General features: G+C 63.1%; 48 protein-coding genes and 1 tRNA gene. 31 read left to right on the top strand and 18 right to left on the bottom strand.

The features are described from left to right. Both ACOZKU_RS10170 and ACOZKU_RS10175 read left to right on the top strand, forming a co-directional pair. Positions 1 to 852, top strand: an 852-nt coding sequence (locus tag ACOZKU_RS10170; RefSeq protein WP_421578768.1) for an ABC transporter ATP-binding protein, incomplete at its 5' end; no start/stop codon positions are given. 103 nt (positions 853 to 955) lie between these two features. Then, positions 956 to 1366, top strand: a complete 411-nt coding sequence (locus tag ACOZKU_RS10175; protein WP_314092731.1) for a hypothetical protein — start codon at positions 956 to 958, stop codon at positions 1364 to 1366. 185 nt (positions 1367 to 1551) lie between these two features. On the opposite strand, the gene edd is transcribed toward ACOZKU_RS10175, so the two are convergent. The 5 genes from edd to ACOZKU_RS10200 all read right to left on the bottom strand — a co-directional run bounded on the left by edd (position 1552) and on the right by ACOZKU_RS10200 (position 8590). Continuing rightward, positions 1552 to 3372 carry a phosphogluconate dehydratase gene (edd, locus tag ACOZKU_RS10180; RefSeq protein WP_421578769.1) on the bottom strand — a complete coding sequence of 607 codons (1821 nt, stop codon included), beginning with the start codon at positions 3370 to 3372 and terminating at the stop codon, positions 1552 to 1554. A gap of 121 nt (positions 3373 to 3493) precedes the next feature. Next, positions 3494 to 4192, bottom strand: a complete 699-nt coding sequence (gene pgl, locus ACOZKU_RS10185) for a 6-phosphogluconolactonase (RefSeq protein WP_421578770.1) — start codon at positions 4190 to 4192, stop codon at positions 3494 to 3496. Positions 4193 to 4201: 9 nt separating this feature from the next. After that, entirely contained in the window at positions 4202 to 5674 is a 1473-nt protein-coding gene (gene zwf, locus ACOZKU_RS10190) for a glucose-6-phosphate dehydrogenase (protein WP_314092737.1), read from the bottom strand. Positions 5675 to 5769: 95 nt separating this feature from the next. Further along, complete coding sequence (locus ACOZKU_RS10195) at positions 5770 to 7053, bottom strand: NAD(P)/FAD-dependent oxidoreductase (protein WP_421578771.1); 1284 nt, start codon at positions 7051 to 7053, stop codon at positions 5770 to 5772. A 97-nt stretch (positions 7054 to 7150) separates the two neighbouring features. Next, positions 7151 to 8590 carry a glutamine synthetase family protein gene (locus tag ACOZKU_RS10200; RefSeq protein ID WP_421578772.1) on the bottom strand — a complete coding sequence of 480 codons (1440 nt, stop codon included), beginning with the start codon at positions 8588 to 8590 and terminating at the stop codon, positions 7151 to 7153. Positions 8591 to 8758: 168 nt separating this feature from the next. On the opposite strand from ACOZKU_RS10200, the gene ACOZKU_RS10205 reads away from it, so the two are divergent. The 3 genes from ACOZKU_RS10205 to ACOZKU_RS10215 all read left to right on the top strand — a co-directional run bounded on the left by ACOZKU_RS10205 (position 8759) and on the right by ACOZKU_RS10215 (position 13006). Further along, complete coding sequence (locus ACOZKU_RS10205; RefSeq protein WP_421578773.1) at positions 8759 to 9940, top strand: NAD(P)/FAD-dependent oxidoreductase; 1182 nt, start codon at positions 8759 to 8761, stop codon at positions 9938 to 9940. 163 nt (positions 9941 to 10103) lie between these two features. Then, positions 10104 to 10241: a hypothetical protein gene (locus ACOZKU_RS10210; RefSeq protein ID WP_421578774.1), complete on the top strand. Its 138-nt coding sequence runs from the start codon at positions 10104 to 10106 to the stop codon at positions 10239 to 10241. A gap of 239 nt (positions 10242 to 10480) precedes the next feature. Beyond that, entirely contained in the window at positions 10481 to 13006 is a 2526-nt protein-coding gene (locus tag ACOZKU_RS10215; RefSeq protein ID WP_314092748.1) for a methyl-accepting chemotaxis protein, read from the top strand. Positions 13007 to 13091: 85 nt separating this feature from the next. On the opposite strand, the gene ACOZKU_RS10220 is transcribed toward ACOZKU_RS10215, so the two are convergent. Then, on the bottom strand, positions 13092 to 13544 hold the full coding sequence (locus tag ACOZKU_RS10220) for an Lrp/AsnC family transcriptional regulator (protein WP_421578802.1): 453 nt from the start codon (positions 13542 to 13544) through the stop codon (positions 13092 to 13094). A gap of 119 nt (positions 13545 to 13663) precedes the next feature. Here ACOZKU_RS10220 and ACOZKU_RS10225 point away from each other — a divergent pair, with 119 nt between their 5' ends. Further along, positions 13664 to 14638: a nucleoside recognition domain-containing protein gene (locus tag ACOZKU_RS10225; RefSeq protein WP_421578775.1), complete on the top strand. Its 975-nt coding sequence runs from the start codon at positions 13664 to 13666 to the stop codon at positions 14636 to 14638. Positions 14639 to 14711: 73 nt separating this feature from the next. Here ACOZKU_RS10225 and ACOZKU_RS10230 read toward each other — a convergent pair whose 3' ends face one another. Further along, positions 14712 to 14951, bottom strand: coding sequence for a hypothetical protein (locus tag ACOZKU_RS10230; RefSeq protein WP_023516665.1), 240 nt, complete (start codon positions 14949 to 14951; stop codon positions 14712 to 14714). 49 nt (positions 14952 to 15000) lie between these two features. After that, positions 15001 to 16290, bottom strand: coding sequence for an isocitrate lyase (gene aceA, locus ACOZKU_RS10235; RefSeq protein ID WP_421578776.1), 1290 nt, complete (start codon positions 16288 to 16290; stop codon positions 15001 to 15003). A gap of 217 nt (positions 16291 to 16507) precedes the next feature. On the opposite strand from aceA, the gene ACOZKU_RS10240 reads away from it, so the two are divergent. The 5 genes from ACOZKU_RS10240 (at position 16508) to ACOZKU_RS10260 (ending at position 22165) form a co-directional block, all read left to right on the top strand. Further along, complete coding sequence (locus ACOZKU_RS10240; RefSeq protein ID WP_421578777.1) at positions 16508 to 17923, top strand: helix-turn-helix domain-containing protein; 1416 nt, start codon at positions 16508 to 16510, stop codon at positions 17921 to 17923. A 226-nt stretch (positions 17924 to 18149) separates the two neighbouring features. Then, on the top strand, positions 18150 to 19202 hold the full coding sequence (locus tag ACOZKU_RS10245) for a polyamine ABC transporter substrate-binding protein (RefSeq protein ID WP_421578803.1): 1053 nt from the start codon (positions 18150 to 18152) through the stop codon (positions 19200 to 19202). 81 nt (positions 19203 to 19283) lie between these two features. Continuing rightward, positions 19284 to 20426, top strand: coding sequence for an ABC transporter ATP-binding protein (locus ACOZKU_RS10250; protein ID WP_421578778.1), 1143 nt, complete (start codon positions 19284 to 19286; stop codon positions 20424 to 20426). A 4-nt stretch (positions 20427 to 20430) separates the two neighbouring features. Continuing rightward, positions 20431 to 21342, top strand: coding sequence for an ABC transporter permease subunit (locus ACOZKU_RS10255; RefSeq protein ID WP_421578779.1), 912 nt, complete (start codon positions 20431 to 20433; stop codon positions 21340 to 21342). 4 nt (positions 21343 to 21346) lie between these two features. After that, the gene (locus ACOZKU_RS10260; protein ID WP_117368285.1) at positions 21347 to 22165 is read left to right on the top strand and encodes an ABC transporter permease subunit; all 819 of its coding nucleotides are present in this window, start codon (positions 21347 to 21349) and stop codon (positions 22163 to 22165) included. 17 nt (positions 22166 to 22182) lie between these two features. Here the strand turns inward: ACOZKU_RS10260 and ACOZKU_RS10265 are convergent, their stop codons facing one another. Further along, the gene (locus ACOZKU_RS10265) at positions 22183 to 24033 is read right to left on the bottom strand and encodes an AsmA family protein (protein ID WP_421578780.1); all 1851 of its coding nucleotides are present in this window, start codon (positions 24031 to 24033) and stop codon (positions 22183 to 22185) included. Positions 24034 to 24214: 181 nt separating this feature from the next. On the opposite strand from ACOZKU_RS10265, the gene ACOZKU_RS10270 reads away from it, so the two are divergent. Then, a complete protein-coding gene (locus ACOZKU_RS10270) occupies positions 24215 to 26167 on the top strand; it encodes an acetoacetate--CoA ligase (protein ID WP_421578781.1) in 1953 nt (650 codons plus the stop codon). A gap of 248 nt (positions 26168 to 26415) precedes the next feature. Here ACOZKU_RS10270 and ACOZKU_RS10275 read toward each other — a convergent pair whose 3' ends face one another. Together ACOZKU_RS10275 and ACOZKU_RS10280 are read right to left on the bottom strand one after the other, a co-directional pair. After that, on the bottom strand, positions 26416 to 27993 hold the full coding sequence (locus ACOZKU_RS10275; protein WP_421578804.1) for an ABC transporter permease: 1578 nt from the start codon (positions 27991 to 27993) through the stop codon (positions 26416 to 26418). Positions 27994 to 28177: 184 nt separating this feature from the next. Further along, on the bottom strand, positions 28178 to 31786 hold the full coding sequence (locus ACOZKU_RS10280) for an ATP-binding protein (protein ID WP_421578782.1): 3609 nt from the start codon (positions 31784 to 31786) through the stop codon (positions 28178 to 28180). A gap of 244 nt (positions 31787 to 32030) precedes the next feature. Here ACOZKU_RS10280 and ACOZKU_RS10285 point away from each other — a divergent pair, with 244 nt between their 5' ends. The 4 genes from ACOZKU_RS10285 (at position 32031) to ACOZKU_RS10300 (ending at position 34430) form a co-directional block, all read left to right on the top strand. After that, entirely contained in the window at positions 32031 to 32480 is a 450-nt protein-coding gene (locus ACOZKU_RS10285; protein ID WP_421578783.1) for a phasin, read from the top strand. Between the two features lie 146 nt (positions 32481 to 32626). Next, positions 32627 to 32703, top strand: a tRNA-His gene (locus ACOZKU_RS10290). A gap of 228 nt (positions 32704 to 32931) precedes the next feature. Further along, positions 32932 to 33507: a TetR/AcrR family transcriptional regulator gene (locus ACOZKU_RS10295; protein ID WP_421578784.1), complete on the top strand. Its 576-nt coding sequence runs from the start codon at positions 32932 to 32934 to the stop codon at positions 33505 to 33507. Further along, a complete protein-coding gene (locus ACOZKU_RS10300; RefSeq protein ID WP_421578785.1) occupies positions 33504 to 34430 on the top strand; it encodes a DMT family transporter in 927 nt (308 codons plus the stop codon). Before ACOZKU_RS10295 ends, ACOZKU_RS10300 begins: the two co-directional genes overlap by 4 nt. Before the next feature lie 13 nt (positions 34431 to 34443). Here ACOZKU_RS10300 and ACOZKU_RS10305 read toward each other — a convergent pair whose 3' ends face one another. Next, positions 34444 to 35325, bottom strand: coding sequence for a LysR family transcriptional regulator (locus ACOZKU_RS10305; RefSeq protein ID WP_421578786.1), 882 nt, complete (start codon positions 35323 to 35325; stop codon positions 34444 to 34446). A 103-nt stretch (positions 35326 to 35428) separates the two neighbouring features. On the opposite strand from ACOZKU_RS10305, the gene ACOZKU_RS10310 reads away from it, so the two are divergent. The 3 genes from ACOZKU_RS10310 to ACOZKU_RS10320 all read left to right on the top strand — a co-directional run bounded on the left by ACOZKU_RS10310 (position 35429) and on the right by ACOZKU_RS10320 (position 39225). Continuing rightward, entirely contained in the window at positions 35429 to 36925 is a 1497-nt protein-coding gene (locus ACOZKU_RS10310; RefSeq protein WP_314092786.1) for a CoA-acylating methylmalonate-semialdehyde dehydrogenase, read from the top strand. A 127-nt stretch (positions 36926 to 37052) separates the two neighbouring features. Next, the gene (locus ACOZKU_RS10315; RefSeq protein WP_314092787.1) at positions 37053 to 38144 is read left to right on the top strand and encodes a YjgN family protein; all 1092 of its coding nucleotides are present in this window, start codon (positions 37053 to 37055) and stop codon (positions 38142 to 38144) included. Continuing rightward, positions 38134 to 39225, top strand: coding sequence for a M48 family metallopeptidase (locus ACOZKU_RS10320; RefSeq protein ID WP_421578787.1), 1092 nt, complete (start codon positions 38134 to 38136; stop codon positions 39223 to 39225). The genes ACOZKU_RS10315 and ACOZKU_RS10320 overlap by 11 nt, the downstream gene beginning before the upstream one ends. 76 nt (positions 39226 to 39301) lie before the next feature. Here ACOZKU_RS10320 and ACOZKU_RS10325 read toward each other — a convergent pair whose 3' ends face one another. Beyond that, positions 39302 to 40345: a Fe(3+) ABC transporter substrate-binding protein gene (locus tag ACOZKU_RS10325; protein WP_421578788.1), complete on the bottom strand. Its 1044-nt coding sequence runs from the start codon at positions 40343 to 40345 to the stop codon at positions 39302 to 39304. Positions 40346 to 40523: 178 nt separating this feature from the next. Here ACOZKU_RS10325 and rirA point away from each other — a divergent pair, with 178 nt between their 5' ends. After that, positions 40524 to 40988 carry an iron-responsive transcriptional regulator RirA gene (gene rirA, locus ACOZKU_RS10330; protein WP_421578789.1) on the top strand — a complete coding sequence of 155 codons (465 nt, stop codon included), beginning with the start codon at positions 40524 to 40526 and terminating at the stop codon, positions 40986 to 40988. Between the two features lie 9 nt (positions 40989 to 40997). Here the strand turns inward: rirA and ACOZKU_RS10335 are convergent, their stop codons facing one another. Together ACOZKU_RS10335 and ACOZKU_RS10340 are read right to left on the bottom strand one after the other, a co-directional pair. Continuing rightward, positions 40998 to 41405: a response regulator gene (locus ACOZKU_RS10335; RefSeq protein WP_421578790.1), complete on the bottom strand. Its 408-nt coding sequence runs from the start codon at positions 41403 to 41405 to the stop codon at positions 40998 to 41000. A 124-nt stretch (positions 41406 to 41529) separates the two neighbouring features. Beyond that, positions 41530 to 42243 (bottom strand): helix-turn-helix domain-containing protein, encoded by a 714-nt coding sequence (locus ACOZKU_RS10340; RefSeq protein WP_421578791.1) that lies wholly within the window; start codon positions 42241 to 42243, stop codon positions 41530 to 41532. Positions 42244 to 42313: 70 nt separating this feature from the next. Here ACOZKU_RS10340 and ACOZKU_RS10345 point away from each other — a divergent pair, with 70 nt between their 5' ends. The 8 genes from ACOZKU_RS10345 (at position 42314) to ACOZKU_RS10380 (ending at position 49037) form a co-directional block, all read left to right on the top strand. Next, positions 42314 to 42742, top strand: a complete 429-nt coding sequence (locus ACOZKU_RS10345; RefSeq protein WP_421578792.1) for a hypothetical protein — start codon at positions 42314 to 42316, stop codon at positions 42740 to 42742. Continuing rightward, positions 42739 to 44334: an ABC transporter substrate-binding protein gene (locus ACOZKU_RS10350; protein WP_421578793.1), complete on the top strand. Its 1596-nt coding sequence runs from the start codon at positions 42739 to 42741 to the stop codon at positions 44332 to 44334. The genes ACOZKU_RS10345 and ACOZKU_RS10350 overlap by 4 nt, the downstream gene beginning before the upstream one ends. A gap of 105 nt (positions 44335 to 44439) precedes the next feature. Beyond that, a complete protein-coding gene (locus ACOZKU_RS10355; protein ID WP_421578794.1) occupies positions 44440 to 45444 on the top strand; it encodes an ABC transporter permease subunit in 1005 nt (334 codons plus the stop codon). Between the two features lie 10 nt (positions 45445 to 45454). Then, positions 45455 to 46363, top strand: a complete 909-nt coding sequence (locus ACOZKU_RS10360) for an ABC transporter permease subunit (RefSeq protein WP_421578795.1) — start codon at positions 45455 to 45457, stop codon at positions 46361 to 46363. Then, the gene (locus ACOZKU_RS10365; protein WP_421578796.1) at positions 46363 to 47217 is read left to right on the top strand and encodes an ABC transporter ATP-binding protein; all 855 of its coding nucleotides are present in this window, start codon (positions 46363 to 46365) and stop codon (positions 47215 to 47217) included. The genes ACOZKU_RS10360 and ACOZKU_RS10365 overlap by 1 nt, the downstream gene beginning before the upstream one ends. Continuing rightward, positions 47214 to 48044 carry a dipeptide ABC transporter ATP-binding protein gene (locus ACOZKU_RS10370; protein WP_421578797.1) on the top strand — a complete coding sequence of 277 codons (831 nt, stop codon included), beginning with the start codon at positions 47214 to 47216 and terminating at the stop codon, positions 48042 to 48044. The genes ACOZKU_RS10365 and ACOZKU_RS10370 overlap by 4 nt, the downstream gene beginning before the upstream one ends. Positions 48045 to 48055: 11 nt before the next feature. Then, on the top strand, positions 48056 to 48571 hold the full coding sequence (locus tag ACOZKU_RS10375) for a gluconokinase (RefSeq protein WP_421578798.1): 516 nt from the start codon (positions 48056 to 48058) through the stop codon (positions 48569 to 48571). A gap of 121 nt (positions 48572 to 48692) precedes the next feature. Continuing rightward, complete coding sequence (locus tag ACOZKU_RS10380; protein WP_244760928.1) at positions 48693 to 49037, top strand: RidA family protein; 345 nt, start codon at positions 48693 to 48695, stop codon at positions 49035 to 49037. 52 nt (positions 49038 to 49089) lie between these two features. Here ACOZKU_RS10380 and ACOZKU_RS10385 read toward each other — a convergent pair whose 3' ends face one another. After that, the gene (locus ACOZKU_RS10385; protein WP_314092821.1) at positions 49090 to 49890 is read right to left on the bottom strand and encodes a response regulator; all 801 of its coding nucleotides are present in this window, start codon (positions 49888 to 49890) and stop codon (positions 49090 to 49092) included. A 149-nt stretch (positions 49891 to 50039) separates the two neighbouring features. Between ACOZKU_RS10385 and ACOZKU_RS10390 the strand changes: the two genes are divergently transcribed. Continuing rightward, positions 50040 to 50237 (top strand): NepR family anti-sigma factor, encoded by a 198-nt coding sequence (locus tag ACOZKU_RS10390; protein WP_421578799.1) that lies wholly within the window; start codon positions 50040 to 50042, stop codon positions 50235 to 50237. 75 nt (positions 50238 to 50312) lie between these two features. Here ACOZKU_RS10390 and ACOZKU_RS10395 read toward each other — a convergent pair whose 3' ends face one another. Beyond that, complete coding sequence (locus ACOZKU_RS10395) at positions 50313 to 50573, bottom strand: YMGG-like glycine zipper-containing protein (RefSeq protein WP_314092826.1); 261 nt, start codon at positions 50571 to 50573, stop codon at positions 50313 to 50315. 28 nt (positions 50574 to 50601) lie between these two features. Next, positions 50602 to 50757 carry a DUF3309 family protein gene (locus ACOZKU_RS10400; RefSeq protein WP_117368338.1) on the bottom strand — a complete coding sequence of 52 codons (156 nt, stop codon included), beginning with the start codon at positions 50755 to 50757 and terminating at the stop codon, positions 50602 to 50604. A gap of 192 nt (positions 50758 to 50949) precedes the next feature. Between ACOZKU_RS10400 and ACOZKU_RS10405 the strand changes: the two genes are divergently transcribed. Then, positions 50950 to 51288: a hypothetical protein gene (locus ACOZKU_RS10405; RefSeq protein WP_421578800.1), complete on the top strand. Its 339-nt coding sequence runs from the start codon at positions 50950 to 50952 to the stop codon at positions 51286 to 51288. 77 nt (positions 51289 to 51365) lie between these two features. Then, positions 51366 to 51563 (top strand): CsbD family protein, encoded by a 198-nt coding sequence (locus ACOZKU_RS10410; RefSeq protein ID WP_314092833.1) that lies wholly within the window; start codon positions 51366 to 51368, stop codon positions 51561 to 51563. Positions 51564 to 51596: the final 33 nt, after the last annotated feature.

Here is a 51596-nt window from a genome sequence, read left to right on the forward strand (position 1 = left end):
TTCCAGTCCTACGCGCTCTACCCCCACATGACCGTCTACGACAACATGGCCTTCGGCATGCGCATCGCCGGCGAGAGCAAGGAGGAGATCGACCGCCGCGTGCGCTCGGCGGGCGAAATCCTCCAGCTCACGAAATATCTCGACCGCCTGCCCAAGGCGCTTTCGGGCGGCCAGCGCCAGCGCGTCGCCATCGGCCGCGCCATCTGCCGCAATCCGAAGGTCTTCCTGTTCGACGAGCCGCTGTCGAACCTCGACGCGGCCTTGCGTGTCGCGACCCGCATCGAGATCGCCAAGCTCAACGAGCAGATGGCCGATACGACGATGATCTACGTGACGCATGACCAGGTGGAGGCGATGACGCTCGCCGACCGCATCGTCGTGCTTTCGGCTGGCCATATCGAGCAGGTCGGCCCGCCGCTGGAACTCTATGAGCGACCGGCCAACCTGTTCGTCGCCCGCTTCATCGGCTCACCGGCGATGAACATCATCCCGGCGAAGATCACGGCGGCGGGTGCCGCGACCTCGGTCGAGCTGACGGGTGGCCGCGTCTCCAGCGTCGATATCCCGACGGCCGCCTCCGAAGTCGGCAAGACCGCGAGCTTCGGCGTGCGGCCGGAGGACTTGCAGATCACGACGGGCGAGGATTTCCTGTTCGAGGGCACGGTGTCGATCGTCGAGGCGCTCGGCGAGGTGACGCTGCTCTATATCGACGGCCTCGTTGCCAACGAGCCGATCATCGCCAAGATCCCCGGCATTCTCGACGTGAAGCGTGGTGAGAAGGTGCGCTTCACGGCCGACAAGACCAAGTTGCACCTGTTCAATGCGGCAGGGCAGAGCTATCGCGCCGGTTGATTCGTATCCGGGCGGCAGGATTTCAGGCCTGCCGCTCAACCCGATGTTAAGGCTTGCTCCTTAGGCTTTTTCTCGAAATTCGAGAGTGCCGGGGGCAGGCAAAATGGGCATCGGTCAGACACCACGCAACAACTACCTGAACAAGGAAGAGTCCTTCATGTACGATCGGGAAAAGAGTTTCCCGATGGAGGACACCTGTAACGAGGCGCGCATCGAGTTCACCGAGAATGGCGGCCTCGTCAATCTCGTCTCCCGCCGCGGTCTGATCGTCAAGCTGTCGCGCAGCGGCGCCGTCATAACCATGACGACAAAGTTCCAGCTGCCGCGCAACTTCTATCTCGATATCGTCAGCGCACGCCTGCCGATGATCGGCTGCCTGACGCAGCGCGTCTATCCCAACGATGTGGTTGAAGCCCGCTTCCTGCGCCTGCTCTCCGACAAGGACCTCCAGCGCATCTTCGTCTATTCGACGCACCGCAACCACCAGAACCGGACGCTGGATATCTACAGCTGAGTTTGTGGGGCGTTTGCCCCTCATCCCGCTGCCGCGACCTTCTCCCCGCAAGCGGGGAGAAGGGATATGCCGCACCGTTTTCCCACACAAATGAGAACTGCTCCGAAGCGTTGCCACGTGTTTCCTTCTCCCCGCTTGCGGGGAGAAGGTGGCCGGTAGGCCGGATGAGGGGCTACATCCTCGCGTTACGCGAACAGCACGCTCGCTCCATGATCCGCCGGACCCGCAATAGCGCGGAAGGGGGCGAAGAGCTCGCGGCCCATGCCGAATTCGTTGCCGGAAAGATCCGCGCTTGCCTGCGGGCGGGCAGCGAATTCGGCCGCGTCCACCAGAACCTCGATCGTGCCATGGGTGGCGTCCAGCCGGATCATGTCGCCGTTCTGGATTCGGCCGATCGGGCCGTTGTCGACGGCCTCGGGCGTGACATGGATGGCGGCCGGCACCTTGCCGGAGGCACCGGACATGCGACCGTCGGTAAGCAGCGCCACGCGCTGGCCGCGATCCTGCAAAATGCCGAGCACCGTGGTCAGCTTGTGCAGTTCGGGCATGCCGTTGGACTTCGGCCCCTGGAAGCGCACGACGGCGATGAAATCGCCCGTGAGTTCGCCGGCCTTGAAGGCGGCGTTGAGTTCCAGCTGGTCGTGGAAGACCTTGGCCGGGGCTTCGATGACGTGGCGCTCCGGCTTGACGGCGGAAATCTTGATGACCGCCTTGCCGATATTGCCGCTCAGCATCTTCAGGCCGCCCGTCGCCTGGAAGGGCGTCTCGATATTGGCGAGCACCTTCGGGTCGTGGCTGACCTTCGGTGACGGTTCGCGTACGACCGCGCCGTTGTCGCCGAGCCTGGCATCGACCGTATAGGCCTTGAGCCCCTGGCCGTAGACCGTGCGAACATCGTCATGCAGCATGCCGGTCTTGAGCAATTCCTGGATGAGGAAGCCCATACCGCCGGCCGCGTGGAAATGGTTCACGTCGGCAAGGCCGTTCGGATAGACGCGGGCGAGCAGCGGCACGACGTCGGAGAGTTCGGAAATATCCTGCCAGGTCAGAACGATGCCGGCGGCGCGCGCCATGGCGATGAGGTGCAGCGTGTGGTTGGTCGAACCACCCGTCGCATGCAGGCCGACGACGCCGTTGACCACGGAGCGCTCGTCGATCATCTCGCCGGCCGGGGTGAATTCGTTGCCCTGCGCGGTAATCGCCAGCGCCCGCTTGGCGGCTTCCCTGGTCAGCGCGTCGCGCAGCGGCGTGCCGGGATTGATGAAGGAGGCGCCGGGCATGTGGAAGCCCATGATCTCCATCAGCATCTGGTTGGAGTTCGCGGTGCCGTAGAAGGTGCAGGTACCGGGGCCGTGATAGGACTTCGACTCGGCCTCCAGCAGTTCGGCGCGGCCGGCCTTGCCCTCGGCGAAGAGCTGGCGCACCCGCGCCTTCTCGTCGTTCGGCAGGCCGGAGGTCATCGGCCCGGCAGGAATGAAGACGGCGGGCAGATGGCCGAAGGTCAAGGCCGCAATCGTCAGGCCGGGCACGATCTTGTCGCAGACGCCGAGATAGACGACGGAGTCAAACATGTTGTGCGACAGGCCGACACCGGCCGCCATGGCGATCAGGTCGCGCGAGAACAACGAGAGTTCCATGCCCGGCTGGCCCTGGGTGACGCCATCGCACATGGCCGGCACGCCGCCCGCCACCTGCGCCACGCCGCCGGCTTCCCGCGCGGCGTCGCGGATGAGGGCCGGATAGGTCTCGAACGGCTGATGCGCCGAGAGCATGTCGTTATAGGAGGTGATGATGCCGAGGTTCGGGACGTGGTCGCCGGCGAGCGCGTCCTTCTCGGCGGGGGAACAGACGGCAAAACCGTGCGCGAGGTTGCCGCAGGAAAGGATCGAGCGGTGCACACCCTTGGAGATGGCGGCGCGCACGCGGCCGAGATAGGGCTCGCGATGCGGCTTGGAGCGTTCGACGATGCGGGCGGTGATGGCTTCGATGCGTTTGTCGGCGGACATGGGAGCTATCCTGACTTCCTCGATTGCATTTTTGCACGGCAAGGCGAGCGGGAGTACTGCGCCATCCGCGGTTGAACGGCGCCACGCGCCGGGCATGGTCGGCTTCAGCCGGCTGGACGTACTAGGGTGCCCAGTAGATATCGACCGGCGTCGCCGCGCGCCGGAGAATGGCGCGGATCGGCATGTCGGTTTCGGGGCCGTCTGCTTCCGCAGCAGCCAGAACGTCCTTCTTGCCCTGACCTTCGATATGCAGCACCAGAAGGCGGGCATCCTGAAGGCTGGCGAAGGTGAAGGTGAGGCGGGTTTCGCCCGCGCCCTCGGCTTCCATGGTGATCACGCCGCGCGGCGTGTCCGCCGAAATGGCCTCGGCGAGATTGTTGCCGCCGGGGAAGAACGAGGCCGTGTGGCCGTCCGTACCCATACCGAGGATCGCGACGTCGAAGGGCGTGCCGAGCGAAGCGGCATCGGCGGAGACGAGCTTTGCAGCCTCTTCCGCGCTGCCGGCTTCCCGGTAGAGCGGCAGGAAGCCCGCGGCCTTCGCCTTGTCCTGCAACAGGTTGTCGGAAACCAGCTGATGGTTGGAGCGCGGGTTGTCGGCCGGCACGAAACGCTCGTCGACGAGCGTTACCGTCACCTTGGCCCAGTCGATGTCGCGGCGGGACAGCGCCTTGAAAAAGGCCTTCGGGGTCGAGCCGCCGGAGACCGCGATGGTCGCCTTGCCGCGGGCCGCGATGGCATCGGCAAGCGTAGCGGCAACCGTGTCCGCCAGACCCTCGGCCAAATCTGCGCCGCTGTCGAATTCATGCAATCTCGCGCTCATCGCCATTCCCTACGCTTCATGCCAGGTGCGGCCGTCGCGCTCGATCAGCGCGATCGACTGGCTCGGGCCCCAGGTGCCGGCGGTGTAGCCCTGCGCCTGCTGGCCGGTCGCTTCCCAGGCCTTCAGGATGGGATCGACCCAGCGCCAGGCGGCTTCCACTTCGTCGCGGCGCATGAAGAGCGTCTGGTTGTTCCTGATGACGTCGAGCAGCAGGCGCTCGTAGGCGTCGGCATTGCGGGCGTCGAAGGCCTCGGCGAAGCTCATGTCGAGCGAGACGTTGCGCAGGCGCATGCCGCCCGGACCGGGGTCCTTGATCATCAGCGACTGCTTGACGCCTTCATCCGGCTGCAGGCGGATGATGAGCTGGTTGGCTTCGATACGGCCGGCCGAGGGGTCGAAGATCGAATGCGGAATTGGCTTGAAGGTGATGACGATCTCCGACATGCGCGCGGCGAGACGTTTTCCCGTGCGGATATAGAAGGGCACGCCCGCCCAGCGCCAGTTGCCGATCTCGGCCTTGATGGCGACGAAGGTTTCAGTGTTGGAGACGCCGCCTTCCAGCTCTTCCAGATAGCCCTTGACCGGACCGCCGGCCGAAGCGCCGGCGCGGTACTGGCCGCGCACCGTCAGGCGCTCGACATTGTACTGGTCGATCGGCTTCAGCGCGCGCAGCACCTTCAGTTTTTCGTCGCGCACGGCTTCCGCGTCCATGGAGGAGGGCACTTCCATCGCGACGAGGCAGAGCAGCTGGAGAATGTGGTTCTGCACCATGTCGCGCAGCGCGCCGGCCTTGTCGTAGTAACCGGCACGGCTTTCGAGGCCGACGGACTCGGCGACCGTGATCTGCACATGGTCGATATGGGCGGAGTTCCACAGCGGCTCGTAGAGTGCGTTGGCAAAGCGCAGCGCCATCAGGTTCTGCACCGTCTCCTTGCCGAGATAGTGGTCGATGCGGAAGATCTGCTCTTCGCGGAACACCTTGCCGATCGTGTTGTTCAATTCGTTTGCGGAGGCGAGATCGCGGCCGATCGGCTTTTCGACGACGATGCGGGTCTGCTTGGTGATCAGCTTGTGGTCGCGGATCTTTTCCGAGATATCGCCGAAGATCGCTGGCGCGACGGCGAGGTAGAAGGCGCGCACGCGCTCCTTGCCCTCGTCGAGCAGGTCCTTCAGCTTGTCCCAGCCCGCGTCGGACTTGGCGTCGACGGCGACATAGAACAGCCGGTCGCAGAAAGCCTTGACCTGCTCGTCGTCGAACTCTCCGGGCTTCAGGTGTTCGCGCAACGCATCGACGGCGAACTTGCGGTATTCCGCATCCGTAAAGGCCGTACGCGACGCGCCGATGATGCGTGTCGGGTCGGAGAGCTGGCCATCGAGCTGTCGGTGGTAGAGGGCCGGAAGGAGCTTGCGCTCCGCAAGGTCGCCGGTCCCACCGAAGACGACATAGTCGAAGGGTTCAACAGGAATGATCTGGCTGCTCATCGGATATCTCGATCTTGTTCTGTTGTCGGGCGTTATAATCTAATCGATTTAAAAACACCAGCGTGCAACGCAACAAAATCGATGTTCCGTGTCGATCAGAGCCTGTCGCGTAGCGCGTACCACGTCATGGCGAGGAACAGAAGCGGCGAACGGAACCGCGAACCACCGGGGAAGGCCGGGATTTTCAGGGCCTTCAACTGGTCGAGTTCCGCGCTGCCGCCGGTCACGTCCTCAGCATAGAGCTTGCCACAGTAGTTTGACAGCATGACGCCATGGCCGGAATAGCCGCCGATCGTCGTAATGCCGGGCATGACCTCGCGGACATAGGGCTTGCGCGGCATGGTGATGCCCACGGACCCGCCCCAGGCATGGGTGAGTTCAATGCCCTTCAATTCCGGATAGACCTCCTCGATCTGCCGGCGGATCGGTGGTGTCATATCGTCGAGGTTTTCCGAATAGGCCTCGCGGCCGCCGAACAGCAGGCGCCCGTCGCGGGTCTTGCGGAAATAGCGAACGACGAAACGCGTGTCTGCAATCGCCTCGCCGCCGGGAATGATCGACGGGAATTTGTCGAGCGGCACGGTCGCGCCGATGAAGGAGCGGATCGGCATGACATGTGCCGCCGTCTTCGGTTCGAGATCGCCGATATAGGCGTTGCAGCAGATCAGCGCCCTGTCGGCGCGGATCGTACCCCTCGCGGTGGTGATGACCGCTTTGCCGCCCGCCCGCTCGATTTTCAGGGCAGGGGTCTTTTCATGCAGGCTGGCGCCGGAGGCCTTTGCCGCCTTGGCTACGCCGACCAGCAGTTTCATCGGGTGGATATGGCCGGTGCCGACATCGCGCATGCCGAAGAAGAAGCGTTTCGAGCCGACGCGCTGTTCGGTCTCGGCCCGGTCCATATAACTCAAATGCTTGTAGCCGAAACGGGTCGCGGCAATCTCGATATGATCGCGGAACTCCTTCTGATAGCTCGCCTTGTGGCTGACATTGAGCTGGCCGGGCACATAGTCGATCTCGAGATTCTGGCTGGCGGCGAAGTCGTGGATGTGCTGCTTGGCATTTTCTGCAAGATCGAACAGCGCCTTGGCGCGCTCGAAGCCGAGTTCGGCCTCAAGCGTCTCCGCGTCGGCGCGCTGGCCCGTGCCGAGCTGCCCGCCATTGCGGCCGGAGGCGCCGTCGCCGAAGCGGTGCGCCTCGATGAGCACGACGCGCACGCCCTTCTTGGCGAGATTGTATGCGGCCTGAAGGCCGGTGAAGCCGCCGCCGACAATGGCGACATCGGTCTCGACGGAGCCGTCGAGCGGGGCATATTCGGGACGGTCGCCGACACTGGCCTCATACCAGGAGACGCCGGGGGAAATCGGGCTTTGCCAGGGCATAGCGCACACTCATTCGGTCAGAAGGGTGCGGCGGCGCGCCGGGGCGCCGGCCGCTTCTCAGGGACTGATCGTTTCAGCGGCCCGGACCGCCGGCCGCTCAGACGTTGAGCAGCAGGAACTCGCGCTCCCAGGGGCTGATCACTTGCATGAAGGTCTCGAACTCGCCGCGCTTGACGCCGGCATAGAGCCCGATGAACTCCGCGCTAAGGACCTCCGCAAGGGCCGGATCCGATTCCAGCAGCGAGACGGCTTCAAGAAGGCCGCGCGGCAGGTCGATCGACCCTTCATTGGCGGTGTCCTCCGTCGGCGGGCTCGGCTCGACCTGGTTCATGATGCCGAGAAGGCCGCAGCCGAGCGAGGCCGCGAGCGCCAGATACGGATTGGCATCCGATCCCGGCAGGCGGTTCTCGACGCGCCGCGCTGCGGCATCCGAAACCGGGATGCGGAAAGCGGTGGTGCGGTTGTCGTAGCCCCAGGCATTGTTGACCGGCGCCGACATTTCCGGCGTCAGACGCCGATAGGAGTTCACGTAAGGCGCCATCATGACGAGCGTCTTCGGCACATAGGCCTGCATGCCGCCGATGAAGTGGAAGAACTCCTTTGAGGGCGATCCATCCGGGTTGGAGAAGACGTTCTTGCCCGTCTCAATCTCCACCACTGACTGGTGGATATGCATGGCCGACCCCGCCTGGCCCTGCATGGGCTTGGCCATGAAGGTGGCGTAGATGCCGTGCTTGAGCGCCGCCTCGCGGATCGTGCGCTTGAACAGGAACACCTGGTCGGCAAGTTCCACCGGATCGCCGTGGCGCAGGTTGATTTCGAGCTGTGCGGGACCCTCTTCATGGATCAGGGTGTCGATCTCGAGACCCTGCTTTTCCGAGAAGTGGTAGATGTCGTCGATCAGTTCGTCGAACTCGTTGATCCCGGCGATGGAATAGCCCTGGCCGCCCTGGATGGCGCGGCCGGACCGGCCCTTCGGCGGGTGCAGCGGATAGTCCGGGTCCTCGTTCATCGCGACGAGATAGAACTCGATCTCGGGCGCCACAACCGGCTTCCAGCCGCGGTCGCGATACATCTGCACGACGTTCTTCAGCACGTTGCGCGGCGTATAGGGCACGCTTTCACCCGTCGAGCCGACGATGTCGCAGATGACCTGCGCGGTCGGATCGGTCTCCCACGGCACGACGGAGAGCGTGGAAAGATCCGGCAGCAGCTTGAGGTCGCTGTCGCGCGGCTCATAGCGGAAATTGCCGGTTTCCTCCGGGTAGTCGCCCGAAATCGTGTGGCGGTAGAGGGCGGAAGGCAGCGCCAGCGAGGTGTTCGAGGTGAATTTCGACGACGGCATCATCTTCCCGCGCGGGACGCCTGCAAGATCAGGCGTGATGCATTCGATGTCCTCGATACCGCGGGCCCGAAGCCAGTCTGCGGCGTCCTTCCAGGTCTTTACCCCTCGTGGCACGCTGATGGAGGGAGGTACTTTTCCAGAGCGTACGGCTTTCTCGATTGTAGGGGTAACGACTTTCTTTTTGGACGGCATGACACACCGGGTTTGTTGACGATGGCGCCATCATAGCCACAGAATAAACCTTGGCTAGCTCCCCCCGGGGGGTAGAAAACGCGATTTCTGCGGTATTTTTTGTTTTTTATGTCCCGATTGACTTTCTGGCGCGATAGCAGAAAGGAGAGGCGAACGGGGATTTTGAGCGTGGCAGAACGGCGGGACGTCGTCATTATCGGGGCCGGTGCGGCAGGCATGATGTGCGCCATCGAAGCGGGCAGGCGGGGCCGCCGCGTGCTGGTGCTCGACCATGCGAAGGCGCCGGGCGAGAAAATCCGCATCTCCGGCGGCGGGCGCTGCAACTTCACCAATATCCATGCCGGCCCGAAGAATTTCCTCTCGGCAAATCCGCATTTCGCCAAGTCGGCGCTCGCCCGCTACACGCCGCGCGATTTCCTCGACCTCGTCGAGCGCCACCGCATCCCCTGGCATGAAAAGACGCTGGGCCAGCTGTTCTGCGACAACTCGGCGAAGGACATCATCGCCATGCTGCTGTCCGAGATGAAGGCGGTCGGCGCGGAGCTGCGCCTTTCGACTGGGATTGCCGACATTGCCCATGACGTCCATTCCTTCCGCATCGCTACGGAGCACGGCCTGATCGAGGCGTCCTCCCTGGTGATCGCCACCGGCGGCAAGTCGATCCCGAAAATGGGGGCGACAGGCTTCGCCTATCGCGTCGCCGAGCAGTTCGGCTTGCCCGTTACGGAAACGCGCGCCGGTCTCGTGCCGCTGATGCTCGACCCCGCGACGCTTGCCGCGCATGAGGGCCTGCCTGGCGTGGCCGTGGATGTCGTCGCCCGCCACGGCAAGACGGAGTTTGCGGAAGCGGCCCTCTTCACCCATCGCGGCCTCAGCGGCCCGGCCATCCTGCAAATCTCTTCCTATTGGCGGGAAGGCGAGGAGATCGCGCTGCATATCCGCCCCGACCTCGACTTCGCAGCCATCATCACCGCCGCCCGCAAGCAGAACGGCCGGCAGGCGGTGCAGACGGTGCTCGCCGATCATATCCCGAAGAAGCTGGCGCAGCTCCTCGTCACCGAACTCGGCATCGACGGAACGTTGGCCGAACAGCCGGGAAAACGCATCGAGGCGCTCGTGCAGAAACTGCGCGACTGGCGTTTCCGTCCACCGGGCTCGGAAGGCTATCGCACGGCGGAAGTCACGCTCGGCGGCGTCGATACGGCAGCGCTCGATTCCCGCAGCATGGCGGCGAAGGCGGTGCCGGGGCTCTATTTCGTGGGCGAGGCGGTGGATGTGACCGGTTGGCTCGGCGGCTACAATTTCCAATGGGCCTGGGCCTCGGGCCATGCGGCCGGGCTCGATGCCTGAATTTCGCCCGTGGGAATAGCGATACGGTCTTTACCGCCCGTTAAGACCTCGCGGCGGATGCTGCTCGCATGTCGGCGTTTCCCGCCTTCGGGAGACAACATGATGTAGGCCGGCTGGCCGGATCACCCGGAGTATCTGTTCTCGCGTAACGGAGTTTCGCCGCATGCCTGAAAGCCGCCGTCCAGCCCGCGCCATCGCTGTTGCCGCCGCTCAAGAAAGCCGCCGTCGCCTTTTTGCGATCGGCATCAATTGCGCGCTTGCCGCTCTTCTTGTCGCTGCCCTCGCCATCACCGCACGCTGACAACTTGGAACCGTCATAAATCGGTTTAAATTGGTGATGGAATTTTAAAGATTGCCGCCGATGATCCCTGCATAGGGTTCCGGAAGCCGCGTCCCGTTACGGATGCATGCGGCGTGCAATGATTGCTCCCCCGGATACGCGGCATTGCTGCCGCATGAAGTCGGTAATCCGGCGTCCGAATCCTGGGGAGGCCTATAAAGGGCAGGGGTGGAGCACGCCGACAACGGATGTTCCGCCATATGTTTATTGATCGCATTCTTGCCCGTTTTAAAATCCAGACCAAGGTTCTGGTCTTCATTCTGCCCTTCGTGCTGTCGATCTGCGCCGTAGGCTTTACGGGGCTTTACGCCTCCGGCCTCCTGCAGGGCCGCATGGAAATTTCCAACAGCGTTCTCCAGTCGCTGAGCGGCTTCAAGGACGTTTATGCCGGCATGAACCGGTTCCTTCAGAACACCAGCGAAGAGACCCGCGATGCGGTCAACGAGCGGCTGAAGGCCCAGGTCGCGCTGCTGCGCCAGACGATGGACGGCCTCACACCCGACGTCGATGCCTCCAAGCTTCTGGATGCCCAGAAGCAGACGAAGGATATCGAGGCCCGCATGGACGGGCTGTGGCTGCTCTATGTCAATGAGAACAAGCTGCACGACAAGATGGCCAAGAACCTCAGCACGCTGTCCAGCGAGCAGGTGAAGATTCTCGACGAGGCGACGAAGCTGCAACGCACCGTGCGGCAGAACGAGAACGCCGCGAAAAGCATGCTGCGTGAGGCCGAGCGCCTGACGGCGGCCAGCAAGTTCTTCGGTGACCTGCTCTCCGAATTCAGCCGCGGCGCGACGCCGGAGGACCAGCTGAAGGTCATCAAGGAGCGTTTCCCCTTCATTTCGAAGACCGAGCGCTCCATCTCGACGATCCTGCCGAAGAACCAGAAGGTCGTCTCCATCACCATCCGCAACACGATCGAAGAGCTCAGCGGTTTCCTGTCCTCGTCGGATCCGGCTTCCGTCACGGTGCCGGAAATCGCGCGCCGCGTGAACCGCTTCCGCCAGGTCACCATTCAGATGCAGGGTGCCGCCGCCGAGAAGATGCGCGAAGCGACCCGTATCTTCGGCGAACTCGACGAGCCGATCATCAAGTCGGAGGCGGTTCTCGCCTCCACCCGCAAGCTGACCTCGTCGATCGACGATATCGAAGTGGCGGCCGTGCGTTTCCTGGGCGAGACCTCGGACGAAAACCGCGTCAAGTTGCTCGGCAACCTCTCCATGCTGCAGATCGATATCAAGGGCCTGCGCGGCACCGCGAGCGGCTTGCCGTTCTTCGATAAGGTCGACGAGACGCTGGCGCCGGTTCTGGAACGCATTCAGGCCGACAGCGACGCGCTGGTGAAGATCAGCGCCCAGCGCAATGCCGATTTCGATGCCGCCGGCATGTCCATCGATTCGATCTGGAACCTGCTCAGCCAGTTTGCCGAGGAACAGAAGACCAGCGCCGGCACGGAGCGGGAAAAGGCCAATCAGGTCTCCGTCCTCGCCACCGTCATAGGTGCGGCCATCGCCGTGCTGGCCGGCATTGCTCTGGTGCTGACGCTGAAGGGGCCGATCGGCCAGATCACCGGCGCGATGCGCCGCCTGGCCGACGGTTTCCTCGACACCGGCATATCAGGCGAAGGCCGAGCCGACGAAATCGGCGACATGGCCCGCGCGCTCGGCGTGTTCAAGGAAAACGCGCTCTCGAAGATCCGTGTGGAAGCCGAAAGCGAGCAGCAGCGCGCCGAGGCGGATGCCGAACGCACCCGCAACGATGCGGAAAAGCAGGCCCTCGACCGGCAGATCGATTTCGCGGTGAACGCGCTTGCGGCCGGCCTCGGCCGTCTCGCCCAGGGCGACCTGTCGCGCCAGATCGATACGCCGTTTACCGGCCGTCTCGAGCAGCTGCGCCAGGACTTCAACGTCTCGCTCGAACGCCTTCAGGACACGCTCGGCCAGATCCGAAGCAATGCGATGTCGATCCAGCGCAGCGGCAACGATATGCTGCAATCGGCCGATGCGCTCTCCAAGCGCACCGAAGCGCAGGCCTCTTCGCTGGAGGAGACCGCCGCCGCCGTCGAGCAGATCACCGTGACCGTGCGCTCCTCCGCCGAGCGGGCGCATGAGGCCAATGTCATCGTCGGCGCCACCAAGCGCAGCGCCGACAGTTCGGCCTCCGTCGTCAACAATGCGATTGCCGCCATGGGCCGCATCGAGGGTGCTTCGCGCCAGATCGAGCAGATCATCGAGGTCATCGACGACATCGCCTTCCAGACCAACCTGCTCGCGCTCAATGCCGGTATCGAAGCCGCGCGCGCCGGCGAGGCCGGTAAGGGCTTTGCGGTCGTGGCGCAGGAAGTGCGGGAACTTGCCCAGCGTTCGGCCAGCGCTGCCCGCGAGATCAAGGGTCTGATCGAAAAGTCGACGAGCGAAGTCAATGCCGGCTCGCATCTCGTGCAGGAGACGGGCTCCGTGCTCGCCTCGATCAGCCAGCAGATCGTCACCGTCAGCCAGCACGTGGACATGATGGCGACGGCGAGCCGCGACCAGGCGGTGGCGCTGCAGGAGGTCAACGGCTCCGTCAACCAGATGGACCAGATGACCCAGCAGAACGCCTCGATGGTGGATCTCACCACGGCCGCCAGCCGCAAGCTCGCCGGCGATGCCGACACGCTGATGATGCTGGTCGAGCAGTTCCGCCTGGAAGCGGACGAACAGGCGGCGGTCTACCGCGCGGCCTGAGTGCCACGGTCAGGACCGAAGGTAAAAACCCCGGCGTGCGAAAAGCGCGCCGGGGTTTTTCTTGAACTTCGTGATCCGGCTGCCGTCAAAGCCGGATGGCGGTTTCCTCTTTGGCTGTTCTAATGGCCACCATGGTGAAGAACCGAGCGACGTTGTTCTCGTCGCTGAACAGCCGGTCGCAGAGCGGCGCATATTCTTCCATGTCGCGCAGGCGCAGCATGAGGACGACATCGGTCTCGCCGGTGACGGCATAGGCCTGCGAAACGGCCTCTTCGGCGATGGCGATATCCAGGAAACGGCGCATATGCTGCTCGCCGTGCAGCTTCAGCTCCACCGTGACCAGCGCCTTGATCGTGCGCCCGGCCTTGGCCGGATTGAGGATCGCGACGATACGCTCGATCACACCGGATTTCCTGAGTCGCTGCGTGCGGCGCAGGCAGCTTGAGGGCGACAGGCCCACCGCATCCGCGAGATCCACATTGGTGCGCGACGCGTCGCGTTGCAGGAGGTTCAGAAGCTTCTTGTCGATGCGGTCCATGGGCTGAGCATATTCCCACATGTGGACTTTGCAATAAAATTGCATTCGACTGCAATCTTTGACCAAAAGTGCGAAGCGGTTCGGGCTAGGTAATGAGGGCAATCCAAGAGGAGCCTGCCATGCCGTTCGTCACGTCCGCCCTGAGGAAGACCAGGGAAACCCTCGCCATCTACTGGGTGCTTGTCCGGATTACCGTTCCTATTGCCCTCCTGACGGAGTTTCTGGCCAGGATGGGCGTGATCGAGGCGATGACGCCAGCCTTCGCGCCGGTCATGAACCTTGTCGGGCTCCCGCCCGAACTGGGGCTGGCATGGCTGACCGGCATGCTCGTCGGGATATGGGGCGCCGTGCCGCTCCTCTTCACCCTTGTTCCGGTCTCCTCGCTCAGCGTGGCTGACGTCACGGTCTTTTCGGCGCTCATCCTGTTCGCGCACGGCCTTCCCATCGAGCAGAAGATTATCCAGCAGGCCGGCCCGGGCATGATCGCCACGACGGTGCTGCGCCTTGCCGGCGGCTTGCTTTACGCCTTCCTGTTGCATCATGTCCTGGCGGCCACCGGTTGGCTTTCGGCCCCGGTTGATCCCGCCTGGATCCCGCTCGGCGCGACCCCCGATTGGGCCCACTATCTGCGCGGCCTTGCCGAGACGATGGCCTGGATGCTCGTCATCCTCGTCGTCCTCTCCTGGAGCCTCGAGCTTCTCAAGGTCACCGGTGTGCTGGCTCTCTTGATGAAGGCGCTTTCGCCGGTGCTGCGTCTGGCGGGCATCCGCGGCGAGGCGGAGCATCTCACCGCCGTCGGTCTGTTCCTCGGCATTTCCTATGGCGCGGGCCTTCTGATCCGTGAGGCGCAATCGGGCGCGATATCGCCGCGCCAGATCTTCCTGTCCTGCGTCTTCATGGGCTTCGCCCACAGCGTGATCGAGGACACGCTCATCGTGATCTCGTTGGGCGCGGATGTCTACGGCGTGCTCGTCGGGCGGGTCGTCTTCGCCATCGCGGCAACAACTGTCCTTGCCGCCCTGCTGCGCCAGCTCTCGGACAAAGCGTTCTTTGCCCGGATGTTTCGGACGGATGCCGTAAAAGCCGGCGGGTGACGCGGAGCGCCTGAGACGAAAAAATCCCCGGCGCAGGGAACGCCGGGGATTTTCCTTGACTGGATTATGCCTGTCAGCCGCGACCCTGCGTCACGATGACCGGGATCAGCAGGTCGCCCCAGTTGCCCTCTCCGCCGTGGTGACGGGCGGAGCGGACGAGTTCGACCGAAACGCCGGCCTCGACCGCCTTCATGACGGACTGGTTGAGGCGGTGCAGGTCGTTGGCGACCATGCGGATCATGGCCTGCTGGTCTGGTGTCATGGCGGAAGCCTGTTCTTCAGCGCGTTCCTTGACTCGGGTCTGGACTGTCATGGCATTTCTCCTCTTTTAATCGGGGTTCTTGAAAGGGTGATGTCAGGTTTTATTCGGCGGCCGGGCGGAACTGCTCGTGCTCGGTCGATTCATGCATGGCGGTCGTCGAGGACTGGCCGCCGGTTATGGCCATGGAGACGGCGTCGAAATAACCGGTACCGACTTCGCGCTGGTGCTTGGTGGCGGTGTAGCCGTTGATCTCGGCGGCGAATTCCGCTTCCTGCAGCTCCGAGTAAGCGGCCATCTGGCGCTCCTTGTAGCCGCGGGCGAGCTCGAACATGCCGAAGTTCAGCTGGTGGAAGCCGGCGAGCGTGATGAACTGGAACTTGTAGCCCATCGCACCCAGCTCGCGCTGGAACTTGGCGATCGTCGCATCGTCCAGGTTCTTCTTCCAGTTGAACGAGGGCGAGCAATTGTAGGCGAGCAGCTTGCCGGGATGGGCCTTGTGCACGGCTTCGGCGAACCTGCGGGCCTGTTCGAGGTCCGGCTTGCCGGTCTCCATCCAGATCAGGTCGCAATGCGGCGCATAGGAAATTGCACGGGCAATGCAGGGCTCGATGCCGTTCTTGACCTGGTAGAAGCCTTCGATCGTACGGCCCTTGTCCTTGTCGACAAAGGGCTGGTCGCGCTCGTCGATATCGGAGGTGAGCAGTTTCGCGGCCTCGGCATCGGTGCGCGCGACGATCAGCGTCGGGACGCCCATGACGTCGGCGGCAAGACGGGCGGCGTCGAGGTTGCGGATATGCGCGGCGGTCGGGATCAGAACCTTGCCGCCGAGATGGCCGCACTTCTTCTCCGAGGCCAGCTGGTCTTCGAAGTGAACGCCGGCCGCACCCGCCTCGATGAAGGCCTTCATGATCTCGAAGGCGTTGAGCGGGCCGCCGAAGCCGGCTTCCGCATCGGCGACGATCGGCGCGAACCAGGTGTCGACAGAAAGGCCGTTGCCCTCGGCGGTCTCGATCTGGTCGGCGCGCTGGAGCGTGCGGTTGATGCGCTTGGCCAGCTCCGGTGCGGCGTTTGCCGGATAGAGCGACTGGTCGGGATACATGGCGGATGCCGTGTTGGCATCGGCGGCGACCTGCCAGCCGGAGAGATAGATCGCCTTCAGCCCGGCGCGGACCATCTGCATGGCCTGATTGCCCGAGAGCGCGCCGAGCGCGTTGACAAAATCCTCCTCATGGATGAGCTTCCAGAGACGGTTCGCGCCGTTTTCAGCGAGCGTATGGCGGATCTGGACCGAGCCGCGCAGCTTCTCGACCGTCTGGGCCGTATAGGGGCGTTCGATGCCGTCGAAACGGCCCTTGGGTGCGCTCGGAACGAGATTGTAAAAATCGGTCATAGTATCCTCCAATGCGATGTCTCGGGATCGGGCTGGTGTTATTCGTGCCCGATTTCATGTGACAGTATTTACATCGCAGCGCACAATAGAGCGAGAGGAAACCGGAAAATCAGCGGGATATTCGGGTCATGATGTCTTGTCTTTGACAATTCCGCTCTGTAAAAAAGTAAAGATTGTAAATTCAGGGATCGAGCAGTCCGTGTAAAGGATGTGACATATGGCCGAGAACAAGATCTTTGCCGGCCCGAAAGTCCGGCGCATCCGCAACACGCTCGGCCTGACCCAGACGGCGATGGCCGAAGGCCTGTCGATCTCGCCGTCCTATCTCAACCTCATCGAGCGCAACCAGCGACCGCTGACGGTGCAGCTCCTTCTGCGGCTCGCCTCCGTCTACAAGGTCGATCTCGACGATCTCCAGGGCGAAAGCGCCGGCCATGCGCGCCAGCTGCGCGAGGTCTTCGCCGATCCGCTGCTCGCGGGCGAACTACCGGGCGATTACGAGCTGGTGGAAATCGCCGATGCCGCGCCGAATGTCGCAAGCGGCATCGTCAAACTCTATCGTGCCTATCGCGAACAGGCCGCCCGCCTCACCGACCTTGCCGACCTGCTCGCCCGCGAGGGCCATGCCACCACGCTTGCCGGCACGCTGCTGCCGATGGACGAGGTGCGCGACAAACTAGAGGGGCGGCCCAACTATTTCGGCGCCATTGAAGAGGCGGCCGAGCGGTTCCATGCGGCGCTGGCGCCCGGCGACGATCTGGCCAGTGCTTTAAAGGGCTGGCTGCGCAAGGAGCACGGCGTCGTCGTGCGCGCTCTGCCGGTCCACACGATGCCGAACCTGCGCCGCCGCTTCGACCGGCACTCCATGCGCCTCTTTCTCTCCGAGCGTCTGTCGCCCTTCGACCAACTGCGTGAGATCGCCATGGAGACGGTGCAGCTGGCGCTTCAAGACGAAATCTTCGCCGAACTCGACCTGCTCGCCTTCTCGACGGCGGAGGCCAAACGCATCGCGCGCTTCGAACTGGCGCGCTACGCCGCCCATGCGCTGATGATGCCCTATGAGGCCTTCCATGCGACGGCGCAGCGCGTGCGCTACGATGTCGATGTGTTGCGCTCGCGCTTCGGCGTCTCCTTCGAGCAGGCCGCGAACCGGCTGACCATGCTGCAGCGGCCGGGCAAGACAGGCGTGCCCTTCTTTATGCTGGAAATCGACAATGCCGGCCACCGCTTCCGCCGGGCCGGCGCGCAGGGCTTTCCACAGGCGCGTTTCGGCGGCGGCTGTCCGAAGCTCGGGGTGCATTCGGCCTTCTCCCAGCCGGGGCAGATCCTCGTCGATCGCGTCGAGATGCCCGATGGCGGCGCGTTCCTGACGGTTTCGCGCACGCTGGAAGGGCCGCAGGGCACCTTTGGCGAGCGGGTGCGCCGCACCGCATTGCTACTGGGGTGCGATGCCGCCCATGCGGAGGAAACGGTCTATGGCGAGGCGGTGCGGCGCGACGGTGCCGTCGCGGTCGGCACGGCCTGCCGGTTGTGCGAGCGGCAGGGCTGTCTGGCGCGCGCCGAGCCGCCCGTGACGCGCCCGCTCGGGCTCGACGAAATGGTCGCGGGCCTCAGCCTTTTCGACTTCCAGTAAATTTCCGCTTGATTTCCGTCGCCGATAGGTTTTGAAATCTGATAGGAATGAGAACAATGTGATATCAAAATTCGCCCTCTGTTTGCGTAGAATGCAGCTTGTCGCCTCCCGAAAAACAACCATAATCGGCGACTGTTCTTCCTACGAACTCATAGACCCGCGAAAGAAACTGGGAGATAAATCAATGATAAGACGTATTCTTTTGGCGACGGCCGCCCTCGGCGCGATGCTTGGCGCGGGCAGCGCCCTGGCAGAGGACAAGGTGGTCAACGTCTATAACTGGTCGGACTATATCGACAGCTCGATCATCGACGACTTCACCAAGGAAACCGGCATCAAGGTCGTCTACGACGTCTACGACTCCAACGAAATTCTCGAAACCAAGCTGCTCGCCGGCGGTACCGGCTATGACGTGGTCGTGCCGACCAACACGTTCCTGCAGCGCCAGATCGCGGCCGGCGTCTACCAGAAGCTCGACAAGTCCAAGCTGCCGAACCTCAAGAACATGTGGGACATGGTGGCCGAGCGCATGCAGCCGTTCGACCCGGGCAACGAATACTCGATCAACTACATGTGGGGCACGATCGGCATCGGCTACAACAAGGCCAAGATCAAGGAAGCGCTCGGCACCGACCAGATCGACAGCTGGAACGTGATCTTCGATCCGGCCAATGCCGAAAAGCTCAAGGATTGCGGCATCAACCTGCTGGATTCGCCGACCGATATCATTCCTGTCACGCTCGCCTATCTGGGCCTGAACCCCGACAGCCACGACCCGGCCGACATCGCCAAGGCAGAGGAAGCCCTGCAGAAGATCCGGCCCTTCGTGCGCAAGTTCCATTCCTCGGAATTCATCAACGGCCTGGCGAATGGCGATATCTGCATCGCCGTCGGCTGGTCGGGTGATATCTTCCAGGGCCGCGACCGCGCGGACGAAGCCAAGAACGGCGTTGAGATCGGCTATGCCATCCCGAAGGAAGGCACGCAGATGTGGTTCGACCAGATGGCGATCCCCGCCGATGCGCCGCATGTCGAAGAAGCGCACGCTTTCCTCGATTACATCATGCGACCGGAAGTCATCGCCAAGGCATCGACCTACATCCACTATGCCAACGGCAACAAGGCCGCTCAGGCCGTGATGCCGGAAGAGATCGTCAAGGACACGACGATCTACCCGGATGACGAGACGCTGAAGAAGCTCTTCACCAACACGACGCTCGATCCGAAGACGCAGCGCCTGTTCACGCGCACCTGGACGAAGATCGTGACCGGCCAATAACCGGTCCAAAGCGAATTGCCCGGAAGCCACTTCCGGGCATTTTTCTTAAGAGCTGCCCAAAATAAGAGATGGGGACAGGCAATGAAATCTCTCGGCAATATTCGTCGCGCCTTTGCACCGTGGACGGACCCGGACGCAAAACCGTACATCACGTTCCGCAATGTCACGAAGAGGTTCGGCGATTTCACGGCCGTCGACGATCTCACGCTCAACATCTATCACCGTGAATTCTTCGCGCTGCTCGGCGCATCGGGCTGCGGCAAGTCCACGCTCCTGCGCATGCTGGCCGGTTTCGAGCGACCGACCTCGGGTGAGATCATCCTCGACGGCCAGGACATTGCCGGCATTCCGCCCTACAAGCGGCCCGTCAACATGATGTTCCAGTCCTATGCGCTCTTCCCGCACATGTCGGTGGAGAGCAATATCGGCTTCGGCCTGCGCCAGGACGGCATGCCGAGGAACGAGATCGCCGAGCGCGTTGCCCAGATGCTCAAGCTGGTGAAGCTCGAACAGTTCGCCAAGCGCAAGCCGCACCAGCTTTCCGGCGGCCAGCGGCAGCGCGTGGCGCTCGCCCGCTCGCTTGCCAAGCGCCCGAAGGTGCTGCTGCTCGACGAGCCGCTCGGCGCACTCGACAAGAAGCTGCGCGAGGAAACCCAGTTCGAACTGATGGACCTGCAGCAGGAACTCGGCCTGACCTTCGTCGTCGTGACCCACGACCAGGAAGAGGCGATGACCATGGCCGACCGCATCGCGGTGATGAGCCACGGCAAGGTCATCCAGGTGGCCACGCCGGCGGAAATCTATGAAGCCCCGAATTCCCGTTTCGTGGCCGACTTCATCGGCGACGTGAACATTCTCGACGGCAAGGTCTCGGCCAGTGGCAACGGCAAGATCGAACTCGCCGTCGCCGAAGGTTTCACCATTCGCACCGCCGCGGGCAGCACGCCGGCCACCGGTTCGACCGCCGGTTTCGCCATCCGCCCGGAAAAGCTGAAGGTGACGCGGGCCGCCCCCGCCGATGCCTCGGTCAATGCCGCGCAGGGCGAAATCTGGGACATCGGCTACCTCGGCGACATGACGGTCTTCTACGTCAAGCTCGACAGCGGCAAGGTGGTGAAGGCCTCCATGCTGAATGCCCAGCGCGAGGTCGAGGACCCGATCGCCTATGACGAGAAGGTCTGGGTCTCCTTCGGCGAGACGGCCGGCGTCGTGCTGAAGGATTGACCCGATGAAGAAGCTCGGCTCCGCCCTCTTCAGCCGCCTTGTCATCATCATTCCCTATGCCTGGCTGCTGTTCTTCTTCCTCATCCCCTTCTTCATCGTCTTCCGTATCTCGCTGTCCACCACCGCCATCGCCCAGCCGCCCTACGAGCCGGCTTTCGCATGGTCGGATGGCCTGTCCGGTATTCTTGCGAAGATGGGCCAGTTCAGCTTCGACAATTTCGTCTGGCTGACCGAGGATTCGCTCTATTTCAACGCCTATATGTCGAGCCTGTGGATCGCCGGCGTTTCCACGCTGGTGACGCTCCTGATCGGCTATCCCATCGCCTATGGCATGGCGCAGGCGCCGCGCACGCTGCGCCCCACGCTCCTGATGCTGGTGATCCTGCCGTTCTGGACGAGCTTCCTCATCCGCGTTTATGCCTGGATCGCCATCCTGAAGCCGGAAGGGCTACTCAACCAGTTCCTGATCAACCTCGGCGTCATCGACCAGCCGTTGATCATCATGAACACAAACTGGGCGATCTATATCGGCATCGTCTATTCCTACCTGCCCTTCATGATCCTGCCGCTCTATTCCGCGCTGGAAAAGATGGACAACACGCTGATCGAGGCCGCGCAGGACCTCGGCTGCCCGCAGATCACGGCCTTTTGGAAGGTAACCTTCCCGCTTTCCATTCCCGGCATCGTCGCGGGCTGCATGCTCGTCTTCATTCCGGCCGTGGGCGAGTTCGTCATTCCCGACCTGCTCGGCGGATCGCAGACGCTGATGATCGGCAAGACGCTGTGGAACGAATTCAACGCAAACCGCGACTGGCCGGTCTCGGCCGCCGTCGCAACCATCCTGCTCCTCATCCTGGTCGTGCCCATCGTGTTCTTCCAGAATGCGCAGGCCAAGGCCGAAGAGCAGGGGAGGTAAGCCCATGAACACCTGGTCCCGTTTCAACATCGCATCGGTCGTTCTCGGCTTTTCCTTCCTCTATCTGCCGATCGTGCTGCTGGTCGTCTTCTCCTTCAACGAGTCCAAGCTCGTGACGGTCTGGGCCGGCTTCTCGACGAAATGGTACGTGTCGCTTTTCCACAATCAGGGCCTGATGGACGCCGCCTGGGTGACGATCCGCGTGGCGCTGATCTCGGCAACGGCCGCAACCGCACTCGGCACCATGGCGGCGCTCGCGCTGACGCGCTACACACGCTTCCGCGGCCGGCTGCTGTTTTCCGGCATGGTCTATGCACCGCTCGTCATGCCGGAAGTCATCACCGGCCTGTCGCTGCTCCTGCTCTTCGTCGCCATCGGCTTCGACCGCGGCTTCGTCACGGTCATGCTGGCGCATATCACCTTCTCGATGTGCTTCGTGACGGTGGTGGTGCAGTCGCGCCTGCTCTCCTTCGACCGCTCGGTCGAGGAGGCCGCGCTGGACCTCGGCGCAACACCGGTCAGGACCTTCCTGGAGGTGACGCTGCCGATCATCGCGCCGGCCGTGCTGTCCGGCTGGATGCTGGCGCTGACGCTGTCGCTCGACGACCTCGTCATCTCCTCGTTCACGTCAGGTCCCGGTGCCACCACGCTGCCGATGAAGATCTACAGCCAGGTGCGCTTGGGTGTGACGCCGGAAATCAACGCGGCCTGCACCTTGCTCATCGGCTTCGTCGCCATCGGCGTCATCATCGCCTCGGTCATGACGAAGCGGCGCGAAGTGCAGCGCCAGCGCGACGAGCAGGCGGCCTTCGCGGGCCGCTGAGTATCCGGAAAATGCGATTACTGGCGGGGCTGCTGCCCCGTCAGGATCGAGATCGGCGAGATCACCGGCTCCGGCCAGGACCCGCCGACGAAGAAGCTGAGGGCCGGATTGACTACGGCCGTCGCATCCGCCTGCGGCCGATCGGCCAGCGTCCCGGCCAGCGCCAGGCTACCCGAACGATAGGGGATCATGCCGGAGAGCGTCAGAAGCTTCTCGTTGCCCTCGATTTCCGCCTTGGTGAGTTCGGCAATGCCGCGGTCGAGCCGCGCTTCCAGATCGGCGCGCACGAAATCGAAGGAGCCGTCTGCGGCACTGGAGATCGTGAAGAAGGCGTTCTTCGCCGCCTGTTCCTCGAAGGCCTGACGGTTGAAATGGGTCAGCGTGCCGGGCCCCATGCGCAGGCGGAACTCACCGGACATGTCCGACAGCGTCGTCGCCCAGAGCGGCCGGTCCGTCGAGAGCTCGAAATCGGCCGAGCCATGGCCTGACGGCAGCGGTCCGGGCAGTGCGAGCGTGCTGACGACGGTGCCGATATCGACATTGTCAAGCGACATCTGCACCTGCGCACCGCCGCGAAAACCCTGCTCGTTGAGTGCGATGCGGCCGGTCATGCGGCCATCGAGAAGCGTGCTGTCGCCGACGTCGAAGGAGGCGCGGCCGTTTTCGATGCGCATGCCCGCGGCGAGACCCTGCAGCGAAAAAGGCGCGAACTCCGCCGTCTTGGCGGAGAGACGCAGATCCATGCCGAACTGGTGCACGAAAGCCGTATCCAACGGCGTTGCGGTCTCCTTGGAGCCCGACAGCGGCGCAAAGATAGAAAGCAGCGCCCTGAGATCGATGTGATCGAAGGCCAGTGTGCCGCCGATCTGCGGCAGGCCCTGCGGCGGCAGATTGACGTCGAGCACGCCGGTCGCCTCGGCATTGTCGAGGGCAAGCTTCACGTCCTCGAGCTTGGCCGCATAACCCGCCGTTGCGACCTTCGCCTCGACATTCACCGACCCGACATTGCCGATGGCGGAAATGTCCTTGCCCTGCCAGGCCAGCAGATGCGCGAGCGAGGGTGTCGAGAGCTGCATGGTTCCGGCAACGAAGGCGGCATGCGAAAGATTGGCCATGCCCTCGAAATTGAGTGTGGCCGGATCGGCGGAGAAGCTGGTGCGGGCATTGGCGTTGCGCCCCGCCAAGAGCGCCAGAGGCTGGTCGCAGCCGAAGGTCCAGCGCGTCATCTCGCCGTTGACGATGCCGGAAAGCGAGAGATCCATGGGTTGGCGCAACGCCGGCCAGGTGACGATGCCGTTGATATCGGTGATGCGATAGGCCGGCGTTTCGCCTGCACGGGCTACCTCAAGAATGCCATCGTTGACGGTGACCGTGCCGAGGCGTTCGCTCGGCATGGCGGGGATGGCCTGCCCTTCGGGCGTTGCGGCGGTCGCATCGATTGCCTGCACCAGCCAGCCGCGGTGTTTCCAGTTGAAGGCGCCCGCGGCATTCCAGCCGACGCGCACCGTCGGGCGCACCAGTTCGAGATCGCTGAAGACGGGAACGCCGCGCATCGCACCGATCAGGTCGAAGGTCGCCGAGATCGCCTCGACGGACGCCAGTTCCTCGCTTTTGCCGTCAACTGGGCGGGTGGCGATGCGCACATTGCCGATCGTCACGCGCGGATAGGGCCAGAAGGCAAATTCCGGTTTCTTGCCGATGCGTACCTCAGCTCCCGTCCAGGCCTCCAGCGTTTCCTTGATCGCCTTGCCGACCGTGTCGGTCTGCAGGAGGAAGGGAAAGCCAACGCGCACCGCAAACAGCAGGGCAAGCGCGACGAGCAGACCCCGTACAAGGAGCTTCGAGCGGATGAAACGGGACAGGGTCATTCGGGCACGGATCCTCTGCCGTCAGCTCTTTCTTGGGGTTGCGCGAAGGGGATAGGCGCTCGGGAGGAAGAAATCAAATGTCGCCATGGCGGAATTGCGTTCATCGGTGCCGCGAACCGGCAGCCGGAGCTTTTTATTGCGTCGCAACATGATATACGAATGCGATGGAGTGGAGGAAAGCATGACGTCAGAATTGCCCCTGTGGGAACCTTCGGCCGACATCCTGGCAATGAGCCCGATGGCCCTGTTCATGAAGGCCGCCGGCCGCATCGCCGGTCGCGACATCACGACCTATGACGCGCTTCACGCGTGGTCCGTCGAAGATCGCGCCGCCTTCTGGACGGCGATCTGGGACGAATGCGGAGCCATCGGCGAAAAGGGCGGCGCCGCGCTGGAGAACGGCGAGCGCATGCTGGACGCCCGGTTTTTTCCAGAGGGCCGTCTGAACTTTGCGGAAAACCTGCTCCGGAAGAGTGGTTCTGAAGATGCCATCGTCTTCCGCGGCGAAGACAGGGTTTCCTATCGCTGGTCCTGGGACGATCTGCGCGCCCGCGTTTCGAAGCTTCAGCAGGCCTTTGCCGCCATGGGGATCGGGGAGGGCGACCGCGTCGCCGCCATGATGCCGAACATGCCGGAAACCATCGCCTGCATGCTCGCCGCCGCCTCGCTCGGCGCCATTTGGTCGTCCTGCTCGCCCGATTTCGGCGAACAGGGCGTGCTCGACCGCTTCGGCCAGATCGCGCCGAAACTGTTCATCACCTGCGATGCCTACTGGTATGCCGGCAAGCTGCAGGATGTCTCCGCCAAGGTGCAGGCCGTGGCCGGCAAGCTCGGCGTGCCCGTGCTCGTGGTGCACTATGCCGGTGACGCTGGCGCGCTGGCCGCCGCGTTGCCGGATGGCCGCACGCTCGATGCGCTGACCGCGCCCTACGAGGCGAAACCGCTCACCTTCGCGCAGCTGCCTTTCCGCCACCCGCTCTATATCCTCTTCTCCTCGGGCACGACGGGCGTGCCGAAATGCATCGTGCATTCGGCCGGCGGCACGCTCCTCCAGCATCTGAAGGAACACAGCCTGCATTGTGGCCTCGTCGAGGGCGACCGGCTGTTCTACTTCACCACCTGCGGCTGGATGATGTGGAACTGGCTGGTCTCGGGTCTCGCCGTCGGTGCCACGCTCTGCCTGTTCGACGGTTCGCCGTTCCATCCCGATGGCAATGTCCTGTTCGACTATGCGCAGGCGGAAAAATTTGCCGTCTTCGGCACCTCGGCCAAATATATCGATGCCGTGCGCAAGGGCGGCTTCACGCCGCGCACGACGCATGACCTGTCGAGCCTCAGGCTCCTTACCTCCACCGGCTCGCCGCTTTCGCCGGAAGGCTTCTCCTTCGTTTATGAGGGCATCAAGCCGGACGTGCAGCTCGCCTCCATCTCCGGCGGCACGGATATCGTCTCCTGCTTCGTGCTCGGCATTCCCTTGAAGCCGGTCTGGCGCGGCGAAATCCAGGGCGCCGGCCTCGGCCTCGCCATGGATGTCTGGGACGAGGACGGCCATCCCGTGCGCGGTGAGAAGGGCGAGTTGGTCTGCACCAAGGCCTTTCCTTCCATGCCGGTGATGTTCTGGAACGATGCCGACGGCGCGAAGTACCGCGCGGCCTATTTCGAGCGTTTCGACAATGTCTGGTGCCATGGCGACTTCGCCGAATGGACCAGCCATGACGGCATCATCATCCATGGCCGGTCGGACGCGACGCTGAACCCGGGCGGTGTGCGCATCGGCACGGCGGAAATCTACAACCAGGTCGAACAGCTGGAAGAGGTCGTCGAGGCGCTGTGCATCGGCCAGGATTGGGACGACGACGTGCGCGTCGTGCTCTTCGTGCGCCTTGCGCCCGGCAAGGTGCTGGATGAGGCGCTGGAAAAGACTATCCGGACGAAGATCCGCACCGGCGCGTCACCGCGCCATGTGCCGGCCAAGATCATCCAGGTCACCGATATCCCGCGCACCAAATCCGGCAAGATCGTCGAGCTCGCCGTGCGCGAGGTCGTGCATGGCCGGCCGGTCAAGAACAAGGAGGCGCTTGCCAATCCGGAAGCGCTGGACCTTTTCGCCAATCTCGCGGCGCTCCAGTCCTGAGTGTCACCGGCATTAAAGATTTTTTGCCGGTCGAATTAACCAAACGCACGAAGATGTGAACGAAAGGTTTGTGCCGGAACGGGCCGGGTAAGGTTTTGTTAAGCCGGAATGGGGCAAGGTCGTCCCAACTTGAGCGCGCCCGATGGAGGGCGTTCCGGTCGCACCCGACCCCAATGGCATGAAGCCGTTCACCTTCGCTTTTGTTGGACAGCATTCAAACTATCAGGGCGGCTTTTGCCGCCCTTTTTTTATGTGCTCGTTTTGTCCAGTGACCGCGACACCAGAAAGACCGGAATGAGCCCGACCGCGACGATGATGATCGCGGGCACGCCGGCATCCTCCACCTTCGCCCGCGAGGCGTCCTCATAGACCAGCGTCGCCAGCGTGTTGAAGTTGAACGGGCGCAGCATGATCGTCGCCGAGAGCTCCTTCATCGTTTCGATGAAGACGAGGAGGGCGGCGGTCAGCGTTGCCGGACGCATCATTGGCAGGAGCACCGTCCAGAGTGTCTGGCTGCTGGTGCGGCCCAGCGTGCGGGCCGCCATGTCGAGATGCGGCGAGAGCTTGTGGAAGCCGGCATCGATCGTGCCCTCCGCCATCGTCAGGAACCGCACCGTGCAGGCATAGATGATGGCAAAGCCGGTGCCGGAGAGAAGCAGGCCGGTCGAAAGGCCGAGATTTGCCCGCAGGAAAGCATCGACCGCATTGTCGAAATTGGCGAGCGGAATGAGCACGCCCATGGCCAGCACCGTTCCCGGCACGCCATAGCCGAAGGAGGCGAAACGCCCGGCGGCAGCGTTGAGGCGCGAGCGGGTCGTGCGCGCGGCATAGGCCAGCAGGAAGGCGAGCAGCACGGCGGCAATGGCCGTCGAGCCGGACACGAGCATGCTGTTCCAGAGCGCCGAGAGCAGCCGCGTCGAGGCGAACTCCTCCAGCCGCCGGGCCGCGTAGCCGCCCAGAACATAAACCGGGATGGCAAAGCCGATCACCGGCGGCATGAGGCAGGCGAGGCCTGCTGCCCATTTCTTCCAGCCATTCAGCTTGAGGCGCACGGAATCGTGCACCGCAGCCGTCGTCTTCTGGCTGGCGAAGCGCTGCCGGCGGCGGGCGGCGCGTTCCACCATCATCAGGCAGACGACAAAGACCAGCATGACGCAGGCGATCTGCGCCGCCCCGGCAAGGCTGCCGCGATTGAGCCAGGTGTCGAAGATCGAGAAGGTCAGCGTCTGCACGCCGAGATATTCGACGGCGCCGATATCGTTCAGCGTTTCCATGGCGACGAGCGTCAGCCCCACCATGATCGCCGGTCGCGCCATGGGGATTTGGATCCGCGCGAAAACCTTCAGCGGCCCGGCGCCGAGCGTGCGCGCCACATCGGCCGCCGCGCGGCCTTGCATGAGGAACATCGAGCGGGCGGCGAGATAGATGTAAGGATAAAGCACGCTCGACAGCACGAGCATGGCGCCGCCGGTGGTGCGCACTTCCGGAAACCAGTAGTCGCGGCTTGTCTGGAAGCCGAAGAGCGCGCGATAGGCCGTCTGCACCGGGCCGGTGAAGGAGAAGAATTCCGCAAAGGCATAGGCGCCGAGATAGGCGGGAATGGCGAGCGGCAGGACGAGCAGGCCGGACAGGACCCGGCGGCCCGGAAAGTCGCAGCTCGCCACCAGCCAGGCCGTGATGACGCCGGTGACGGTGGTCAGGATGCCGACGCCGGCCAGCAGGATGATCGTGCGCAGCGTCGCGCGCGGAATGACGTTGCTCAGGAGATGCGGCCAGTTGTCGACGCCGCCCGTCGCTGCGATGACGACGATGGCGATCGCCGGCATGAGCACGATTGCCGCGGCAAGCACCGCGGAGGCGGAGAGAAGCGGATGGCGCGCCGCACCCGAGCGGCGATGCACGCGCGGCGCGCGTTCGGACTGGACCTGCAAGACGTTCCCTCGACGATGCGGCGCCCCGTTCGTGGCGGGGACTGCCGAAAGGCGTTCTGCCGGTCCTAGAGCATCCGGCTCAATCTGCCAACACGCGCGGTGAGGGAAAGCTCACCTCGACCAGCGTACCTTCGTTCGGCGTGGAGCTGATGGAGAAATTCGCCCGGTTGGCATCGACCATCGCCTTGGTCAGCGGCAGGCCGAGGCCGGTGCCGTCGCCGCGTTTGCGTGCGCCGGTCGTAACCTGGCGGAAGGGCTTCATCGCCTGTTCCAGTTCGCTGCGCGTCATGCCCACGCCCGTATCGCGGATGCGCAGCACGACGCTGCCATTCGCCTCATAAGCGGTGGAGACCACGATCTGCCCGCCCGAGGGCGTGAAACGGATGGCGTTCGACAGGATGTTGAGCGCGATCTGCTTGATGGAGCGCAGGTCGGCGACGATTTGCGGCACATTGTTGGAGAGCGACGTGCGGATGATGACACGCTGGCCGTTCGCCTGCGGCTGCACCAGCGAGACGGCTTCGGAGATCGTCTCGTTGAGGCCGACGGCGGTGAATTCGAGATCCATCTCGCCCGCCTCGATCTTGGAAATGTCGAGCAGGTCGTTGACGATATCGAGCACATGGCGGCCGGAGCGGCCGATATCATTGGCATATTCGATATAGCGCGGATGGCCGATCGGCCCGAAGCGTTCCGTCGCCATCATGTCGGAAAAGCCGATGATGGCATTGAGCGGCGTGCGAATCTCGTGGCTGACGCGGGCGAGGAAATCGCTCTTGTGGGCATTTGCCGTCTCTGCGGCGCGCTTGGCGCTGCGCAGTTCCTCTTCCGTGCGCTTCCACTGGGTGATGTCGCGGATGACGGCGCAGAAGCCCGACGACGAGGAGAGGCGGCCCATCGTCATGAACAGCGGAATGAAGCCGCCAGCCGCCTCGCGGCCGATGACCTCGCGTCCGTCGTTGAGTACGCTCGCGACGCCATGGCCCGAGAGGCCGGCAAGATAATCCAGCACCGCCTTCTGGCTTTCATGGGCAAACAGCATGGCGAAGGGCCGGCCGCGCGTCTCATCCTCGTCATAGTTGAAGAGGGCGCTGGCCGAGCGGTTCATCGAGCGGATATCGCCATCCTGCCCGACGACCACGACGCCGTCGGTCGCGGTTTCCAGGATCGAGCGCAGCTCGCTGATCTCGATGCGCAGCGCGGAAACGGCAGCGTTATCGTCCGTCCGTTCCTCGGCCTCGGGGACCGGCGCGGGCGTGGTTTCGACGAGCGTCAGCGCCGGCTTTTCATGGGCGGGCGTCAGCGCGAGCATCAGGGCGGTGCCGTCTTCCCAGCGGATCGACTGGAGGCGGGCGCGCACGGGGCTGGTGCTTTCGCCATCGGCATGGCGTAGCGCCATCGTGCCGTCGCCGTCTTCGCTTTCCTCGTCCGGGGCGGCGAGCAGGATATCGAGGCCGCCGGAGGCCTGGAGGTCCTCCAGGCTGCGATAACCGCTGAAGCGGAAGAATTCCGGATTGGCATGGATCAGCCGATCGCCGACATGCACGAGCAGCGCGACGGGCAGGGCATCCACCACGGTGGCGGTGAGGCCGTAATCCATCTGCGTGCGCGGGGGCGCGATCGCCGTGCGCTCGCTGGCGTGCTCCTCGTTCAGAAGGTCGTCCGCATGCGGGCCGACTTCCAGGCCGGGCATTTCCGTTTCGGGTTCATCGGTGTCGATGAAGATCGTGTTGGCAGCGTTATCGTCTTCGCCGGCCGGCTCCGTGGTGTCGGCGAGGCTGGCTGCGGGCGTCTCGTCCGCGGCGCCGTCGGCGGGCCGGTCCTCCGGCTTGCGCTTGCCGAAGGTCTCGCCGAGCTGGCGGGCGATTTCGCGGAAGGCCGCCTGTTCGCCGGTTGAAAGGCCATCGAAAAGGCCGCCGCGATTGCGCCGGGTTTCGAGCTGCACGACCTTGTCGGAATGACGGCGGTTCGGCGTATCCACCAGGCGAAGCGCCGGGCGCTCGCCGCGGAAGGCGTCCTGCTCGTCGTCAGCGGTGACGGGTGTTTCCTCCGCCTCGACAGGCGATGCCGCTTCGTCCGAGGTCTCGGTGGATTCCAGGCCCTGTTCCTCCACAACGGGTTCGCCCGCCTCGGCGATTGCCTCTTCCTGGGTGGAAGGGGTTTCCTCCACCGCAGACTCTATCGGCGCTTCGGCCACATCGGCCGGTGCGACAGTCTCGTCTTCCGCCTCGGCGGTCTCGCCGAGCGTCAGGCCGCGGGCATGAACATCCTCGACGGCATCGGCGATGCGCACGATGCCGAAGCCACGGAAACCGTCGAATTCACGGTTGCGGGAATAGGTGGGCAGGGCTGCGAGATCGACAGGAACGGTCAGCGCGGTACCCTCGACCGGCCAGAAGATCGTCTTGCCGGACCACGTGTCGCGGCGGCTGAGCAGATCGCCGATCTTGCCTTCGGGATCGAGATCGAAGCGGGCGGCGACATCGATGAAACGCGCGCCGGATACGGCCGACGCCCGCGGGCCGACGGCTGTGGCGAATTCATCCGAAATCTCGCTGAACCGTCCCTCGGCATCGATCTTCCAGACGAAGCGAATCGGCCGGCCCTGACGGTTGAAGACGAAGCCCGACACCGGCTGCTCCATCTCCTCGCTCGCGACGACGGCGGGTTTATCGGGGGCTTCGGCCACGACGTCTTCCTGCGCATCGACAGCCGTGTCCTCGGAGACAATCGCCTCCGGTGCCTCTTCAGGCTCTTCCAGCTGCTGCGGAAGTGTCTCCGCAAGCTGCGGCTCTTCAATCTCAACCGGTTCCGCGACCTCAGCAGCGCTTTCCAGCGCGGACTCTTCGACGATCGGGGCCGCTTCAAGCGCGGTTTCGGGTGAAACCTCCGTCATCTCGCCAACCGGCTCATCCTCTGTCGCCGGCACATCCACGGCGCCGGTGACGATTTCCGCTTCCGGGGTGACGGTTTCCTGCGCCGCGACGGGCTCGGCCTCGTCTTCAGCCGGATCGAGATGGCCGAGGATCGTTTCGACGGCAAACAGCAGGTGCAGCGCGGGATCGCTGGAAATACGGCCGATGGCGGCGGGCAGATGGCCGAGGCCAGTGGCGACGGGGCGCTTGACGAGACGTTCGGCACTGCGGCCGGCGGCCTCGACAAGGGCACGGCGCGTTTCGGGGCTGATCGCAAGTCTGTCGAAGCCCTCGGAGCCGGCGACGACGGTGCCCTCGCCATCGAGCACGGCCATGTGTGTGTCGGGATCGTCGAAGCCGGTGAGCATGGCGGCAGCCGCGTCTTCCTGGCTCTGCTGACCGGCGGCAACGGGCGCGCTGAATAGGATGGCCTCGTCACCGGGGCGGATGGTCACGGCCTCGACGGTGGCGTTGACGGGCACGCTGCGAAAGCCGCTGCCGATGCGCATGATGAAGCTGCGGCGGTCGCCGGGCGTCTGCACCTGGCGGGCGGTCGCGGAAAGCTGGCGGAAGGCGACATCGCCGCGTTCCGGGCCGGCATCGAGGAAATCGTAGATGTTTTCTTCGCCGAACAGGGCGGCTCCCCGGCCGTTCGACCAGAGAACGCGGCTCATGTCCTTGGAAAACAGCACGACGGCCTCACCCCGCGCGAAGGGCAGGCGCACCCGCTCGTGGACGGCAACGTCGATAAAGGGATACTGCTTTGCGGACATGTTCAGGCCTGTATCTGGCTTCCGGCGTCCCGGTTTTCAATTAACGCTTTATTAATAGCCGCGCTCCCCCGGAGGGTCCAGCGTCGAGGCCTGAAAGCCCGCGGCTTTCGGGCGGAAGGGTTAACGCCGAAGGGGTTTATTGTGCAGCGCACAAAATTGTTGCATTGCGAAAGAAGATCGACTATATGCAGGTCATCCCAGAACGCGGCGCCTCCAGAGAGGGCCAAACCAAGGAGCGCATACCATGGCTACCAAGAAGACCGACGACGTATTCTCGATCGCTTCCATCGATCCGTCCAAGATTTCCGAAAGCTTCCGCGACTTCGCCGAAAAGGGCGCAGCGCAGACCAAGGAAGCCTATGCCAAGATGAAGGAAGCCGCCGAAGACGCTACCAAGACCGTTGAAGCGACGCTCGAAAGCGCGCAGGCCGGTTCCGTCGAACTCGGCCTCAAGGCCATCGACGCGCTGCGCACCAATGCCGAAAACTCGCTTTCGCACATGGAAGCCCTGCTCGGCGTGAAGTCCGTTGCCGAACTCTTCGAACTGCAGACCGCCTTCCTGCGCAAGCAGGCGGAAGTTGCCGTCGAACAGGCCAAGTCGCTTCAGGAAACCTCCAAGAAGGTTGCCGAGAAGGTTTCGGCTCCGGGCAAGTCGGCTGCTGAAAAGGCCATGAAGTCCTTCAAGACCGTCTAAGCCCCAGATGGCGCGGGTTTCGACCCTGTGATAGAATGGCCGGGCGATTGTCCGGCCATTTTCGTTTGTGCAAGCCGATAAAAAACGCTTGAAAAATGGTGCGGCTGCCCGTATGTGACGCACCAAGCGCGGACGACGCGCCCTGTGCGGTTGTAGCTCAGTTGGTTAGAGCGCAGGTTTGTGGCACCTGAGGTCGGTGGTTCGACCCCACTCAACCGTACCATTCCTCTCTCCTGATAAGTTGTTTCGATAGGACTTATCGGGAGAGAGGAATATTTTATCCTCCCCCAGAATCTTTCTTGCTGATCTGATCGTTGTGGCTTGATGGCTTCGTTCGCTTTCCCAGTGAGCGATCCTCCAAGCACGCTGCGCCGCTTCTTTCCACGCCGCGCTTCCCTTGACAAACCGATGAATTAGGTAGATCGGTCTATATATTAAATCGAGGTGGACGATGGGCGAACGTATACCTGCGCGGGAGCGCTTGCTGAAGGCGGCTGCGGTGCTGTTTTATCGTGATGGGGTGGGGGCGACGGGGATCGATACGATCACCGCCCATGCCGGCGTCGCCAAGATGAGCCTCTACAACAATTTTGCCTCCAAGTCGGATCTGGTGAAGGCCTATCTCGATGCGCGGCTGGAGGAATGGCACGTGCTCTATCGCGAGCGCCTCGCCACGGCCGCGACACCGCGCGAAAAGCTGCTCGCTGTCTTCGATTCCTATATCGACCATGCCGAACTCGCCTATGGCTGGGGCTTTCGCGGCTGCGGGCTGCTCAATGCCGCTGCCGAACTGCCCGTCGGCGATGCCGGCCGGGCAACGGTCGCCTTTCAGAAGGAAGAGGTCGAGCAGCTCTTTAAGGATTACCTTCGCCAGATGAAGCCGGAGCTTGGTGCCGCGATCGATGAGACGGCGGAGCACCTCTCCTTCGTGCTGGAGGGCGCCATGGCCCGCGCGGGTCTCGACGGCCACGACGGGCGGCTGAAGGCGGCGCGCCGAATCGCCCTTTCGATCGTTGACCGGCTATGAGCGCTTCCGATCTCGCCTTGCCCTTGCGCCGGCCGAACCGGTTCACAGCACTTGCCGTCCTCGTCCTCCTCGAAGCCGCGCTCGTCGTGTGCTGGAGCGCCGGCTTCATCGGCGTGCGCTTTGCCAGCGATCATGCGCCGATCTTCCTGATCCTGCTGTGGCGCAGCCTCGTGTCCGGCCTCGTGCTTTTGCCCTTCGCGCTCACCATGGGACCGAAGATCCGGAGCCGGGACGTGCTCTTCCAGATGCTGCTCGGCGCGCTCGCCATGGCCGGCTATCTCTCGGGCTTCGCGCTGGCGATCGGGCTTGGCGTGCCGACGGGGCTCGTCGCGCTGATCACCGACATGCTGCCGCTTGCCGTCGCCTTCCTGTCCTGGCCCATTCTCGGGCAGGCGTTGACGGGGCGGCAATGGGTCGGCTCCTTCATCGGCCTTGCCGGCGTCGTCATCGCATCCGGCGGTTCGCTCGATTGGGGCAATGTTCCGCTCTGGGCCTATGGACTGCCCATGCTCGGCACACTCTCGCTTGCGCTGGCCACACTTTTGCAGAAGCGCAGCGCGGTCAATGCTATGCCGGTTTACCAGAGCCTCTGCTTCCAGTGCCTCGCGGCGGCCGTGATTTTTTCCGTGCTCGCCTGGCATGAGGGCGGCGTGTTGCCGGTCCTGGACCGCGGCTTCATCGGCGGCATTCTCTGGCTGGTCTTCGTCGCTACCTTCGGTGCCTGGAGCCTCTATTATCTCGCCTTGCGCAAATCCTCGCCGGCACGGGTGACGGCGATCCTCTATCTCAGCCCGCCGGTCACGATGATCTGGGCCTTCCTGATGTTCGGCGAGCCGCTCTCCTGGGCGATGGCGCTCGGCCTTCTCGTCTCGCTCGGCGGCATCGTCCTGGTGGCGCGGGCGCAGCCGCCCGCGCATGTCTGAGGCCGCTTGGCGCTCAGAGAAAGATTGCATGCTCCTGCCGCACGAGCTCCTGCACGAATTCGGCGACGGTGCGCACGCGGGCGAGATCGCGCGCGCTTTCGTGCCATGTCGTCCAGTAGGCGCGGCGGATCGTGTTGTCAGACAGGACGCGCACCAGCTCCGGATAGTGCCGGGCGATATAGTCGTGCAGGATGCCGACACCGGCACCGGAACGCACGGCCTCCGTCTGGCCGGTGGCGCTGGATATTTCGAAGCTCGCATCCCAGCTGCGCATGATCTCGCCGGTGAAATTCAGCGAAGCGGTGAAGATCAGGTCCTCCACATAGCCGACGCGGCGATGCGCCTTTAGGTCCTCGACGGTCTCCGGCGTACCGTTTTCCTCAAGGTAGTCGCGTGAGGCATAGAGGCCGAGCGTATAGTCCGTCAGCTTCGACGAGACGAGCCGGCCCTGTTCGGGCCGCTCCAGCGTGATGGCGATATCGGCCTCGCGCTGCGAAAGCGAGAAGGAACGGGGTACCGGCACCAGCTGAATCTTGAGTTCCGGATGCCGCGCCGTCAGCCGCCCGAGACGCGGCGCAAGGAAGGAGACGCCGAAACCATCCGGCGCGCCGACCCGCACGGTGCCCGCGACGGCCGTATCGATCCGGCCGATGCTTGCCTGCATCGCCAGCATCTCCGTCTCCATCCGCTCGGCCGCCCGCAGGAAGGCCTCGCCCTCGGCGGTGAGGTCGCAGCCATTGGTGCGGCGGATGAGCAGGCGGGTCTTCAGCGCTTCCTCCAGCGCGCTGACGCGGCGGCTGAGCGTCGCGTGGTTGACGCCGAGGCGGCGAGAGGCGGCGAGGATCTGGCCGGTGCGGGCAACGGCGAGGAACATACGGGCGTCGTCCCAGTTCATGTTGGCTCCGACTTTAATTTTTGCACAACGGTTCCTTATAGGAGGTGATTGTGTTGTGCAAATTGAAGTGCGATCATCCGCTCATAACCACGGAGGACTCCCCATGTACCAGATCGGCCATTTCATTCATGGCAAGCAGGTGCCCGGCACCAGCGGCCGTACCGCCAACGTGTTCAACCCGGCGACGGGTGAAGTCCAGGCGCAGGTCGCGCTTGCCAACGACGCCGATCTGCAGGCCGCCATCGACAGCGCGCTTTCCGCGCAGCCGAAGTGGGCCGCCACCAACCCGCAGCGCCGCGCCCGCGTCTTCATGAAGTTCGTCGAACTCTTGAACACGCATATGGACGAACTGGCCGTACTGGTTTCCAGGGAACACGGCAAGACGGTCGAAGACTCGAAGGGCGACGTCATCCGCGGCCTGGAAGTCTGCGAATTCGTCATCGGCATCCCGCACCTCTCCAAGAGCGAATTCACCGAGGGCGCCGGTCCCGGCATCGACATGTATTCGATCCGCCAGCCGGTCGGCATCGGCGCGGGCATCACGCCGTTCAACTTCCCGGGCATGATTCCGATGTGGATGTTCGCGCCCGCTATCGCCTGCGGCAACGCCTTCATCCTGAAGCCCTCCGAGCGCGACCCGTCGCTCCCGATCCGCCTTGCCGAGCTGATGATCGAAGCCGGCCTGCCTGCCGGTATCCTCAACGTCGTCAACGGCGACAAGGGTGCGGTCGACGGCATTCTCGCGCATCCGGATATCGCCGCCGTTTCCTTCGTCGGCTCCACGCCGATCGCCCGCTACGTCTATGGTACCGCTGCCGCCAACGGCAAGCGCGCCCAGTGCTTCGGCGGCGCCAAGAACCACATGATCATCATGCCCGATGCCGACCTCGACCAGGCCGCTAACGCCTTGATGGGCGCCGGTTACGGCTCGGCCGGTGAGCGCTGCATGGCGATCTCGGTCGCCGTTCCCGTCGGTGAGGAAACCGCAAACCGCCTCATCGAAAAGCTCACCCCGATGATCGAGAGCCTGCGCATCGGCCCGTACACCGATGACAAGGCAGACATGGGCCCCGTCGTCACCAAGGAAGCCCAGACGCGCATCCTCGGCCTCATCGACAAGGGCGTTGAGGAAGGTGCAAACCTCGTCGTCGATGGCCGCGGCTTCAAGCTGCAGGGTTATGAAGACGGCTATTTCGTCGGCGGCTGCCTGTTCGACAATGTCACGCCGGACATGGAAATCTACAAGACCGAGATCTTCGGCCCGGTTCTCTCCGTCGTTCGCGCCAAGACCTACGAGGAAGCGCTCGACCTGCCGATGAAGCACGAATACGGCAACGGCGTTGCGATCTATACCCGTGACGGCGATGCCGCCCGTGACTTCGCCAGCCGCATCAATATCGGCATGGTCGGCGTCAATGTTCCGATCCCGGTTCCGCTTGCCTATCACTCCTTCGGTGGCTGGAAGTCCTCGTCCTTCGGCGACCTCAACCAGCACGGCACGGACTCGATCAAGTTCTGGACCCGTACCAAGACCGTCACGAGCCGCTGGCCGTCCGGCATCAAGGGCGGTGCCGAGTTCTCCATCCCGACGATGAAGTGATCATCCCATCGGATCGACCATTGAAAAGGGCTCCCGCAAGGGGGCCCTTTTTTGTGCTTTGCGAAGAATAGGCCGCAAGCGCGGCCCGTTACCCCCTCGTGTTTTTGAATTTTCGAAGGGGGCAACCATGTCTTTGGCAGGATCGCCGCAACCCGCAGGGCAGGCGGGCGGCTTTCATCGCGTCACATTTACCGGCCGGGCGTCGGAATATTTCGGCATCTGGATCGTCAACGTTCTCCTGACGATCCTCACGATCGGCATCTATTCGGCCTGGGCTAAAGTCCGGCGCAACCGCTATTTCTTCGGCAACACCGTGCTGCTCGGCCGGTCCTTCGAATATCACGCCAAGGGCCTGCAAATCCTCATTGGCCGCCTCATCGTTCTCGGCGCCTTCGTCGTTCTGAACGTCATCGCCGCCGTCGTGCCGATCCTCGTTCTCCTGCCGACCCTCGTCGTCCTGATCGCCCTGCCATGGCTGGTTGCGAAGGGCCTGCGCTTCAGCGCGCGTGTCACGAGCTACCGCAATGTGCGCTTCGATTTCGTCGGTGGTGCGGGCGGAGCCTTCAAGGCCTTCATCCTCGGCGGTCTGCTCGCCGTCATCACGCTCGGCATCCTCACGCCGCTCGCCAGCCGCTGGGTCTCGCGCTACATCGGCTCGAATCTGCGCTATGGCGGCAAGGCCTTCGAGACGGATCCGAAGCTCGGGCCGCTTTACAAGTCCTGGCTTCTGTCGTTCCTGATCGCCATCATCGGCCTCGGCATCGTCGCGCTTCTCGTCGTCGCCAATATCTCGCTCATCCTGCCGATGATCGAGACGCCCGGCTCGCTGACGCCCGAACAGCAGATCCCGCTCGTGATCAGTGCGGTCATCGGCTATATCGTGCTGTTCACGACGATGGGTATTGCCGGTCTGTTCTATCGGGCGGGCGTGCGCAACATCGCCTGGTCCGCCACGACCTTCGACGGCAAGCATCAGCTGCTGAGCGACCTGTCGCGCACCCGCTACACCTGGATTGCGATCAGCAACGTCATCGTCACGCTGCTCACCCTCGGCCTAATGCGCCCCTGGGCGGCGGTGCGCATGGCGCGCTATACCTTCGAGCATACCGGCATTACCTTCACCGGCGATGTCGGCGAGCTTTTCAGCGCGCTGGAGGCGCAAGGGTCGGCCGTTGGGGCCGAATTCATGGACTTTGAAGGTTTCGATTTTGGCTTCTGAAACTGCGACCATTGCCGGCGGGGCCATTGCCAAGGGAGATTGGCACCCAGCCGGGTCCAGCCGCTCTGTCGAGGCTTGCCTCGTCGAACGGGCCGGGGAGATCGCTGCGCTGTCGGCGGGAGGCGAAAAGCCGCTCGCCGGCGCCGGTCTCTCCTGGGTCGAAATCTCCGGCCGTGTCGGCTCCATCCCGCGCCGGGTGACCTTTCCGGATGGCTCGGTTTTCGAGACCTGGGACAATGACGGCATCGACCGCTATCTCGCCGCGCGCGGGAAGGGCGGGGCGGGGCTCGTGCACTGGCTGGAGCAATTCCGCCTGCGCCTCATCGTCATCGTGCTCGCGGCCTTCGCGCTCGGTAGCATCGTCTATCGCTGGGGTGTACCGGCGCTCGTCGAGGTCGCCATCCTCACCACGCCGCCGATCGTGCCGCAGCTGATGTCGCAAGGCACCTTGCAGGCACTCGACAAGACAACCTTCTCGCCGACGAAACTCTCGGCGGAAAAGCGCGACGAGATCGCCGAGGGTTTTGCGCGCATCGCCGCCCAGTCGCCGCGTGGTGCGGGTGCCTACAATCTCAATTTCCGCGACGGCGGCTTCATCGGGCCGAATGCCTTTGCGCTGCCGGACGGTACGCTCGTCGTGACCGATCAACTCGTCGAACTGGCCGGCAAGGACAGCGAGATGATCGTCGGCGTGCTCGCGCACGAGATCGGCCATGTCGAACTCGAACACAGCCTCCGACAGCTCTACCGCGCCGCCGGCATGACGGGCCTCATCATGCTGATCGCCGGCGACGTCGGTTCCAGCGTGGAGGATGTTTTGGTACAGGGCGGCGGTCTTCTGGCGCTGTCCTATTCACGGGACGCCGAAAGCGCCGCCGACCGGCGCTCTGTCGAGCTGATGGCGAAGGCCGGCTACGACCCGACGGCGATTGCCCGCTTCTTCACGCTTCTGGAAGAGAAGCTCGGCGACAAGTCGGACACCAGCCTGCTCTCCACCCATCCGGGCACGCCGCAGCGCAGGAAGGACATCATCGACTACGCCCGGATCATTTCCGGCCAGTCGGATCCGGATTTGCAATAGGCTGAAGCATCGCGCAACAAATGAAAACGGCGGCCCGAGAGCCGCCGTTTCGCATTCGCCTTGGGAGGCTTCGGTATTACTGCGACGGGCCGTCGTTGTAGCCGACCTTGTCGACCAGCTCGGAGGCCTTTTTGCGGTTGGCTGCGATGTCGATGAGGGGCAGCACATCGGCCTTCAGCGTGCCGAAGGACTTGACGACCTCGGACGGCTCGGCGCCCGGCAGGACCGGATATTCGTAGACCTGCTCGGCATAGATCTGCTGGGCGGTGCCTGCCGACAGGAATTCCATCAGCTTCAGCGCATTGTCCTTGTTGGGCGCATTTTTGGCCATGGCCATGCCCGAGACGTTGACATGCGAGCCGCGGTCGTTGGCATTCGGGAAGAGCACCTTGATGGCGGCGGCCCATTCCTTCTGTTCCGGCTCCTTCTCGTTGGTCATCATCAGACCGACATAGTAGGAATTGCCGAGCGCCAGATCGCATTCGCCGGCAAGGATGGCCTTGGCCTGATCGCGATCGCCGCCGTCGGGCTTGCGGGCGAGGTTGTTCTTCAGGCCCGTCAGCCACTTTTCAGCCTCGGCTTCGCCGTGATGGGCGATCATCGAGGCGATCAGGCCGATATTGTAGGAGTGCTGGCCGTCGCGCGTGCAGATCTTGCCCTTCCACTTCGGGTCGGCAAGCTCCTCATAGGTGATCTCGTTCTGCGCGACGCGCTCCTTGGAGGCATAGACGACGCGGGAGCGCGTGGTCAGGCCAAACCAGCTGCCGTCGGGATCGCGATATTGGGCAGGAATGTCCTTGTTGATGACGTCGCTCGTCACCGGCTGCGTCACGCCGCCGTCCTTGGCTTCCGTCAGGCGCGAGATATCGACCGTCAGGATGACGTCGGCCGGCGAATTGGCACCTTCCGCCTGGATGCGTTCCACGAGGCCCTTGTCGAGGAAGAGCACATTCGTGGCGATGCCGGTTTCCTTGGTGAATTCATCGAGCAGCGGCTTGATCAGGTCCGGCTGGCGATAGGAATAGATATTGACTTCACCGTCTGCCAAAGCGGGCGCGGCGAAGGCCAGGCCGGCGGCCGAGAGGGCGAGGGCGGCGAGAGACGTCTTGAGCAGGTGCATCGGTCCTCCAGGTGCTTTATTCTTTACTGCCAAAGTCGTCTTTAACGGCTTGCCCCTTCCAGTCAACCGTGCTGCAGTGCGCATAACATGAATGTGATTTTCCGCTTTTTGGAATTGTTCTAAACGGTGATCTATCCTATATGTGGTGGAACCTGAGAAACCGGATTCGGAGTTCCCGATGCGTCTGACGAAACAAACCAACTATGCGGTGCGCATGTTGATGTACTGCGCGGCGAATAGTGGAAAGCTCAGCCGCATTCCGGAGATCGCCCGCGCCTATGGCGTCTCGGAGCTGTTTCTGTTCAAGATCCTCCAACCGCTGACCCGCGCCGGCATCATCGAGACGGTGCGCGGCCGCAACGGCGGCGTGCGCCTGCCCAGGCCCGCAAACGAAATCACGCTGTTCGACGTCGTGCGGGTGACGGAGGATTCCTTCGCCATGGCCGAATGTTTCGAGGCCGGTGAGGTCGAGTGTCCGCTGGTCGACAGCTGCGGCCTCAATTCCGCGCTGCGCAAGGCGCTTAATGCCTTCTTCGAAGTGCTTCAGCAGTACACCATCGACGATCTCGTCAAGGCGCGCCCGCAGATCGGCCTGCTGCTCGGTCTGGAAACCGCGCCGCTGGCCCAGCAGCCGGCGGCCTGACCTGCGGGGTCAGATGCCGGCGCTCGCGTCCCGCCTCACATATTCCTGCAGAATGAATTCGATGGCCGTCGGGTCGAGCTCGGCCTTGTCGATGCGGAAATCGACGCCGTAGTCGTCGATCTTCTGGAAATAGGCGTCGCTGATCGACGAGGAGATCACGCCGACCGGGCCAATGTAGCCGTTGCGGCGCAGCTCCGGCACGGTCTGGCGGAAATCCGCCTGCGGCTGCAACCGGTTGTCCATCAGGATCATGTCCAGCGGCGCACTGGCCGCGCGAATAAAGTCCAGCGCCGCCTCCACCGTCTCCACATAATGCAGCGTGATGGCATAGCTCGTGACCTTGCGCATCAAAGCGCGGAGGATGACGTTTTCCGCGGGGTCGTCATCGACGAGCAGGATATGCACGGGTGCTGTCATGATGCTGGCTGAACCTGATTGCATTTATTGGGTGGCCTTCTCCCGCGGCCACTCTCATCCAGGCCGCAGGTATTAACAAGTCCCTAACTCTACTATCCGTAGGTGAGGATCCGGTTTCGTAACGCTACTGTATGATCTGTTCGCGGATCGCTTTTGCCACCATCTGCGTGCGGTTCACCACGTCGAGCTTTTTCAGGATCGTCGCGGTGTGCGAGTTCACCGTATGCTCGGAGACCGACACGATGAGGGCGATTTCGCTCGCGGTCTTGCCGTAGGAAATCCAGCGCAGGATTTCCGTCTCGCGCGGGGTCAGGCCCATGCCCGCCTTGTTGGCGAGAACCTGGCGGTGGAAGTAGTCGAAGGCGCAATTGGCCTCGTAGCAGATCTCGTAATGGTCGCGGCGATCGATGTCGTCGCCGTCACCGAGGAAGAGCACGGCATAGCGCGTGCCGTTCACCGAATGCACGGGAATGGACAGCGCCATGTCGAAGCCGATCTGGTCGAGGAAGTCGGAGCCGTCGCGCGCGCCGTTCTCGACGTGATCCGTGCTGCGCCAGACGGTCGAGATCGTCGATTTGTAGAAGCTCTTGAACAGCGTGGAATCGTTGAGGCGATGCCGTTTGTCATAAGCCTCCGCCAGCCCCGCCGGCAGATCGTGCAGCATCAGGCGCGTGGAAAGCTGGCTGGTCTCGTGCTCGTTGATGAGCTGGAGCACGCCGAAATGCTCGAAGCCGTAGCGCAGCGCCATGGTATGGAATATGCGAAAGAAATCGACGCGATTGAGAGCCTTCTCAAGGTCGCCTTCGAAATCGTATCGCCTGTAATGTCTGTTCAGCACGGGCACGTGGTCTCCACCCCCAGAATCCACGAATGGAATCTAGCGCCGCAATCTCTGGCGGCAAAGGGTTTTGCGAGACAATTTTGCGGGGGGAGATCATTTTTTTGCGGGCAGCATCGTCAAGCCTTTGGAAACAAAGGCTGAAAACGAAAGCGAGGCCGCCCTTTTCTTTTTCGCTTCACCCCGCCGCGACGGGGAAAAGCAGAAAAGGACAGCCCCTCTTGCCTCGATGTCCCGTTATGACACGTCCCCTGTGTCGCCGCTATCAGGGGTGGTGGGGATTGACCGGGAGTCGGTGCTGATTCGTTCCGCTTTTAAAGCGGTTTCGAATGCTGTGGAGAATAAAGTTCTGCCGTTTTTTCCGAATGGACAAATTTGTTTGCTGACTTATTGCAATCCTGCGGCAAATGTCGTTCCATCCGCGCAAGCCGGGGCTGGAAATGCACCCGAGCTCGCAAACAAGAGAACAAAAAAGCAAACCTGGGAAGCTCAACTATGAAAAAGCTGACTACTCTCCTCGCGGCGACGGCAGTTGCCTCGCTGATGGCGACGGCCGCTTGGTCGAAGACCTTCGTTTATTGCTCGGAAGCGTCGCCGGAAGGCTTTGACCCCGGCCTCTACACGGGCGGTCAGACCTTCGACGCCGCAGCACACACGGTTTACAACCGTCTGGTGGAATTCAAGCGCGGCACGACCGAACTGGAGCCGGCGCTCGCTGAAAAGTGGGACATCTCCGCCGACGGCAAGGAATACACCTTCCATCTGCGCAAGGGCGTGAAGTTCCAGACGACGGACTATTTCACCCCGTCGCGTGAGCTGAATGCCGACGACGTGATCTTCTCCTTCGAGCGCCAGTACAAGGCCGACAACCCGTGGAACAAGTATGTTCCGGGCGCTTCCTGGGAATACTTCGCCGGCATGGGTCTGCCTGACGTTATCGACAAGATCGAAAAGATCGACGACCTGACGGTCAAGATCACGCTGAAGCGTCCGGAAGCGCCGCTGCTCGCCAACCTCGGCATGCCCTTCATCTCGATCGTTTCGAAGGAATATGCCGACAAGCTGCAGGCTGAAGGCAAGATGGAACTGATGAACCAGCAGCCGCTGGGAACCGGTCCGTTCACCTTCGTCGCCTACCAGCCGGATGCCGCCATCCGCTACAAGGCCAACCCCGACTATTGGGGCGACAAGCAGAAGATCGACGATCTCGTCTTCGCGATCACGACCGACGCTGCCGTTCGCGCGCAGAAGCTGAAGGCTGGCGAATGCCACCTGATGTCCTACCCGAACGCTGCCGACGTCGCCGAACTGAAGGCTGATCCGAACCTGCACGTTTCCGAGCAGGCCGGCCTGAACGTCGCCTACCTCGCCTACAACACGCTGGTTCCGCCGTTCGACAAGGTCGAGGTCCGCAAGGCCCTCAACATGGCCGTCAACCGCCAGGCCATCGTCGATGCCGTCTTCCAGGGTGCGGCAACCGTTGCCAAGAACCCGATCCCGCCGACCATGTGGTCGTACAATGATGCCGTCGAAGACGACAAGTACGATCCGGAAGCGGCCAAGAAGATGCTCGAAGAGGCCGGCGTCAAGGATCTCAAGATGAAGATCTGGGCGATGCCGGTTGCCCGTCCGTACATGCTGAACGCCCGCCGCGCAGCAGAACTGATGCAGGCAGACCTCGCTAAGGTCGGCGTCACCGCCGAGATCGTCTCCTACGAATGGGCCGAATACCTGAAGCTCTCGTCTGCCAAGGACCGCGACGGTGCGGCCATCCTCGGCTGGACGGGCGACAACGGCGACCCGGACAACTTCCTTGACACCCTGCTCGGCTGCGACGCCGTCGGCGGCAACAACCGTGCGCAGTGGTGCAACAAGGAATTCGACGACCTGATGACGAAGGCGAAGGAAACCTCCGACGTCGCAGAACGCACCAAGCTCTATGAAGAGGCCCAGATCATCTTCAAGCGCGAAGCGCCCTGGAACACCCTCGACCATTCGCTTGCCGTCGTTCCGATGAGCAAGAAGGTTTCGGGCTTCGTCCAGTCGCCGCTCGGTGACTTCGTCTTCGACGGCGTGGACATTGCCGAGTAATATCGGTTAATACGACAAACGCACGCCGCAAAGAGCGTGCCATGGCCGGCGGTCCGAAGACATTCGGGCCGCCGGTTTTTCAAAAATAAGAAGGGATTGGCTCCCATGTTTCGCTTTATCTTCGGACGGCTCGCCGTCCTGATACCCACGTTCATCGGGGTATCGCTGATTGCGTTCTCCTTCATTCGACTTCTACCGGGCGATCCGGTCATGCTGATGTCGGGCGAACGCGTCATGGCACCGGAACGGCATACCGAGCTCATGCACCAGCTCGGCCTCGACCGGCCCATCTATGTCCAGTATTTCGATTATCTCGGCGGTCTCGTGACAGGCGACTTCGGTTCTTCGATCGTCACCAAGCGGCCGGTACTGGACGACTTCCTGCAGCTCTTCCCGGCAACGCTGGAACTGGCGCTCTGCGCGATCATCGTCGCGGTCCTGCTCGGCATTCCCGCCGGCGTGCTCGCTGCGGTGAAACGGGGGACGTGGCTCGACCAGTCGATCATGGGCGCTGCCCTTGTCGGTTATTCGATGCCGATCTTCTGGTGGGGTCTGCTGCTCATCATCTTCTTCTCCGGCTATCTCGGCTGGACGCCGGTCTCGGGACGCATCTCGCTGATGTATTTCTTCCCGCAGGTCACCGGCTTCATGCTGATCGACAGCCTGATCTCCGGACAGGCGGGCGCCTTCAAGTCGGCATTGACCTACCTGATCCTGCCGACCATCGTGCTGGCGACGATCCCGCTTGCGGTCATCGCGCGCCAGACACGCTCGGCCATGCTCGAAGTCCTTGGTGAGGACTATGTCCGCACCGCGCGCGCCAAGGGTCTTTCGCCCTTCCGTGTCGTCGGCGTCCATGCGCTGCGCAATGCGATGATCCCCGTCATCACCACGATCGGCCTCCAGGTCGGCGTGTTGCTCGCGGGCGCGATCCTCACCGAGACGATCTTCTCCTGGCCGGGGATCGGCAAGTGGATGGTCGATAGCGTCTTCAAGCGCGACTATGCCGTGGTGCAGGGTGGCCTGATGCTGATCGCCGCCGTCATCATGATCGTCAACCTCGTGGTCGACCTGCTTTACGGCTGGATCAACCCGCGTATCCGGCACTAGGAGACGGTCCATGAGCACTGTTCAAACCACGGCCGAAACCAAGACGGGTGGCACGCCGCCCTCGGGCCTTTCCGAATTCTGGTTCTATTTCTCGCGCAACAAGGGCGCCGTCATCGGCCTCTTCGTGTTCCTGATCATTCTATTCGTCGCGATCTTCGCGCCCTTCGTGGCGCCGCACAATCCGGGCGCCCAGAACCGCGAACTCCTCCTCATGCCGACCATCTTCCAGGAAGGCGGCAGCTGGGGGCACATTCTCGGAACCGACGCCGTCGGCCGCGACATCCTCTCGCGTCTCATCTACGGCGCACGCTTCTCGCTCTTCATCGGTCTCGTCGTCGTGACGCTGTCGGTGGTGTCGGGCGTGCTGATCGGTCTGGTCGCCGGCTATTTCCGCGGCAAGGTCGATACCTTCATCATGCGCATCATGGATATCATCCTGGCGTTTCCCTCGCTGTTGCTGGCGCTTGTGCTGGTGGCCGTGCTAGGTCCGGGCCTGGTCAACGCCATGATCGCGATCTCGCTCGTCAACCAGCCGCATTTCGTGCGCCTGACGCGCGCAGCCGTGATGACCGAGAAGTCGAAAGACTATGTCGTCGGCTCGAAGGTCGCAGGGGCGGGCACGTTGCGCCTGATGTTCCTGACGATCCTGCCGAACTGCCTGGCGCCGCTGATCGTTCAGGCGACGCTCGCCTTCTCGGCGGCGATCCTCGATGCGGCGGCCCTCGGCTTCCTCGGCATGGGCGCCCAGCCGCCGACGCCGGAATGGGGCACGATGCTGGCCGAAGCGCGTGAATTCATCCAGCGCGCCTGGTGGGTCGTGACCTTCCCCGGCCTTGCCATCCTCATCACCGTGCTGGCCATCAACCTGATGGGTGACGGCCTGCGCGACGCCCTCGATCCCAAGCTGAAGAGGTCGTGATGTCGCTTCTCGAAATCAAAAACCTCACCGTCGAATTCCAGACGGCCTCCGGCCCTTTCCGGGCGGTGGATGGTGTGTCCCTCAAGGTCGACGAGGGCGACGTGCTTGCCATCGTCGGCGAATCCGGTTCCGGCAAGTCCGTTTCCATGCTGGCCGCCATGGGCCTTCTGCCCTGGACTGCGAAGGTGACGGCAGATGTGCTGACCTTCAACGGCCGCGACATGCAGGCCATGTCGGACAGCGACCGGCGCAAGATTATCGGCAAGGACATCGCCATGATCTTCCAGGAACCGATCGCCAGCCTCAATCCGTGCTTCACCGTCGGCTTCCAGATCGAAGAAGTGCTGCGCATCCACACGGATCTCGGCCGCAAGGCGCGGCGCGACCGGGCGATCGAACTCTTCCAGTCCGTCGGTATTCCGAACCCGGAAGAGCGCCTCGGCCATTTCCCGCACCAGATGTCGGGCGGCCAGTGCCAGCGCGTGATGATCGCGACCGCGCTTGCCTGCAATCCCAAGCTTCTGATCGCCGACGAGCCGACCACCGCGCTCGACGTGACGATCCAGAAGCAGATCCTCGATCTTCTCATGAAGCTTCAGGACGAGCACGGGATGGGCCTCATCATCATCACCCATGACATGGGCGTCGTCGCCGAGACCGCCGATCGCGTGATCGTGCAGTACAAGGGGCGGCAGATCGAGCAGGCCGATGTGCTCTCGCTCTTCTCCGACCCCAAGAGCGTCTATACCAAGGCGCTGCTTGCCGCCCTGCCGGAAAATGCCACCGGCGGCCGTCTGCCGACCATCACCGAAAAGCTCACCGACGCCGAGATTTTCGCGGGAGCCATGCGATGACCCCAGTTCTCGAAGCAAAGAACCTCAAGCGCGACTACCATATCCCCGGTAGCCTGTTCAAACCGGCCAAGACCGTTCATGCCGTCAAGGGCGTGAGCTTCAAGGTCGAGCAGGGCAAGACGCTCGCCATCGTCGGCGAGAGCGGCTGCGGCAAGTCCACGCTCGCCCGCATGGTCACGATGATCGACCCAATCACTGAAGGCGACATGCTGATCGACGGCCGCAAGGTCGACATCGCCAGCGAGCCGCTGACCTCCAAGATGCGCAGCAAGGTACAGATCGTCTTCCAGAACCCCTATGGTTCGCTCAACCCGCGCAAGAAGATCGGCGATATCCTGACGGAGCCGCTGGTCATCAACACGAAGATCCCGGCAGACGAGCGGCGCGATCGCGCCATGGCGATCCTGAAGAAGGTGGGCCTCGAAGAGAAGCATTACGGGCGCTACCCGCACATGTTCTCCGGCGGCCAGCGCCAGCGCGTGGCGATCGCCCGCGCGCTGATGCTCAATCCGCGCCTTCTGGTGCTCGACGAGCCGGTTTCGGCCCTCGACCTTTCGGTGCAGGCCCAGGTACTCAACCTGCTCGCCGACCTGCAGGACGAGTTCCAGCTGACCTATGTCTTCATCAGCCACGACCTCTCGGTCGTGCGCCACATCGCCGACGATGTGATGGTGATGTATTTCGGTGAGGCTGTGGAATATGGCAGCCGCGACCAGGTCTTCAACGACCCGCAGCACAGCTATACGAAAACCCTCTTTGCCGCGACGCCCCGCGTCGATGTGGACGCCATCCGCGCCCGCGTCGAACGCCGCAAGCGCGTCGCCTGAGGTTTGGCGCGATGACGAACGCCCGCACGATCGTCGTCATGGGCGTTTCCGGTTGCGGCAAGACCTCGGTCGCCGAGGGCCTTGCCGCAGCCCTTTCCGCCGCCTTCATCGAGGGCGACAGCCTGCATCCGGCCGCAAATGTCGAGAAGATGTCGAAGGGCATGCCGCTTGACGACGCGGACCGCTGGCCCTGGCTCGACATCATCGGTCGCGCCCTGTCCGATGCGCGTGCACGGGACGAGAGCATCATCATTTCCTGTTCGGCCCTGAAAAAGATCTATCGCGACCATCTGCGCGCCGCCGCAGGGGGGACATTGGCCTTCGTCTACCTGAAAGGCAGCCGCGAGCTGCTGCTCGGCCGCATGACCGCCCGGCGCGGCCACTTCATGCCGGCGAGCCTTCTCGATAGCCAGCTCGCGACGCTGGAGGATCCCTCGGGCGAACCTGGTGTGGTGGTGGTCGATATCGATGCATCCATCGCGCAGATCGTCAACGCGGCACTCGACGGACTTGCTGCCAGCAGGTGATCGGCGTTTGAATTTGCGCGTGAGTACTGGCGCCTTGCCGTTCCTCCCCCTATAGACGACGGGCCTGTCGGCGATCGCCCGCAGGTTTCCCGAGAGATTTTCGACCTGACAGGAACGACACATGGACATCAAACGCTTTGAAACCGGCCCCCGCATGAGCGGCGCCGTCGTGCACAATGGCACCGTATATCTGGCCGGTCAGGTCGGTCAGGCCGGCTCCGACGTTACCGAGCAGACCAAGCAGGCGCTCGCCGAAGTCGACCGTCTGCTGGCGCTGGCCGGCACGGACAAGACCCGCATCCTCTCCACCCAGATCTGGCTTGCCGATATGGCGGACTTTCCGAAGATGAATGCTGTCTGGGACGCCTGGGTGCCGCAGGGCCACACGCCCGCCCGCGCCACCGGTGAATCCAAGCTGGCGACGCCGGATTACCTGGTTGAAGTCATCGTCGTCGCCGCGCTTTAAGCGCAGGCACACGACCGGAATGAAAAGGCCCGCTTGCGCGGGCCTTTTTGCATTATGCGGACTTTGCGAGCCGCGCCTGTTCGTCGAAGAACAGCGCCTGGCTAATCAGCGCCTTCACCATGTCGGGATTGAACGGCTTGGTGACGAGGAAGGCCGGCTCCGGCTTTTCGCCGGTCAGCAGCCGCTCGGGGAAGGCGGTGATGAAGATGACAGGGATCGTGCTGTTCTTCAGGATGTCGTTGACCGCATCGATACCCGAGGAACCGTCGGCTAGCTGGATATCGGCAAGCACCATGCGCGGCGCGGTGCGGTGATAGAGCTCGACTGCCTCCGCATGCGTGCGCGCGATGCCGGTCACGTTATGGCCGAGACCCTTGACCATGTCCTCGATGTCCATGGCGATCAGCGGTTCGTCCTCGATGATCATGATATCGGTCGCGACCTGGCTGGAAATGTCGCGCGACGCTTCATCCAGCAATCCGGCAAACCGCTCTTCCGACACGTCGAGAATGTCGGCGGCTTCGGCCATGTCGAAACCTTCGACGGCGATCAACAGGAACGCCTTGCGTTCGGCCGGCGGAAGATTGGCCAGGTTGGCGGCCGCCTGGCGTTCCCAGCCGAATGGCGAGGTGTTTTCCGGCAGCGTCACATCGAGGTTTTCGAAGAGCGTGCAATAGAGCCGGTAGAGGGCGATCCGGTCGCTGCGATCCTGAGGATAAATCGAAATGTCGGCGACGAGCGCCTCGAGCATGGCGGCCACATACGCGTCACCGGATGTCTGGGATCCCGTGACGGCACGGGAAAAACGCCGGAGATAGGCGAGATGCGGTGCGATACGGGTGGAAAGTGACATGAAGTTCTCCCTGAATATGTTCCGCATCGGAACCGTTTCCGCTAAAGTTCATTGTGCGGAAACCTATTGGTAGCATGCTAAGTCTGACTTGCTATTGGGAATCTTGGGCAAAAGGAAGATAGCGGGCGGCACGCAACGGAAACAAGACCATGATCGAGCCCAACAAAGACAAGAGACGTGACGGCGGCAACACGCCCGCCAAAGCTGCCTTCGACCCGAATGGACCGGTCGGCCGCAAGCTGAAATCCTTTTACGACGTCATCGAAACCGAGCCTGTTCCCAATCGATTGCTCGATCTTTTGGAAAAGCTCGACGAGGCCGAACGGAAAGCCAACAGCAGTTCCTGAAAGCATTTTTCTTCCCTGTTCAAGACACGACGAAACGGGCCGCGAGGCCCGTTTCGTGTTTTCGCGCGATGCCTGTTAGCGGCAACGAGCTTCGTAGCGGCGGCCGTGGCGATCGCGGTAGACGCAGTAGCCGTCGCGGTCCGAGCGAGCGATGAGGTAACCCGCAGCGCCGCCGATGGCGGCACCCGCCAGCGCGCCGCCGGCCCGCCCGGTCACGGCGCCGCCAATAATGGCGCCCGAGGCCGCGCCGATCGCGGTGCCGCGTTCGGTCTGGCTGCATGCTGTGAGCGTCACAGTGGACGCGACGAGGGCTAGCGCGATGATGGTGTTCTTCATGGTTCCGGCTCCTGGATAGTTCTTTTGATCAAATACGTCCCATGAGGACGAGGATGAGAAGGATGACGACGATCAGGCCCAGCCCGCCCGACGGGCCATAACCCCAGCCGCGGCTGTATCCCCAGTTCGGCAGCGCGCCGATGAGGAGAAGAATAAGAATGATGAGAAGAATGGTGCCGAGCATCTGCGCTTCCTTTCACGTCCGCTTCGCAATCGAGCGATGGGCCGACAACGAGCCAGCATCCGATTTGTTCCCGAAAATGTGACAGCCGCGTCATTCGCCGCTGACGGAACCTTTTCGCGCACCGCTCCATTTTCCGACCACCTGATACCCGCGTTAACCGATGACCGGGGCCCGTGAACAAGGAGAAGTGAAATGGAACACATCGCCGCATTCATGCTTCTCATCGGCTGCAACGCCGGGACCGTTTCCTGCCAGGAGCTTCCAGCGCCGCAGGTAGCTTTCGAATCCATGGAGGAATGTGTCGGCGCGCTGCCGGTCGCTCTTGGCGGCGCCGGTGCGACGGGGCGGATCGTGCATGCCCGTTGCGCGGCCATCGATCCGGCCTGGGTGGAGGAGGACATCGAGATCACCTGGCGCATGAGCCGCGAAAAGGGCCTGGAAATCGATATCCGTGAAGCCGCACCTCCGGCAGATGGGATGCTCGTTGCCGAAAACGCACATCCGGCAGGACGTACCGCTCGTCTGCACTGAATCGGGAACCTTTCCGGTCCCATGGGATTTCTCTTATCGTCAACGCCATGCGTTCAACGAACAGAAAGGACAGCGACATGAATTGGGACATCATCGAAGGCAAGTGGAACGAATATAAGGGCAAGGCCCAGGCCCAGTGGGGCAAGCTCACCGATGACGATCTCGACGTGATCAACGGTCGCCGGGTGGAGCTCTCCGGCAAGATTCAGCAGCGTTACGGCCTCGCCAAGGAGGAGGCCGAACGGCAGATCGACGAATGGGAGCGCCGCCACTAGCAGGCCGCTGACCATATTGATCTCTGTTTATGC

Origin of the sequence: Shinella sp. M31 (assembly GCF_049199205.1) — a bacterium.
In the GTDB taxonomy this organism is placed as follows: domain Bacteria; phylum Pseudomonadota; class Alphaproteobacteria; order Rhizobiales; family Rhizobiaceae; genus Shinella.

Coding starts and splice junctions, on each gene's coding strand:
- rirA (WP_421578789.1), top strand. CDS start 40,524: ATGCGTCTGACGAAACAAACCAACTATGCGGTGCGCATGTTGATGTAC.
- ACOZKU_RS10405 (WP_421578800.1), top strand. CDS start 50,950: ATGGAACACATCGCCGCATTCATGCTTCTCATCGGCTGCAACGCCGGG.
- ACOZKU_RS10245 (WP_421578803.1), top strand. CDS start 18,150: ATGCTTGGCGCGGGCAGCGCCCTGGCAGAGGACAAGGTGGTCAACGTC.
- ACOZKU_RS10200 (WP_421578772.1), bottom strand. CDS start 8,590: ATGCCGTCCAAAAAGAAAGTCGTTACCCCTACAATCGAGAAAGCCGTA.
- ACOZKU_RS10175 (WP_314092731.1), top strand. CDS start 956: ATGGGCATCGGTCAGACACCACGCAACAACTACCTGAACAAGGAAGAG.
- ACOZKU_RS10230 (WP_023516665.1), bottom strand. CDS start 14,951: ATGACAGTCCAGACCCGAGTCAAGGAACGCGCTGAAGAACAGGCTTCC.
- ACOZKU_RS10275 (WP_421578804.1), bottom strand. CDS start 27,993: ATGCCGGCGATCGCCATCGTCGTCATCGCAGCGACGGGCGGCGTCGAC.
- ACOZKU_RS10225 (WP_421578775.1), top strand. CDS start 13,664: ATGCCGTTCGTCACGTCCGCCCTGAGGAAGACCAGGGAAACCCTCGCC.
- ACOZKU_RS10195 (WP_421578771.1), bottom strand. CDS start 7,053: ATGCCCTGGCAAAGCCCGATTTCCCCCGGCGTCTCCTGGTATGAGGCC.
- ACOZKU_RS10255 (WP_421578779.1), top strand. CDS start 20,431: ATGAAGAAGCTCGGCTCCGCCCTCTTCAGCCGCCTTGTCATCATCATT.
- ACOZKU_RS10360 (WP_421578795.1), top strand. CDS start 45,455: ATGAGCACTGTTCAAACCACGGCCGAAACCAAGACGGGTGGCACGCCG.
- ACOZKU_RS10270 (WP_421578781.1), top strand. CDS start 24,215: ATGACGTCAGAATTGCCCCTGTGGGAACCTTCGGCCGACATCCTGGCA.
- ACOZKU_RS10215 (WP_314092748.1), top strand. CDS start 10,481: ATGTTTATTGATCGCATTCTTGCCCGTTTTAAAATCCAGACCAAGGTT.
- ACOZKU_RS10315 (WP_314092787.1), top strand. CDS start 37,053: ATGTCTTTGGCAGGATCGCCGCAACCCGCAGGGCAGGCGGGCGGCTTT.
- ACOZKU_RS10305 (WP_421578786.1), bottom strand. CDS start 35,325: ATGAACTGGGACGACGCCCGTATGTTCCTCGCCGTTGCCCGCACCGGC.
- ACOZKU_RS10250 (WP_421578778.1), top strand. CDS start 19,284: ATGAAATCTCTCGGCAATATTCGTCGCGCCTTTGCACCGTGGACGGAC.
- ACOZKU_RS10365 (WP_421578796.1), top strand. CDS start 46,363: ATGTCGCTTCTCGAAATCAAAAACCTCACCGTCGAATTCCAGACGGCC.
- ACOZKU_RS10355 (WP_421578794.1), top strand. CDS start 44,440: ATGTTTCGCTTTATCTTCGGACGGCTCGCCGTCCTGATACCCACGTTC.
- ACOZKU_RS10395 (WP_314092826.1), bottom strand. CDS start 50,573: ATGAAGAACACCATCATCGCGCTAGCCCTCGTCGCGTCCACTGTGACG.
- zwf (WP_314092737.1), bottom strand. CDS start 5,674: ATGAGCAGCCAGATCATTCCTGTTGAACCCTTCGACTATGTCGTCTTC.
- ACOZKU_RS10400 (WP_117368338.1), bottom strand. CDS start 50,757: ATGCTCGGCACCATTCTTCTCATCATTCTTATTCTTCTCCTCATCGGC.
- ACOZKU_RS10300 (WP_421578785.1), top strand. CDS start 33,504: ATGAGCGCTTCCGATCTCGCCTTGCCCTTGCGCCGGCCGAACCGGTTC.
- ACOZKU_RS10380 (WP_244760928.1), top strand. CDS start 48,693: ATGGACATCAAACGCTTTGAAACCGGCCCCCGCATGAGCGGCGCCGTC.
- pgl (WP_421578770.1), bottom strand. CDS start 4,192: ATGAGCGCGAGATTGCATGAATTCGACAGCGGCGCAGATTTGGCCGAG.
- ACOZKU_RS10385 (WP_314092821.1), bottom strand. CDS start 49,890: ATGTCACTTTCCACCCGTATCGCACCGCATCTCGCCTATCTCCGGCGT.
- ACOZKU_RS10390 (WP_421578799.1), top strand. CDS start 50,040: ATGATCGAGCCCAACAAAGACAAGAGACGTGACGGCGGCAACACGCCC.
- ACOZKU_RS10260 (WP_117368285.1), top strand. CDS start 21,347: ATGAACACCTGGTCCCGTTTCAACATCGCATCGGTCGTTCTCGGCTTT.
- ACOZKU_RS10325 (WP_421578788.1), bottom strand. CDS start 40,345: ATGCACCTGCTCAAGACGTCTCTCGCCGCCCTCGCCCTCTCGGCCGCC.
- ACOZKU_RS10310 (WP_314092786.1), top strand. CDS start 35,429: ATGTACCAGATCGGCCATTTCATTCATGGCAAGCAGGTGCCCGGCACC.
- ACOZKU_RS10280 (WP_421578782.1), bottom strand. CDS start 31,786: ATGTCCGCAAAGCAGTATCCCTTTATCGACGTTGCCGTCCACGAGCGG.
- ACOZKU_RS10285 (WP_421578783.1), top strand. CDS start 32,031: ATGGCTACCAAGAAGACCGACGACGTATTCTCGATCGCTTCCATCGAT.
- ACOZKU_RS10370 (WP_421578797.1), top strand. CDS start 47,214: ATGACCCCAGTTCTCGAAGCAAAGAACCTCAAGCGCGACTACCATATC.
- aceA (WP_421578776.1), bottom strand. CDS start 16,290: ATGACCGATTTTTACAATCTCGTTCCGAGCGCACCCAAGGGCCGTTTC.
- ACOZKU_RS10240 (WP_421578777.1), top strand. CDS start 16,508: ATGGCCGAGAACAAGATCTTTGCCGGCCCGAAAGTCCGGCGCATCCGC.
- ACOZKU_RS10295 (WP_421578784.1), top strand. CDS start 32,932: ATGGGCGAACGTATACCTGCGCGGGAGCGCTTGCTGAAGGCGGCTGCG.
- ACOZKU_RS10375 (WP_421578798.1), top strand. CDS start 48,056: ATGACGAACGCCCGCACGATCGTCGTCATGGGCGTTTCCGGTTGCGGC.
- ACOZKU_RS10265 (WP_421578780.1), bottom strand. CDS start 24,033: ATGACCCTGTCCCGTTTCATCCGCTCGAAGCTCCTTGTACGGGGTCTG.
- ACOZKU_RS10350 (WP_421578793.1), top strand. CDS start 42,739: ATGAAAAAGCTGACTACTCTCCTCGCGGCGACGGCAGTTGCCTCGCTG.
- ACOZKU_RS10335 (WP_421578790.1), bottom strand. CDS start 41,405: ATGACAGCACCCGTGCATATCCTGCTCGTCGATGACGACCCCGCGGAA.
- ACOZKU_RS10410 (WP_314092833.1), top strand. CDS start 51,366: ATGAATTGGGACATCATCGAAGGCAAGTGGAACGAATATAAGGGCAAG.
- edd (WP_421578769.1), bottom strand. CDS start 3,372: ATGTCCGCCGACAAACGCATCGAAGCCATCACCGCCCGCATCGTCGAA.
- ACOZKU_RS10220 (WP_421578802.1), bottom strand. CDS start 13,544: ATGGACCGCATCGACAAGAAGCTTCTGAACCTCCTGCAACGCGACGCG.
- ACOZKU_RS10210 (WP_421578774.1), top strand. CDS start 10,104: ATGCCTGAAAGCCGCCGTCCAGCCCGCGCCATCGCTGTTGCCGCCGCT.